The organism is Streptomyces sp. NPDC104202 (assembly GCF_055584185.1).
Genome location: NZ_JBVJMN010000010.1, coordinates 112,212 through 167,328 on the forward strand (window position 1 = coordinate 112,212; position 55,117 = coordinate 167,328).

A 55,117-nucleotide genomic window follows, 5' to 3' on the forward strand; every position below is an offset into this window, starting at 1 on the left:
ACATCGGGGACGGGTGGACCGACTCGACGGCGGGCAGGTCGCCCAGGAGCGGGCGGGCCCGGCGGGCGTCGCTGCCCCAGAGGATGGAGACGAGCGGCTTGCCGCGGGCGGCGAGGGCGCGGATGGCCTGCTCGGTGACCTCCTCCCAGCCCTTGCCGCGGTGGGCGGCGGGCTTGCGCGGAGCCGTGGTGAGCGCCCTGTTGAGGAGGAGGACGCCCTGGCGGGTCCAGGGGGTCAGGTCGCCGTTCGACGGCCGCGGCAGGTCGAGGTCGGTGTGGAGCTCCCGGAAGATGTTCTCCAGGCTGCCGGGGAGCGAACGGACCTCGGGAGCCACCGAGAAGCTCAGCCCCATCGCCATCCCCGGTGTCGGATAGGGGTCCTGACCCACGATCAGGACCCGCACCTCGTCGAAGGGCTGCTGGAAGGCCCGCAGCACGTTCTGCCCGGACGGCAGGTACGTGCGCCCCGCGGCGATCTCCTCCCTCAGGAAGTCGCCCATCTCCGCCACACGGCCCGCGACGGGGCGCAGGGCCTCCGCCCAGCCGGGCTCCACCAGTTCGTTCAAGGGTCGCGCTGTCACGGTCCGTCACTCTACCGGCCTACAGTGACAACGGGCCCGGAGCGCTGCGCGCGGGGCCCGCCCTGATCGACAGCACACCCCCTAGACTCCGTGCCCTCCCGACCCTTCGGCAGCGAGGACGGTGCACCGTGGACCCCGAGGACCCTGAGGACTCCGTGGACTCCCTTGATTCCGTGGACGGACATGCCGAGGGCCTGGTGGTCGGTGTCGACTCCGGCGGTTCGGGGCTGCGGATCGCCCTGGCCGACGCGGCGGGCGGCGCGGTGCTCGGCACCGTCGCCTCGCGCGAGCCCGTGCGCACCGAGCCCGGCGGGATCTCCGCCGCGCACTTCCTGGAGCAGGTCCTGCCGGCGGTGCGGGAGCTCGTGGCACAGCACGGGGCGGCGCGCCCGGTGCTCGCCGTCGCCGTGGGCGCCGCGGGCATGGCGACGCTGGGCGGGGAGCTGCGCGCCGAACTGCCGGCAGCCTTCGCCGGGGCGTGGGGGGCGCGGCGGGTCGCGCTGGCCGCGGACGCCGTCACCGCGTACGCCGGGGCGCTCAAGCAGCACCCCGGAGCGGTCGTCGCGGGCGGGACCGGAATGATCGCGCTCGGCACGGATCTGACGTCCTGGCGGCGGGCCGACGGCTGGGGGCATCTGCTGGGCGACTGCGGCAGCGGCGCCTGGATCGGCCGGGCCGGTCTGGAGGCGGCGATGCGGGCCCACGACGGGCGGCGGGGCGGCTCCGCGGCGCTGCTGGACCGGGCGGAGAAGCAGTTCGGCCCCGCGGCGGGGCTGCCGGGCGCGCTCTACCCGCGCACGGACCGGCCCGCGGTGCTCGCCTCGTTCGCGCCCGAGGTGGGGCGGTGCGCGGCCGGTGACCCGGTGGCCGCCGGCATCCTGGTCCGGGCCGCACGGCACGTCGCCGAGGCCGCCCAGGCCGTGTGCCCGGCCGGACCGGGGGCCCGGGTGGCGCTGACCGGCGGTCTCTTCCGGCTCGGCGACCCCCTGCTCGTCCCCCTGCGGACCGCGCTCGCGGAGCTGGTCCCGCACGCCACCGCGGTGACCGCCGCGGGGGACCCGCTCGCCGGGGCCGTCGCCCTCGCCCGGGGGCTCGCGGGCGGCACGCTGCGGCTGCCGGAGGATCCGGCGCTGCTGCGCCTCTTCGGCGGCGCTCCGGCGTAGAGAAGGTCGGCGGCACGGCGCGCCTCGCCAGGACATCCGCCCAGGTGAGGGCCGGTCTCGGGGGCCGGAGCGGCCGGGAACGGACAACGGGAACGGACATACGGGGGCAGAAGGCACGCGACGGCACCTCAGCCGACGGCGCCGTGGACGAAACCAGTAGCATGCGGCGCCATGAGCTCCCCCACTGGGCCTGCTTCCGGCCTGCCTGTACGAATGCCTCGACCCCGCCAGTCCGGGCGGCACCGTCGCCCCGAACCCGCGGCGGCGCCCGAGGGCGCTCCCGCACTGGTTCTCGCCGTTCCCGGCGTCCCGTCCGCCGCCATACGCTCGCTGGCCGAAGAGGTCGTGAGCATCGCCCGTTCCGAGCTTCCCGGCCTGGAGGCCGTGATCGGCTTCCTGGACGGCGACGACGCCGAATACCCCTCGCTGGCCTCCGTCCTGACCTCGGTCGACGCCCTGCGCGCGCAGCGGTACGAGCTGGCCGTGGCCGCCGGCCGCGAGGTCGCCGCCCCGACGGGTCCCGCCGCGGTCGTGGTCCCGCTCCTCGCGGGCCCGGACAGCGCCCACATGCGCCAGGTGCGCCAGGCCGTCATGGACGGCGGCAACACCGCCGAGCTGACCGACGTCCTCGGCCCCCACCCGCTGCTCGCCGAGGCGCTCCACGTGCGCCTCTCCGAGGCGGGTCTGGCGCGCGCCGACCGCGCCCGGCTGTTCACGGTCGCCACGGCCGCCGACGGCATCATCCTGGCCACCGTCGGTGGCGAGGAGGCCGTGCAGGCCGCCGGGATCACCGGCATGCTGCTCGCCGCGCGCCTCGCCGTGCCGGTGATGGCCGCCGCGCTCGACCAGGAGGGTTCGATCTCCTCCATCGCCGACCAGCTGCGCGCCGCCGGCGCGGAGCAGCTGGCCCTCGCGCCGTACCTGATCGGCCCGGAGCTGGCCGACGGCCTGCTCGACGTGGCGTCGAAGGAGGCCGGGTGCGCCGCCGCCGAACCGCTGGGCGCCTACCCGGCCATCGGCAAGCTGGTGCTCTCGCAGTACACGGCCGCGCTCGGCATCCCGACGCAGCAGGCGCAGGGCCCGTCGCTCTAGCAGGCCGCCGGCGCGCCCGTCGCGCCCCGCGGGAAAGGGCCCGCACCGGATGTCCGGTGCGGGCCCTTCCGCGTGCCCGGACGCCGTCGGCGGCGGAGCCGGCCGGGTCAGCCGAAGACGACGCAGGAGGCCGCGGGCGCCTCGATCGAACCCGCGCGGGCGGGGACGCCGCTCTCGGGGTCGAGGGTGAACCAGGTGACGTCGCCGGAGCGCTCGTTCGCCGCGTACAGGTGCCGCCCGGACGGGGCGAGGGCGAGGTCGCGCGGCCAGGTGCCGCCGCAGGGCACGGTGGCGGTCAGCGCGGCGGAGGCGCCGTCCGCGTCGAGGGCGAGCACGGCGAGGGTGTCGTCGCCGCGCACGGCGACCCACAGGAAGCGCCCGTCGGGGGCGACGACGACCTCGGAGGGGTAGCTCGGCCCGGTCGTCCCCTCGGGGACGACGGCCGTCTCGCCGAGGGGTGCGAGCACGCCCTCCGCGGCGTCCCAGCGGCAGACCGTGAGGGTGGGCTCCAGCTCGTTCAGCACGTACGCGTGGGTGCCCGCCGGGTGGAACGCGAGGTGGCGCGGGCCGGTGCCGGGGCGCAGCCGGGTCTCGGAGTGGAGGGTGAGCGCGCCGCTTCCGGGGTCGAGGGCGCAGATCCGGACGGAGTCGGTGCCCAGGTCGACGCTGACGACCCAGCGGCCGCTGGGGTCGGGCAGGACCTGGTGGGCGTGCGGGCCGCGCTGGCGGGCGGCGACGGGGCCGCTGCCCTCGTGCGTCAGGACCGCCGTGGCGGGGCGGGCGGTGCCGTCCTCGGCCAGCGGCAGGGCGGTGACGCTGCCGGAGGTGTAGTTGGCGGTCAGGAGGTGACCGGCGGCGAGCGCCAGGTGCGTGGGGGCCGCCCCGTCGACGGGGACGGGCGCGCCGAGCGGCACGGGCACGGGGCCGGCGACGTCGAAGGCGGCGACCGCCCCGGCCTCCGTCTCGGAGACGGCGTGCAGCACGGTCCCGGCCAGGGCGAGGAACGAGGGGTCGGGAACGGCATCGCTCCCACCGGTCACCGCCAGTGCGCCGGTCTCCTCGTCCACCCGGGCGGCGAGCACCCCGCGCCCGCCGCCGGACGTGAACGATCCGATGTACGCCCGTACCCCGCCCCGTGCCGCCTCCGTGCCGCTGCCGCCCATGGCGCCTCCCCTGCACTGGGGCCGGTCGCGGTCGACCGGCCCTCGTCGTCGTCCGTCGGGGCGACGGTAGCAGGCGGTCTAGACCAAAGCGGGCGGGGTGGGCGGGGCGCCCGGACCGCGATGGCCGGGCCGGGGCGGGGCGACGGGCCTGGGGCCGGCGGTCCGGGCGACGGGCACGGGCACGGCGTTCCGGACCGGCCGCCGGTCCCGTACCGGCGTTCCCGACCGGCCGCCGGTCCCGTACCGGCGTTCCCGACCGGCCGCCGGTCCCGTACCGGCGTTCCCGACCGGCCGCCGGTCCGGCTCCGGCGACCGGGCACCGCGGCCACGCGGGGTCGGTCCGGGCGGCCCGACGGGCACGGGCCCGGCGACGGCGGCACCGACGGCGCGGCGCCGGGGGCCCCGGCCCCGAGGGGCGCGGTGGGGGACGGCGGCACCGACGGCGCGGTACCAGGGCGCCGTCGGTCCGGCCCGTCCCGGTACCGGGAACAGGCGGCTCAGGCGGCCGGGACGAGGGGGGCGCGCGGGGAGGTGCGGAGGGGAGCCGCGAGGTCGACGAGCGCCTGTTCCAGGCCGTGCAGGTGACCGAGGGCGGTCTCGGCGCCCGGGTGGTGGTGCGGGACGCCCTCGGCGGCCGCCGCCTCGGCGGGGAGGGGCCGGTCCGGCGGGACGAGGGCGTGCACGGCGGCCTCGACGCGCCAGGCGGCGGCCGCCAGCCGGGCGTCGTGCGAGGCGTCCCGGTCGGCGGCGACCGCGGCGAGACCCCGGATCTCCCGCGCGCAGTCGTCGAGCAGCGCGAGGACCCGGCGGGCCCGGGCCTTACGGGCGCGCAGCGGGCTGAGGGGGTGCACCAGGGGGGCCAGGGAGAGCCGGACCCGGCCGAGGAGCACCTCCAGCTCGCGGGCGTGCGGTGCCGGGTCCGCGGTGGGGTCCCCGGCGAGCCGGCGGGCGGCCGCCGTGGTGCAGGTGTGCACGCAGGTAACGGCCCGCTCGATCCACGCGTTGGTGGCGGCGTGCGTGGTCACCGGCAGCAGGGCCACGCCGATCGCCGCGCCGATCGCGCCGACGGCGGTCTCCTGGAAGCGCAGCAGGAGCAGTCCGGGGTGGAGGACGCCCAGCAGGCCGTACAGCAGGCCGGCCATGACGGTGACGAACAGCATCATCCAGCTGTACGAGAGCGGGGCGGTGTAGAAGATGCCGAAGACGCAGACCGCGACGAGAAGCGCGGTCGGGGCGGGCGCGCCGCCGAGCGGGACGGCGATCAGGAATCCGGCGGCGATGCCGGTGACGGTGCCGAGGACGCGGCGGAAGCCCCGGACGAGGGTCTCCCCGCGCGAGGCGGTGTTGACGAAGATCCACCAGGCCGTGCCGACGGCCCAGTACCAGCGCTCGTGGGAGATCAGCTGGCCGGCGGCGAGCGCGATCGCGCAGGCCGCGGTGGCCTGGACGGCCTGGCGGGTGGTGGCGCGGGCCAGGCCGGAGCCCGGCAGCGGGGCGGGCGCGGCGGGCGGCGGGACGCGGCGCTCGATGCACCAGGCGCCGAAGCGGACGGCGCCGGCGGCCAGGAGCGCGAGGGCGACGGCGGCGTACAGCTCGGGGAGCTGTGCGGGGAGCGCGTGCAGGAACTGGGTCACGAAGAACTGCATGAACGCGAAGATGCCGAGGGCGTGGCCGCGGGGCCCCCAGCGGCGGGCGTACACGCCGGCGAAGACGACGAGGAGCCAGGTGAGGTCGCGGAGCGCCGGAGCGTCGTGCAGCAGGGTCGCGAGGGCGAGGACGGGGAAGCCGACGGTCGGCAGCAGCGCGGTGGTCACGGCCTGCCGGCGCACGGTGGGGTCGGCGACGGTGAAGAGGGCCAGCAGCGCGGCCAGGCCGGCGGTGATGGAGGCGACGAGGGACAGACCGCACAGTTCGGCCAGGGCCACCGCGAGCGCGATGCCGAGGACGGCGCGCAGCGAGGTCCGGAGCCGGACGAGCCCCGGGTCCGGGGCCATGAAGTACTTCCGCACGGCGGCCAATCCCGCCCCCCTTGATCTGTTCCTCGGCGCGCGAGTCTCCCCGGGGGTGGTGGGGGCTCGGACACGACGAAGGCACCGCGGGCCGGTCCGGCCTCGTCGCCGGACGGCGCTGCGCGGCGCCGAAGGTATGTGATGGCTACAAGGATAGACAGAAGGGGGCACGACGGCTCAACCGGCGGACACATCACTGGGCCAATGGCCCAGCACTGTGGGGTCGGGAGTGACCGGGCGGGGCCATTGGCCCACGCGGCCGGGCCCTCGCCTCGACGGCGTGGCGGGGGTCACGTCGCGCGCCGCCGCAGGACCCTCCTCACCTCTGTCGGCACCCCCGGAGCGGATCGTCGCGTTTCGGCCGGATCCATGGGGGCGAAGTCGGCCACGGTTGTTCACTTAACGAATGACCGCCATCGTTGCCGTCCTGTTAAGTGTTTACTTCTTGACCATCCGTAGCGGGGCCGCGTTGACTTCGGGACACCTCGGCCGCAATGTCGCGGCCTCGTCAGGGAGGCAACCCACATGAACGCAGGGACGCGTCGTGCCGTCATAGCGACGGCCGCGGTCTCGATGGCTCTCTCGCTCGCCGCCTGTGGCCAGGCCGGCGAGGAGCAGAGCCAGGACAAGGGCAGCACGACCAAGATCGGCCTGCTCCTCCCGGAGAACACCACCTCGCGCTACGAGGCGCTCGACAAGCCGCAGTTCGAGCAGGCCGTCAAGGCTGCCTGTCCCCGCTGCGAGGTCGTGTACAACAACGCGGTCGGCGACGTGGTGAAGCAGAAGCAGCAGTTCGACCAGCTGGTCGCCGCCGGCGTCCGGGTCATCGCCCTCGACCCGGTGGACGCCGGGAAGGCGGCGGGCTGGGTCGAGGAGGCCAAGGCCCACCGCGTGAAGGTCGTCGCCTACGACCGCGCGATCGCGGGCGCCGACGCCTACGTCAGCCACGACAACAGCATGGTCGGCGAGCTCCAGGGCGAGGCCCTGCTCACCGCCCTCGGCAAGAAGGCGGCCACCGCCCGCGTCGTCATGATCAACGGCGCCGAGAAGGACCCGAACGCCGGGCTCTTCAAGAAGGGCGCCCACATCTCCCTCGACGGCATGGTCGGCAAGATCGCCTACGAGGCCTCCGGCGAATGGGACCCGAAGATCGCCGGCGAGAAGATGACCGCCGCCATCTCCAAGCTCGGCAAGAAGAAGATCGACGCGGTCTACTCCGCCAACGACGGCATGGCCGGCGGCATCGTCACCGCGCTGGCGAACGCCGGCATCAAGGGCATCCCGGTGGGCGGCCAGGACGCCGAGCTCGCGGGCATCCAGCGGATCATCGCCGGGACCCAGACCTTCACGATCTACAAGTCGCCGCTCGAACTGGCGCCCAAGGCCGCCGAATTCTCCGTCGACCTGCTGAAGGACCTGCCGATCCGCCCGCAGACCCACACCGACGGCGTCCCGTCCATCCTCCTCGACCCCGTGGTCGTCGACCGGAGCAACATCCGGACCACGGTGGTCAAGGACGGCATCTACACGGCCGCCGAGCTCTGCACGAAGGACCTCGCCGACGAGTGCGAGGAACTCGGCATCGAGTAGCCCAGCCCCGCGCCCGTGCCCCGCGGACCTCCTCCCGCGCGGCAGGCGGCGCCGCCCCGACCCGGCCGGTGCCGTACGTCCCCCTGCGTACGGCGCCGGCCCGGCCACGGAAGCCGGCGGACCTCCCCGGGCCTCCGCCGCTCCTACCCCGGCCGTCCCGGCTTCCGCCGTCTCCACCGGTGGGGCAGCTCGTCCCCGACCATCCGGCCGGCCAGCGCTCCCCCGAAGACCACGACGCCGACGGCGACGAGCCAGGTCTCGATGACCAGGAAGGCGCCGAAGGGCCCGTACGTGACGGCGCTGGACGCGATCAGGGGCGAGAAGACGAGCCGGGAGAAGATCCTCAGGCCGAGCAGCCCGAGGGCGGTGCAGAACGCCCCCGGGAGCAGGGCGAGCCAGGTGACCCGGCCGCCGAGCAGCAGCCGCTGGGACCACCAGAAGAACAGCACCCCGCTCACCAGCGTGGCGGCCCCGCGGGCCGAGCTGTCCCGCCCGAACGGCGAGACCGCGAACAGGTAGAGCGTCCCGATCAGCACGGCCAGCCACAGCGCGTGCCGCCACCGGGCCCACCACCGCGAAGGCGCCAGGTCCCAGACCTTCTCGTACCCGCTCTGCACCACCGTGCCGAAGGAGAGCCCGAACACGGCGAGCAGCGCCAGGCCGAACCCCGTCGTGGTCCGCCGCACCTGCCCCGGCAGGGCGAACAGCCGCTCGATCTCCGCCCTGGCCGGGCCCGACACCCCGATCCCGTCCCCCAGCCACTGCGCGAACCCCTGGCCGCTGCCCGCACCCGCCGCCGACACGACGACCAGCAGCGGCACCAGCGTCAGGAACCCCAGTGCCGCGAACCCCAGCGCCCGCGGCCACAGCCCCAGGTCGTCCACCCTCGCCCACCGGTGGCCCGCCCTCAGCCGCCGCACCGCACTCCGCGCCCGACCGCACCACGCCCCGAGCCGCCCGGCCGTCATCGCCCCGACACGCCCGCCGCACCCGACGGCCCCGCGACGGCCGCACGCGGGACGAGCGCACTCCGGACGACGGCATTCGGCACGAGCATGACGCGCTCCAGGGGACTTCCCGTCCCTCCACGGTAGGACCGGCGCGGGACCGCGGCACCAGGAGCCCGGCCCGGCCGGCTCCGTCCGTCAGGACGTGGAGAGGCAGTGGTCGGTGCGGCTGGTCTCGGTCGGCCGGCGCGGCGGCGCCATGCGGGTCGGGGCGTGGTGCACCGAGGCGGAGGGCACGGACGCGGCGGGGGCTTCTTCCCGGGCGGGTGCGGGCGTCTCGGTCGGTTCCGGGGCCGTGACCCGCTCGGGCGTCGCGGGGCGCGCGGGGGCCGGGGCCGGGGCGCCCTGCCGGGGACGCGGCGCCTCGGGGTGGGACGGCGGCACGTACGCGTGGCGGGAGTGGATCAGGGACGTCCAGCTCGCGGGGAGGAGCTCGCCGCCGCCGACGGGTTGGCGTTCGAAGACGGAGAGGACGTCGGCCGGGGTGGGGCGGGCCGACGGGTCCAGCCGCAGGAGGGGACGGACGAGGTCGTCCAGCTCCGGGGGCAGGTCGCCGAGCGCGACCTCGGCCCGCTGCACGCGCGCGAGGAGCAGGAAGGCGTCGGCACCGGGCGGGTAGGGCGGCCGGCCGGTCGCGAGGTGGTGGAGGGTGGCGCCCAGGGCGTACACGTCGGGTCGACGTCTCCCCGCGCGCCTGCTCCGGCGAGGTGAAGGCGATCGTGCCGAGCGTGAGGGACGTACGGGCGAGGTCGACGGCGTGCGAGATGCCGAAGTCGATGAGGCGGGGCCCGGAGAGCGGCAGGAGGACGTCGGCCGGCTTCACGTCGCGGTGCACGATGTCCGCCCGGTGGAGGTCCACCAGCGCCTCTGCCGTCCCGGCGGCGATCCAGCGTACGGCCGCCGCCGGCAGGGCGCCGCCGGCGCGGACCAGGTCGGCGAGGGAGGGCGCGGGGACGTACTCGGTGGCCATCCACGGCCTGGGAGCGTCGGCGTCCGCGTCGAGGACGGGCACGGTGAACACGCCGGTCACCCGGCGGGCCAGGGCCGCCTCGCGGGCGAACCGGCGCCGGTCGGACGCGGCGACCTCGCCCTCGGCGAGCAGCGTCTTGACCGCGACGAGGCGGCCGCTGACGGTGCGGGCGAGGTAGACCCGGCCCATCCCGCCCGCGCCCACCCGCCCGATCAGCCGGTACGGGCCGAGCCGCTCCGGGTCGTCCCCCTGCAACGGCCGCAACCACGGCGCACCCGTCATGACGCTCCTGTTCCCCCTCCCCCCCGGCCCGGAGCCCCGTGATCCGGACGCACCGGCCGTACGGGATGCGGCGCGGGCGCATCGGTACAGTCGGGAATCAGATGTGTTCGCCCCCGTTCGCCGGATGTGGACGGTTCGAAGCGGTTCGGCCGGGCGAGCGGTGACCAAGGAGGCCCACGGGGCATGGCGGTGGACGAGCTCGACACCCGCATCCTGCGGCTGCTCATCGAGGAGCCGCGGACGAGCGTGCGCGAGTACGCGCGGATCCTGGGGGTGGCGCGGGGCACCGTGCAGGCCCGGATCGACCGGCTGGAACGGGACGGCGTGATCACCTCCACCGGACCGGTCCTCTCCCCCGCCGCGCTCGGACACCCCGTCCTCGCCTTCGTGCACGTCGAGGTGACGCAGGGCCGGCTCGACGAGGTCGGCGACGCGCTCGCCGGGGTCCCCGAGATCGTCGAGGCGTTCTCCATCACCGGCGGCGGCGACCTGCTGACCCGGGTGGTGGCGCGCGACGCCGGTCATCTGGAGGACGTCATCCAGCGGCTCATCCGACTCCCCGGCGTGGTCCGCACCCGGACGGAGATCGCCCTGCGCGAGCGCGTGGCGCACCGGCTGCTGCCGCTGGTGGAGTCGGTCGGCCGACGGGCCGGGACGCCTGCCCCCTGACCTCGGCGGAGGGACGGCGTGCGGCCGGGACGAGGCCGGGTTCACGCGTCCTGCGTCGTGGCGGGAGGCCGGCGCCGGTGCAGGGACCGGGCGGGCACCGACCCGCTTCCGGGCCGTGTCCCCCGCCGGGAAATCACGGGCGCCCGGACGGCGCCCTGTGCGAGGGTACGAGCGCCCTGTCCCCCGTGATCCGGAGCGTCCGATGGCCGAACCCGTGCCCGCCCGACTGGCCCCTCTGCTCGCCGAGTTCGACTTCGCCCGGCAGCGGCTCACCGACCGGATGGCCGGCCCGGTCGTGGACAGCGGGAACGGCACGGAGGTCGCGGTGGGCCCGATGACCGACGCGGAGTATTTCTGGGAGCCGGGGCCAGGCTGCTGGTCGGTGCGGCGCCGGGCCGACGGACCGGGGCCGCGGGCCACGGTCCTGGCGGGCGCGGGCGCGTTCGGCCGGGACTCGGCGGCGCCGCCGCACCCCGCTCCGCCGCCGTTCACGACGATCGCGTGGCGGCTGACGCACCTGAGCGAGCTGCTCGCGCTGCGCGCCGACCACACGCACGGCAGCCGTTCGCTGACCCGGGACGACTACGAGGTCAGCGGCGACGCGGCCACCGCCGTCGCGGCCTTCGACGCGGCGGCCGGCTCCTGGCGGGAGTCCCTGCTCGCCACCGACGACACGGTCCTGGACACCGTGGGCCACAGCACGTATCCGCACGGCGGCGACTCCGAGGAGGCGTTCGTCGACGTCGTGTGGTGGGTGAACCAGGAACTCCTGCACCACGGCGCGGAGATCGCGCTGCTCCGGGACCTGTACCGGCTCGGGCACGCGGGCGCCTGACCCGGCGCCGTACCCCGGATCAGCGGGTCGTGCGGGCGAGCAGCATCGCCACGTCGTCCTGGGCGGGCGCCGCGAGGAGCGTGCCCAGGACCTCGTCGCAGAGGCTGTCCAGCGGCCGGGTGAGCGGACGGAGCGCCCCGGCGAGCTGGCGCATGCCCTCGTCGAGGTCGCGGTCGCGGGCCTCGATGAGGCCGTCCGTGTAGAGCACGACCAGGCCGCCCTCGGGGAGGGTGACCTCCTGGGTGCCGAAGTCGTGGGCCCCGGTGCCGAGCGGGGTGCCGGGCGGTCCGTCGAGGAAGGTGATGGTGCCGTCGGGGGTGGCGACCGCGGGCGGCGGGTGTCCGGCCCGGGCGATGACCCATCCCCGGGTGGCCGGGTCGTGCACCGCGTAGACGCACGTCGCCATCTCGTCCTCGCCGAGGTCGGCCACGACCGCGTCGAGGGAGCTGAGCATCCGGGCCGGTGAGATGTCGTGGCGCGCCAGGGTCCTCACGGCGGTGCGGAGCTGGCCCATGACGGCCGCCGCGTGGATGCCGTGTCCCATGACGTCGCCGATGACGAGCCCCGTCCGGCCGCCGGGCAGGGCGATGACGTCGAACCAGTCGCCGCCGACGTCGTGGGCGCTGGCGGGCAGGTAGCGGCCGGTGAGTTCGAGGCCGGTGACGGCGGGCAGGGCGCTGTTGGTGAGGCTGCGCTGGAGGGTGATCGCCGCTTCCCGCTGGGTGGTGTAGAGACGGGCGTTGTCGATGTTGAGCGCGGCGCGGGCGACGACGTCGTCGATGAGGACGCAGTCCTGCTCGTCGAAGGGCTCGCGGGACCGCAGCCGGGTGACCGTCACCGCGCCGAGGACCTGTCCGCGGGCGACGAGCGGGACCAGCCGGGCCGAGCCGAGGCGGGTGGCGAGGTAGGTGCGGAGGGCCTCGGTGCGCGGGTCGGTGAAGAGCTCGGGGATGTCGGAGGTGTAGAGGTTGGTGGGCCGGCCGCGGAGGACGACCTGTTCGTACACCGAGTCGAGGGGGATCTGGAAGGTCTGTCCCGGGGCGAGGAGGGCCGTGGGGGCGGTCGGGTCGGGGAAGCGGGCGGCGAGCCGTCGCAGGACGCCGCGGGTGGAGGCGGCCGGGTCGTCCGGTTCGAGGACGGACTCCAGCATCTGCACGTCGGCGGAGTCGGCGAGCTGCGGGACCAGGAAGCGGACCGCTTCCTCGGCCGTGGTCTTGAGGTCGAGGGTGGTGCCGATCCGGGCGCCCGCCTCGGCCAGCAGGGCGAAGCGGTGGCGGGCCCGCTCGACCTCGGTGTGGGCCTCCTGGCTCTCGGTGATGTCGACGAGGGAGGCGATGAGCCCGAGGGACCGGCTGTCGGCGCGGTCGACGAGCGGCGCGTAGGAGCAGGACCAGATGTGGTCGCGGTCGGGGTCGGCCGGGGTGCGGCCCACCCGGCGGGCGTCGACGACGGCCGTCCCGCTGCCGAGGACCTGGCGCATCAGCGCCTCCAGGGAGGCGGCGTTGACGCCCGGCACGACCTCGGTGAGGCGGCGGCCGACGTGTCGGGCCGCGGGGACCCCGTTCATCCGGGCGAGGGCGTCGTTCACGCGCAGGAAGCGCAGGTCGGGGCCGAGGAGCGCGAGGCCGATCGGGGACTGGGTGAAGAGGCTCTCCATCGCGGCGAGGTTCTCCCGCATCCGCAGGACCTCGGAGGTCTCGACGGCGATGAGCATGGCTCCGGGCCGGCCCTCCGGGTCGGCGGCGGGCACGATCCACATCTCCATGGCGATGGTGTGGCCGTCGCGGTGCCGGACGGGCAGGGTGCCGACCATGGTCTCGCCCGCCTGGACGCGGTCGGTGAGGCGTTCGGCGAGTTCGCGGTTGGCGTCGGGGACGAGGAGCGGGGCCGCCTGGAGGCCGAGCACGTGTTCGGGGCGGTGGCCGAGGAGGTCCTGGGCGGCGAGCGACCATTCGACGATCCGGCCGTCGGCGTCCTCCCGCCAGAGGGCGATCGGCAGGAGCTCGCGGAGCACGCCGGCGTCCCCGACGGCCGCCCGGGGCGGCTGCGGAACCCTGCTCGCCGACTGATGAGTCTCCAACGCATCGACCTACGCATCGCCCGGGCCCCAGGGGGGCAATCCCTACCGAATCACCCTAGCCGAGACACCGACGGGGGGCTCTGCTCGATGCGGCCGGTCGATGGACGGGCGGTTCCGTAGTTCTACGGATGTGCGGGGCCGTTCCCGCCTGGGACAGTCGGTCCGACCTCTGCCTCCGCAGACCCGAGCGCTTCCCCGCCCCTTCCCGGCACGCCCCGTCCGTCCCCCGGTCCGTGGACCGTACGTCCCCGCACACGCCCCCGCACCGGGCTCCGTACGTCCCGGCCGCCCTTCCCCCACGTCCGTCCCGAGGCGGACCCCCTCGCCCGTCGACCCGCCGACGCGCTCACCCCGTCCCCGCCCGCACGGTCCCCCGCCCTCCGTCTCCCCTCACGCCCCGGAGCCCTCCGCATGAGCAGCCTCTGGCCCGACGCGTCACGTCCCGGCGCGCGTCCGTACGGCGGGACGGCCGCCGGCGCTGAGCCGGAGGACCCGCACGAGCTGCTGCACCGGGCCCGCCGGCTCACGGCCGCGGGGCACCCGGCGGCGGGCCGGGCGTGGGAGCGGGCGGCGGCGGCGCTGCGGCGTGCGGGCGGCACGATCACGCCGGGGGACCACGCGGACGCCCTGGACTCGACGGCCCTGGACTGCCGGGGCAGGGCCCGGCCGGCGGCGAGCCCCCTGTTCTCCCGGGCGGCCGACCTGCACGAACGGGCCGGGCAGCGCGGCAAGGCGCTGGTCTCGCGGGCGCGTGCGGTCGTGGCCGGCCCGGAGCCGGGGGCGGCGGGCTGTGCCGAGCTCGGGGAGCTGTGCGAGCGGGCGATCGCCCTGCACCGGGCGGGCCGGGCCACCGTCGCGCAGACGGCGAGGGTGCTGGTGCTGCGCGCCCGGGCGCGGGCCGACCTCCTCGACGGCCGGCCCGATCCCCGGGCCGAGGCCGCCGAGCTGCGGGGGGAGCTCGGCCGGCTGATCGCGTTCGCCGCGCCGCACCGGGCGGACCCCGCGGTGGTCGGTCCGCTCGCCGACGCCCGGGCCCTCCTGGGCCGGATCTCCGCGCCCGACGACCCGGCCGCGGCCCTCGTCCATCTGCGGGCCGCCGTGGCGGACCAGCGGGACGGGGGCCGGCCGTGGGGCGCCGCCCGGCACGAGCTGCTGCTCGCCGGGGTGCTGCGCGCCGTCGGCGCCCACCAGGAGGCGGCCGGGCTGCTCAGGTCGGCGCTGCGCGCGGACTGCCCCGCGGCCCCGCTGCGGGCCGTCGACCGGGCCCGGCTCTGTCTGGCGCTCGTACGGACGCTGGGGGAACCGGCGGCCGTGGGACCGGCGCCGGGCGGGCACGCCGCCGGGGACGAGGAGGTGGCGCTGCTGGTGGAGGCCGTCCGGCGGGCGGGCGGCGTCGCCGAGGACCCGCGTCCGGCGGCGCTGGCCCGGCTGTGGCTCGGCTCCGTGTACGCGGAGCGCGGGCGCTGCCGGGAGGCCGCCGCGCTCCTCCAGGATTCCCTGGAGGCGTTCACGGCGGCGGGCGACGACGCGGCGCTCGTACGGGCCGGGGCCTGGCTCGCGCAGTCCGCGCTGTGTCTGGGCGAACCGGGCCGGGCGGCCCGCGCGTACGCGGTCGCGGCGGGACGGTGCGAAGACTGGCGGGACCGGCGGCCCGCCGCCGCGCTCCTGCACCGCGCGGCGCACGCGTACGCCGAGGCCGGGGCGCCGGAGCGGTCGGCGCGCGCCTACCAGCGGGCGGCCGAACTCTGGCGCGCGGCGGGCGACCACGACGCCGCGGCGGGCGGGCTGCGCGGCCGGGCCCGGCAGGTGGCGGCCGTCCTGGGCGAGGCCGCCGCGGAGGTGGTCCGGGAGGAGGCCCGCCGCGAGGCCGGGCGGACGGGCCCGCGGGGGGACGGGCTCGGGGACGGGAGCCCGCTCGGGGACGGCGGGGCGCGCGGACCGGAGGCCGTTGCGGGAGGCACGGGCCCGGACGGCGCCGGTCACGCCGGTCCGTGGCCGGAGCTGTCCGGACTACCGGAGCCGTACGGGCGGCCCGGGCGCTACCAGGTGAACGTGTACGGCGATGTGGGCGGGACCGGCCGAGGGGCCGCGGCCGCCGCGAGGACCCGAGTACAGGGGTGTGTGTGAACAGAGTGATCGACGGCCGCTTCGAGCTGACGGAGCGGCTCGGCGGGGGCGGCATGGGCACGGTCTGGCGCGCCCGCGACCTGGCGCTCCACCGCGACGTGGCGCTCAAGGAGGTGATCCCGCCCGGCCGCTCCCCCGCCGGGCACGACGCCGAGGGGGCCGGGACGCTGCGCGCCCGGGTGCTGCGCGAGGCACAGGCGCTGGCGCGGATCGATCACCCGAACGTGGTCACGATCCACCACATCGTGGACGCGGGTGAGGGGACCTATCCGTGGCTCGTGATGGAGCTCGTCACCGGCGGCTCCCTCCAGGACCGGCTGGAGCGGGGCACCATGACCCCGGCGGAGGCCGCCGTCCTCGGCCGTGAGCTGCTGTCGGCGCTGCGCGCGGCACACGAGCGGGGCATCGAGCACCGCGACGTGAAGCCCGCCAACGTCCTGCTGCGGCCGGACGGCCGTCCGGTGCTCACGGACTTCGGCATCGCGGCGATCCGCGAGTCCACCGCCCTCACCGCCTCTGGCTCCGTCATCGGCTCGCCGGACTACATGGCGCCCGAGCGCATCCGCGGCGGCGGCGGTCCGGCGGCCGACCTGTGGTCGCTCGCGCTGCTCCTGTACGTGGCCGTCGAGGGGCACCACCCGCTCCGCCGGGAGAACACCCTGGCGACCCTGGCGGCGGTCATCTCCGACGACGTGCCGGCCCCGGTGCGGGCGGGTCCGCTGACCGGGGTCCTCACCCGGCTGCTGGTGCGGGACCCGGCCGCACGTCCCGGACCGGACGAGCTCGACCGCGCTCTCGCGGCCGTCGCGCAGGCCGGTCCGCCGGCACGGCCCGAGGGCGGCGGGGTACGGGACGCGACGCCGCCGCAGAAGGTGGCCGGGCCGTGGCCCGGGGCCCCGGCGGAGCCCCGGACCGCGGGCGCGAGCGCGTTCGACGCCACCTCGTTCCCCCTGGCGGCCCCCGCGGGTCCGCCGGCCGTGGCGCAGCCGGTCCCGGTCGCCGCGGCCGGGAACCCGTACGCCGGCGGTCCGTACGCCGGCGGTCCGTACGCCGCGGCCACCGCCGCCTCCCCGGCGGGCGCCGGGCGGCGGTCCGGGCGCACCGGCCGCCTCCTGGGCGCGGCGGTCGTGGTGGTCCTCGCGGTCGGGATCGCCGTCGGCGCGATGACCTGGGACGGGAAGCCGGGTGAGCCCGGCGCCCACCCGACGTCCGCGCCCCCGGCGGAGCGGGGGACGGGCGGCGGAGCGGCCACGGCGGCCGCCACGCCGTCGACGGAGCCCACGGCACCGGCGCGGCGCGACCTGCTGACCCCGGACGGGGTGCGGGCTGCCGTGGCGGCGGTGCACGCGGCGACGGGCGGCGCGAAGGTGACGGGGTTCGTGGTGTACCCGGACTACGCGGTGGCCGAGGCGCTGGTGAAGGGCAGCACGAAGCGGTACGACCGGTACGTGTACCGGGGCGAGGACGTGGCCGTGCGACAGGGTCCCGGCGGCACCGCGTTCCCCGGCTCGGTGCCGGCGGACCTGGACGCCTTCGACTGGGACGCCCTGCCGGCGCTCCTGAAGCGCGCCGGGAAGGAGCTGGGCGTCGACCGGCCGACGAGCCGCTATCTCGTCCTCACGCCGGCGTCGACCCTTCTCGGCAGCGATCCCGGGCTGAGCGTCTACCTCTCCGACGCGTACGGCTCCGGCTATCTCAAGGCCGACGCGAAGGGCCGGGTGGTCGCCACCTATCCGCGCGAGAACTGACCGCCGCCCGTCCCGGAGCGCACCACCAGCGAGGCGAGTCCGGCGCGGGTCTCCACGCCGGTCTTGCGGTAGACGCGGGCGACGTGGCTCTCGACGGTGCGGGGGCTGAGGCAGAGCCGGTCGGCCACCGCCTGGTTGGTGAGCCCCTCGGCCACCAGGACGGATATCTCGCGCTCGCGCGGGGTGAGGTCGGCGAGCCGGCCGCCGGCGCCGGGCGGGCCGGGGCGGGTGAGGTCGGCGAGGTCCACCAGCATCCGGGCGCCGCTCTGGACGGCGAGGCGGCGGCCCCGCCGCCAGGCCGCGGCGGCCCGGGGGTCGTCGCCCGCGGCCCGGAGCTGGGGGGCGGCGAGCAGCAGACTGTGCGCCTCGCGGACGACGGCTCCGGAGCGCGCCGCCTCGGACGCCGCCTCGGCGTACGCCCGGGCCGCCGCGGCGGGTTCGCCCTTCTCGGCCAGGAGCCGGCCCCGGGCGCGCGCGGCCGCGCTCCGCTGGACGGGCAGGCCGAGGGCATCCGCCTCGGAGCGGGCGCGCCGGGCGGCCCGTTCGGCCCCCGCGAGGTCGCCGGCGGCGAGCGCGGCCCCGGAGAGGAGTTCGAGGTAGCCGGGGCGCAGGGAGGTCTGGAGCCGGGACAGGTCCCGGCCGCCCCCGGCGCGCGTCAGCACGTCCCGGACCCGGTGCGGGTCCCGGCCGAGCGGGACGCTGTAGCCGAGCAGACAGCGGGCCTGGGTGGCCCACCAGCCCTCGGCGGTCCCGACGGTGGCCGCGGCCTCCTCGGCCGCGGCCAGCGGCTCGGGGTCGCCGAGGGGCCGGGCGTGCAGGAGGAGGGTGGCGCGGATCGCGCGGGTGAAGCCGAGGAGTTCGGCGCCGCCGAGGGAGCGGGCGACGGTGACCGCCTCGTCGGCGAGGTCGAGACCGGTGGCGATCCTGCCGGTCATGAAGTGGACGTACGCCGAGCAGAGCAGGAGCTGGGAGAGCGCGAAGGGCCGTCCGGTGCGGCGGGCCATCGCGACCCCGCGGGTGGCGTGGCGGTCGGCCGCCGCGTACTGCTCCAGGAAGACCTCGCACCAGCCGAGGCGCACCAGGGACTCGGCGTGGCCGGCGAGGCGGCCGTCGGTGAAGGCGTCGGTGAGGGCCGCGGCCCGGGCGGCGTGGTCCCGGGCGGCGGAGGTCCGGCCCTCGTACATCTCGCCGAGCGCGGCGAGCGTCAGAACCTCGGCGGTGCCGGGCTCGTCGCCGCGGCGGCGGGCGTCGTCGAGGGCGTCGGCGACCACGGGGCGCACCTCGGGGTAGCGGGCGGCGAAGAGGGCGCGGCAGCCCCATTCCACGACGAGCCAGGTCCGCAGGTCGGACCGGGGGCCGGGGTCCCGCTCCAGTTCGCGGCGGAGCAGCGCGTCCGCCTCGGGATAGCGGCCGAGGTGGCGCTCCATGAAGGCGCAGAGCAGCACGGCGGAGGTGCGCGCCTCGGCGGTGGCGGCGGTGGCGCCGTCGCGGCCGGCGTCGATGAGCCGGTGGAGGAGGTCGCGGCTCTCGGCGACGCGTCCGGCGCAGCCCAGGGCGCGGGCCCGCCGGAGCTGCAGGTCGGTCCGGGTGGCGTGGTGTTCGGGGGTGTCGGGGAGGAGCGCGAGGACGGCGGCGAGCCACTCGGCGGCACGGGCGGGGTCGGCCACTCCGACGGATTCGGCGGCCTCGACGAGGTCGGCGCCGGTGGCCGGGTCCCAGGCCGTCGCGGCGCGCACGAGGTGCGGGGCGCGCGCGGTGACGGGTGCCCCCGCGGCGGCGAGGGCGTCCGCGGCACGGCGGTGCAGCTCTCTGCGCCGCCAGGGATCGAGCGCGCCGCGGACGAGTTCCGGCAGGGCGGGGTGGCGCAGGCGGAGGCGGTGTCCGTCGCCGTCGTGCCGGACGAGGTCGCGCCGGGCGAGCGCGCGCAGGGCCGCGGCCGTCGTGTCCCGGCGGTCAAGGCCCTCGGCGCGGCGGTCGCCGGGGCCGGTGGACCGTCGGCCACCGGGGGCGGCCGGGTGTCGGTCGCCGGGGCCCGCGGGACCGCGGTCGTCGCGACCGGTCGCGTCCCGGTCGGCGCGAGCGGGGGCGCGCCGGTCGTCGGCGGCGGTCGGGGCGACGGCCGCGACGAGGTCGGCCGTGGCCCGCTCGCCCAGGACGGCGATCGCGTCGACGACGGCCCGTTCCGCGCCGCCGAGGGGGGTGAGTTCGTCCAGGACCAGGGCCACCGGTCCCCTGGCGGCCGGCTCGTCCCCGCGGGTCCGGGCGGCCGCGAGGGCGCGGTGGTAGAGGGGGAAGCCGAGGCTGTCGCGGTGGATCTCCCGGGCCGTCCCCGGCGGCAGGCCGGGGGCGAGTCCGGCCGCGCACGCGTCGGCGTCCAGCGGTCCGACGGCGAGCGCCGAGACGGTACCGGCGTCGGCCGCCCGGGCCAGGACCGACGCGAGGCCGGGCGGGGTCTGACGCTCGCGGCGGGCCACCACCAGCAGGACGGGGGCGCGGCGGGGATGGCGGAGGAGGTGGTCGAGGAGCTCCACGGAGGCCGGGTCGGCGTGGTGGACGTCGTCGAGGAGGAGCAGGAGCCCGGGGGCCTGGACCCGGCCCAGGGCCGCGGCGATCCGGCGTACCCGGGCGGTGCGCCGCGCACCCGGTGCGGTCTCCGGCCCGTCTGCGTCCGCCGCTCGGGCGGGCGGCGCCTCCACGAGCTCCGCGAGGGCCGCGAGGGCCGGGGCCGCGGCCCGGTCGCGGTGGTCGAGGTCGGCGAGGGCGTCGGCGAGGACGTGGAAGGGGGCGGCGGGCCGGTCGTCGGCCGCCGGTACCGGGCGGCCGTGCAGGACGGTCGCCCCGTGGCGTCGGGCGCGGTCCGCGAACGCGGTGAGCAGCCGGGTCTTGCCGATGCCCGGGTCGCCGGTCACGTCCACGGCCACCGGGCCCGTCCCCCGGAAGCGGCTCCGCAGGGCCGCGTCGAGCCGGTCGAGCTCCGCGTCCCGCCCGACGAGGGGCGCGCGGTCGGCGCACCCCCGGTCCGCGAAAGTGTCCACGTACATTCCCCCTCGTACGGTCGTGCGTCCTGCTGTGCGCCGTCTGTGTCTTCCCCGGTCCCAGTTGTACGGCACGGCACCGACAGCGGGGGCGTCATCCCGCCGTGCGGGCACCGGGCGGGGAGCGGCCGGCCGCGGGGAACGCGGCGCGGCCGGACGGCACGGGTCAGGGGTGCATGCGCGCGCCCCTGAGGACCTTGTCGACCGCGTTGCGCGGTCCGTACACGGCGAGGCCGACGAGGTCGAGGTGGTCCGTCCCCACGGCCCGGACCGCCGCCCGGTTGTCGCGGTCGTTGCCGGTGGCGAAGAGGTCGGAGGTGAACACCGCGCGGGGCAGCGCGCGGGCGAGCGCCCGGCCGTGGGCAGCGGTGAGGACCTCCTTCGTGCCCTCGAAGACGAGGACGGGCTGGCGGAACATCGGCAGGTACGGGACGTCGTCGGCGTCGGCGTACGGCGCGCCGGTCACCTCGGGCACCGTGGTGCCGAGGCCGCTGACGAGGAACGCGGTGACGTTGAGCCGCTGCCAGGTCTCCAGGTCCTCGCGGAGCAGGACGGCGATCTTGGTGTCGAAGCGGACGGGGGCGGTGTCGGTGGTGTCCATGCCCCGAGACTGCCGACCGCCCCGCCGTGCCGTCTTGTACATTCCTTGCATGCCTGTCCGGCCTGAGATCTCGGCGTGGCGGCCGCGGGTGCCGGGGGTCGTGGAGGTCTTCCACGCGCACTTCACCGAGCACGCGTACCCGATGCACGTCCACGACGTGTGGACGCTGCTGATCGTCGACGACGGCGCCGTGCGCTACGACCTGAACCGCCGCGAGCGCGGCACGCCGGACGACACCGTGTCGCTGCTGCCGCCGCAGGTCCCGCACAACGGCTCCCCCGCCACGTCGCACGGCTTCCGCAAGCGGGTCCTCTACCTGGACCTGACGCAGCTCGACGAGACCTTCATCGGCCCGGCGGTGGACGGGCCGGACCTGGTCGACCCGCTCCTGCGCCGCCGGGTCGGGCAGCTGCACACCGCGCTCGCGGACCCGGGCGGCGAGCTGGAGGCGCAGAGCCGGCTCGCGCTCGTCGGCGAACGGCTGCGCGGCCACCTGCGGCCCGGGATCGCGGCCCGGCAGCGGCCCCCGGCCGACCCGGGCGTCGCGCACGGGCTGCGGGAGCTGCTCGACGAGCGGCTGCCGCAGGGGCTGTCCCTGGACGAGGCGGCCGGGCTGCTGCACGCCCATCCCGCGCACCTGGTCCGGGCGTTCAGCCGCGCGTTCGGCATCGCGCCCCACCAGTACCTGACGGCCCGCCGGGTCGACCGGGCGCGCCGGCTGCTGCTCGACGGGCAGGCCCCGGGCGACGTCGCCGTCGCGACCGGCTTCTACGACCAGTCGCACCTCGGCCGCGCCTTCCGGAGGATCGTGGGGACCACGCCCGGACGCTTCGCGCGCCGCCGGCCCGGCTGACCGGCACCGACGCCGGCCCGGGGGCACGCGCCGGCGAGGGTGTCGTCGGAAAGGCGGGCGCGGGGCCGGAACAACCGCGTGCTCACGGAGGTTGTGCGAGTCGTCACCCTCCACCTCCTGACGGGCGCCTTCAACCTGCTCGCCGGAACCAGCCGGAACAGAAGGAAGCACCATGAAGATCGGCATCATCGGAGCCGGCAACATCGGCGGCAACCTCACCCGCCGCCTCACCGCCCTCGGCCACGACGTCTCCGTGGCCAACTCCCGCGGCCCCGAGACCCTCGGCGCGCTCGCCGAGGAGACGGGGGCCACCCCGGTCGTCGTCACCGAGGCCGCGCGCGGCGCCGAGGTCGTCGTCGTGACCGTGCCGCTGAAGAACGTCCCCGACCTGCCGTCCGGGCTGTTCGCCGGCGCCGCCGAGGGGTTCGTCGTCATCGACACCGGCAACTACTACCCGCGGGAGCGCGACGGCCGCATCGACGCCATCGAGGACGAGGGGCTCACGGAGAGCCGCTGGACCGAGCGCCAGATCGGCCACCCGGTGGTCAAGGCGTTCAACGGGACCTACGCGCAGGACATCCTGGACCGGCCGCGTCCGGCGGGCGACCCGGACCGGCTCGCGCTGCCGGTCGCCGGCGACGACGCGGCGGCGAAGGAGCGGGTGCGCAGCCTCATCGACGAGCTCGGCTTCGACACCGTGGACGCCGGCGGCATCGACGCGTCGTGGCGCCAGCAGCCGGACACCCCGGTCTACGGACTCCGCGAGGGCGTGGACGCCGTGACCAAGGCGCTCGCCGAGGCCTCGCCCGAGCGCCCGGAGGGCTTCCGGGCCTGATCGTCCGTCACCGGGCGGCCCCGCGGGTGGCGTGCGCGGGGGCCTCCCGGCAGCGGGCTGCGGCGGTCAGCGTGCCCGGGGTGCCGTGAAGGTGACGGCGGAGGCGGGGACGGTGACCTCCGCGTCGCTCCCGAGGGAGTAGGCGGCGACACGGGAGACGGTCGCGGCCGGGACCAGGTCGCTGACCCCGGGGACCGCCGGGCAGTCCTGGGTGGCGTGCGCGTCGTACGGCACGACCACGCGGTAGTCGCGCTCCAGGGCGGCGCGGGCGGTGGCCTGGACGCACATCTCCGACATGACGCCGCAGACGGCGACCGACCGTACGCCCGCGGCGGCGAGGACGCCGCCGAGCGGCGTCCCGTGGAAGCCGTCGTCGCGCGGCTTGCGGATGACCTGCTCCAACGGGCCCGTCTCGACGGGGTGGTGGAGCTCCCAGCCGGGGGTGTGGGGCTCGTCCTCGGATCCGGGCGGGCCGTCGTTCTGCAGGTGGACGACGAGCGCCCCCGCCCGGCGGGCCCGGGCGATCAGGTCCGTCGTCCGGTCGACGAGCAGGGCGGCGGCGGGCACCGCCCCCTCCCCGGTGACGAACGCCGACTGCACGTCCACGACGATCAGGGCGTCCACGGGCTGCGCGAGCTGCGTCATCCCGCCATCCTCGCCCCCGCAGCCCTCCGGCGCCACGGAGTTACCGCCGGACCGGCCGAAACGCCCGGGCGCGCGCCGGTCCCGCCGGGTTAGCCTGACGCGCCGACGAGATGCACGAGCGGGGTGGGGAATGACGGGAATGGACACGTCCGACTGGTGGGAGCTGCTGCCGGCCGGGGTCCGCGACCAGATCGACGGTTTCGTCCTCCAGGACGCCCGGATGCGGGCGGTCCGCGCCCTCCTCGACGTGGCGCGCGCCCGTGGCATCGGACTGCACGAGGCCGAGCGCGTCGTGCACGGCCGCTACCTCCACCTCGGCGACCGGGTCGCCCGCACCCCCGACAGCCCGCTCGACCAGGAGTCCCTGACGGCCCGCGCCGCGGGCTGTGCCGGCCGGGTCGTGGCGATCGAGGCGGTGTGGGACGGCGACACCGTGCACGACTGGTTCGTGAGCCTCTACGCGATCACCGACGAGCCCGCCGGCCAACGCGAACTGGCGACGATCTACCACGGCACGGCGGAGCGGTACCTCCGCTCACGTCCCGAGGCGGCCGAGGCCCGGGACGGGACCGAGGCCCGCAGGACCGGGGCCGGGGCCCCCTCCCGGGTCAGGCGCGGCGGGCGCGCCGCCGCGGCGGTCCGGATGCCCCGGCACCCGTCGGCGACCGTGGCCGCGCGGGTGGGCGGAGACCTGGCCGCCTCGCTCGCCGTGCCCTTCCACTTCGCGAGCCCGGACGACCCGGACGACACGGCGCCGCGCTGGCGGTCGTGAACGCCGGCCGGGACGGCGCCGCACCCGCCCTCCCCGGCCCGGGACGGAGCGACGCCGCCTCGGCCCGCACCGGCCGGCTCACGGCGCCGCCGTCCGCCGTCGTCACGCCCCCGCCGGGCTCCGGCGAGCGGCCCGGACCAGGAGCAGATGCCCCGAGACACCGGTCGTGAACAGGCCGGCCAGCAGGGCCACCAGGGCGATGCCGGAGCCCGAGGCCCAGTGGACGGAGCCCGCGTGCGCGGCGAGCACGACGCCGGCCGCCAGGGCGACCAGGGGAACGGCACGGAGCGCGGGACGCGTGCGGTCCAGGTCGTCCTCCGCCAGGGAGGCGAGCACCCCGACGCCCAGGGACAGCGCCCAGACGCCCAGGCCCTGGGCGTCGGCGCGGTCGACGGGCCAGGGGAGCAGCGGGCCCCAGAAACCGGGGAGGACGAGCAGTCCGGCCCCGATGCCGAGCCAGCCCGAACCGAGCACCGCGAGCGGGGGCTTGGACCAGCCGGGCAGCGGCACGACCGGATGGCGCCCCGTCTCCCGTGCCCGGTGTACGGACTCCGCTCCCCCGTCCGCCCCCTCGGCCACGTCCCGGGCCGGTCGCGCGGAACGGACCGGTCGGCGGTACTGGGCGAGAAGGCATCCCACGGCCGCCAGGGCGAGGGCGCCGAGGGCGGCGACCCAGCCGAGGCTGAACAGGGCGAGGAAGACCGGACCCCCGTGGAAGGCCTGGAGGCTGCCCGCGTTCAGCAGGCTCACGGCGAACAGTCCGACGAGGACCGTCGCGAGCGGCAGAACGAGGCTCCGGACCTCCTCCCAGCGGCGGGCCCGGCCGACCGTGAACAGAGCGGGCGCCACCCCCAGCATGGCCGCGCCGACGAGTCCCGGGCTCAGCGCCTCCGGCGACACCCAGGCACCCGCCCGGTATCCGAGGAGACTCGTGGCGGCCAGCAGCCCCCCGACGGCGAGGCTGATCCCGCCGACGGCGCCGCTCAGGAGCACGACGGCGGGCGACAGTTCGCGCCCGCCCCGCGCCCCGGCGGCCCCGGCCCGCGTCCGTGCCCCGGCCGTGTTCTCGTCCGCCTCCGGGTCTCCCCCTCCTCCGTCGGTCCCCTCCGCCCCGACGGTCCGCGCCCCGTCGCCGCTCGCCTCTCCCACGCCCGGTCCCCCGCCCGCCCGTCGCTCGTCCCCGCTCACGCCTGCCGCCCTTCGCGCGCCGTGCCGGCCGCGGCCGGAATCGCCGTCGCGTCGGACCTCCCGGCCGCCGGGACGCCGGACGGGCCCTGGCGCCTGAGGAGTTCACGGGCGTACAGGACGCGCAGGCTGACGGCGCTCACGGCGGCGTAGGCGAGCATGCCGCCGCCGATGCCGACGCCCGCGAGCAGGGCGGTGGGCTGGTCGAGGTGCATGGACCGCTCCAGGAGGGGCACCGTCACCGCCGAGAACGCGGGGGCCAGGCACAGGGCGACGAGGTGCAGCCGCCATTCCTCGGCCGCCCAGGTCGCGCCCCGCGCACCGGCCCGGAGGGCCCGCACCGCGACGACGGCGTAGATCACGGCGTACGGGACGAGGAAGGCGAGCAGGAGGCGCCGGCCCGCGGTCCCCCCGTCGAGGAAGGCGGAGGTGACCCACACCAGGCCCGCGGCGCCGGCGAGGTGGGCCGCCGCCTGGACCGGCGCGGGGCACCAGGTGCCGGTCAGGCCCGGGACGGTGTCGCGGCGGTCGAGGGCGCGGGAGGCGAGCAGGGCGCCGAAGGCCACGAGGGAGCCGAGGTGCATGAGCGCGACGCGGTTGATGTCGACCATGTCGAGCCCCGGGTAGAGCGCGGGCAGGAATCCCCATTCGAGCCGGAGCAGCGGGGCGGTCATGAGGAAGCCGTAGCAGAGCAGCATCCAGCGCTGGTGCAGGTCGGGGAAGCCGCGGACGGCGGCGAGGACGCCGAAGGTCACGCTGCCGACGGTGCCGACGAGGATCGTGGCGAGCACGATCCAGAACGCGGCCCCGCTGAACGCCTCTTCGGGCGGGGTGCGGACGAGGTAGAGCGCGGCGCCGCCCATCGACACGTACACGGTGACGGCGAAGACGGTCCCGGTGACGCGGTGCAGCCGGACCCGGCGCCGGACCGCGGAGAGCAGCTGGACCGGGCCGAGCAGCATCAGGAGGCCGCCGAGCACCGAGTGCACGATCAGCGGGACGAGGCTGCGCCCGTACGGTCCGATCCGGTCGCGCACGGCCTCGGCGACGAACTCGGGCGAGACGGAGCGGCCGAGGAGCCACTCGCCGACGGCCGGCGCTCCGGGGCTGGCGTAGGGCCAGAGTTCGGTCATGGCGATCGGCGCGTACGCCAGGCAGACCGCCGTCACCGCGACGGTGGCCACCTTCCCCCGCCTCGTGCTGGTCGGACGCCCCACGACGGTCCCCTCCTCCGAACGCGCATAGTCCTTTCTGGACTATGGAGGAAGGTAGGGCGGGGCCCCGGCGAGGTCAACCGGTCGGTAGCGAACTCAGGGTTCGCGGGTCTCGACCCACTGCCAGAAATCGACCATCATCCGCTCATACCGGATGCCGAACTCCAGCGCCTCGCGCTGACCCCGCGTCAGCAGCTCGCCGACGTCGGCGGCGAGTGCCTCGTACTCGTCGAGCGTCCGGCGGTGCTCGCCGACCTGGACGGGGGCGTGGAGGCGCGGGCTGGCGCCGAACCACAGTTTGAGGATGCCCCGTTCGCGGGCCTCGACCGGGACGAAGGCGGGGTCGGCGAGCCAGCCGCGCAGCGCCGCGGAGCCCTCCTCCGTGAGCCGCATCAGGCGCCGGTTGCGGCCACCGGCCTGCCGGACCTCGGACAGGAGCCCGGCCTCCAGGAGCCGGTCGCACTGCGCGTAGACCTGCGCGTGCGGCATCGACCAGAAGGGCGCCACGGTCCGCGCCGCCTCCACCTTCACGTCGTACGGACTGGCCTCACCCAAGGTGTCGATGATGCCGAGCACCAGGAAGGACGGCGTGGTCAAGCGGACTTCAGACATGCCGCCGACCGTATCGCGCGGGGCGGCCGAAGTCCCTGGTGAGGCGGCCATCCGCCACACCCGCCGGTCGTGGACCCGCCACGCGCACGGCCGGACGCCGGGTCCCCACGCGCCCGGCCCGCCCCCGCGGGAACCGGCGGCGGGCACCGTCTACGGGACCGGTCGCCGGCTTCCGGGTCCGACCCGCCGGGGCGGGACGGGCAGCGGGGCCGGGACGGGGAGCGGCGCGAACGACGCGTCCGGTTCGGCCGCGCGCCCGTCCGGCGGGACGCGCTCGGGGCGCAGGAGGTCGTCGAGCGCGCCGAGGCGGATGAGGCGGAGGATCCGGGGCTGGTCGCAGAGGAGCCGCCAGCGCGTCCCGTGGCGGTCGGCGGCGGCGGCGCAGTGGGCGAGGAGGCCGAGCCCGGTGGCGTCGCAGAACGTGAGGCGCCGGAGGTCGACGGTCAGCGCGTCGGACTCCCGCACGAGGGCGTCGAGCTCGGGCCGCAGGTGCCGGACCAGGACGAGGTCGAGCTCGCCGCGGAGCGCGGCGACGGTGACACCGTCGGCCGAACGGACCACGAGATACGGGTCGTGACGGGGGATCAGCTGCATCGGACGCTCCACAGGGTGGCTCCATGTGTCACGTCGAGGGTGGCTGTGTCCGGAAATGCAGGCACGTTTCGCCTCGACCGCTGTCACCTGAATCGGTGAACCGTCTTTTCCTTTTCCCCCACCCGTCCACCCGAGGGGCGAACGACCGCGCGATCGTCCGGGGCGAGCGGGGTGTCCGGACCCGGCCGGGGGGTCACCTCTCACCGGAGTCCCGGCCCGAGGCCGCTTCCAGCGGGATGCGCCGGAACTCCACGGTCTCGTACGGGCTCCGGGTCCCGGTCTCGTGAAGGAGGCCGACCGTGCCCGCGTCCAGGCGGACCAGGTCCGAGTAGGCGGCCCTGCGCCGCGAGACCGGGCGCGGCGCACCGAAGGCCAGGCCGCCGTCCGTACTGCTCCACAGGGCGAGGTCGGCCCGTTCGTCCGGGACGGAGGGCGCCGAGAGGAGCAGCGTGCGGCCGGGTCCGCCGACGTACAGCAGACTGCCCTGCACGACGGGGACGCCGTCGAGGGTGCGCTGCGGTGCGAACGGCCGCGCCAGGGTGACGCCGCCGTCGGTCGAGACGGCGTCCGCGCGGTTTCCGGGAGCGGTGCCGAGCTGGTCGCGAGTGCTGAAGTAGACGGTTCCGTCCGGCAGTTCCGCGGCGGTGGTCTCGTTGGCGTTGACGACGCCGTCGTAGGTGTCGTCGACGAAGCCGATCCGCCAGCTGCGGCCGCCGTCGTCGCTCAGGAGGGCGTGCGCTCCGTAGAGGCGGGGCTCGCGGCCGGTGTCCGGGGAACCCGGGGGCGGCGCCGCCGAGTGGTCGGCGGGGACGAGCAGGCGCCCGGCGTGCGGACCGCGGGCGAGGGCCAGGGCGTGGCCGGGCCCTGTGGCGTACCAGCGCCAGCCGGGGCGCTTGGCGGTCGCCGTGATCTCCCGGGGCTCCGAGAACGACCGGCCGTCGTCGGCGCTGCGCTGCACGAAGACGCGACGGCCGCGCGCCGCCGGGACACCGCCGCCCAGGACCAGGTCCTCCGTGGCCTCGGCGCCGCCGAAGGAGCTGACGAGGACCACGTCGCCGGAGCGGGGGTCGACGACCGGCGCGGGGTTGCCACGGGTGTCGCCGCCGCCGGCGGCGGCCACCCGCGGCGGGCCCCAGGTGCAGCCGCCGTCCTCCGACCGCCGCACCACGATGTCGACGGCGCCGCTGTCCCCGGCGCCCGCGGTCCGCCCCTCGGCGAAGGCGAGCACGGTGCCGGCCGGGGTGCGGACGGCGGCGGGGATGCGGTAGCCCGCGTACCCGCCGGTTCCGGCGGTGTACGGGACGGACGTCGTGCAGCCGGCGCCGGGCCCCGCACGGCCCGGCGCCGGTTCCCCCCGTCCTGGTGGTCCGATGGTTCCCGTGGCGCACAGTCCGGCCGCGGTGACGAGGAGGACCGCGGCCCCCAGGGCTGCACGCCTCACGGGTCCTCCCCTGCCCTTCCGCCGCCGTGCCGCGTCGCGGCCCACCGCCCGAAGATCACCGGCACGGGAGACCGCGGCCTGAACTCCGGGACAACGCCGGGCCTCGCGGAGGCGAAACCCGCGGGCGGGCGCGGCGGGAGGGGGCCTCAGCCCGCGAACCGCGCCATCCACGCCTCGACGTCGGCCGAGGAGCGGGGCAGACCGGCCGAGAGGTTCTCGTGGCCGTCCTCGGTGACGAGCAGGTCGTCCTCGATCCGGACGCCGATGCCGCGCCACTCCTCGGGCACGGTGAGGTCGTCCGGCTGGAAGTAGAGGCCCGGCTCCACGGTGAGCACCATGCCCGGTTCGAGGACGCCGTCGACGTACTCCTCGGTGCGGGCCTGGGCGCAGTCGTGGACGTCGAGGCCGAGCATGTGGCCGGTGCCCGCCATGGTGAACCGGCGCTGGAGGCCGAGCGCGTAGGCGCGGTCGACGGGGCCCTCGATGAAGCCCCACTCGACCAGGCGCGCGGCCAGGTGCCGCTGGGACGCCTCGTGGAAGGCGCGGTAGGGGACGCCGGGCTTCACGGCGGCCATGCCGGCCTCCTGCGCCTCGTACACCGCGTCGTACACCGTGCGCTGCACGTCGCTGAAGGTGCCGCTGATGGGGAGGGTGCGGGTGACGTCGGCGGTGTAGAGGGAGTGGGTCTCGACGCCGGCGTCGAGGAGGAGGAGCTCGCCGGGGCGCACGGGGCCGTCGTTGTGGGTCCAGTGCATGATCGTGGCGTGCTCTCCGGCGGCGCAGATCGAGCCGTAGCCGACGTGGTTGCCCTCCAGGCGCGCGCGGCGGAAGAAGGTGCCCTCGATCCAGCGCTCGGAGGAGGCGACCGCCCGGGAGAGCTCGCCGACGCAGTCGGTGAAGCCGCGGACGGTGGAGTCGACCGCCTTGCGCATCTCGCCGATCTCCCACGCGTCCTTGACGAGCCGGAGGTCGCTCAGCGCGCCCTCCAGTTCGGCGTCGCGCTCCTCGTCGGTGGTGACGGCGGCTTCGAGGGCCGCGTCGACGCCGCGGACGATGCGGGTGGGGACGCCGGTGCCGGCGGCCAGGTCCCCGGCGAGGGTGCGGACGTCGCGGCAGGCGAGGCCGAGGACGACCTCGGACTCCGCGAGGGTCCGGCGGCGGCCCATCCACAGCTCGGCGGTGTAGCCGATCCAGAACTCGTCGGTGTCCCGGCCGTCCCGGGGCAGCTGGTAGCAGGCGGCGTCGTGGCCGCCGTCGGCGCGGGGCTCCAGGACGAGGGCGCCGTCGCGGGCCTGGTCGCCGGTCATGTGGACGTAGCCGGAGTACGCGCGGAAGGGGTACGTGTCGTCGTTGGAGCGGGTCTTGAGGTTGCCCGAGGGGATCACCAGGCGCTCGCCGGGGAAGAGCGCGGAGAGCGCGGCGCGGCGGCGGGCCGCGTGCGGGGCCTGCTCGTCGGGCTCCAGCCCGTGCCGCTCGGTGTCCGCCCAGCCCGTCCGCATGAGGGCGGAAAGCTCCTCGGAGACGCCTTCGTAGAGGCCGTTCTTGCGACCCTTCGCCACGTCCTGCACCTTCTTCCCGGTGGGTTCCTCGGCCACCGGTGGTCGGCGGCATCCGGACGGTACTCCCGTACGGCCCCGCCGGGTGCCCAGGAGTGTCAGTGGCACGGATCAGCCACGCGCGGGCGCCGGAAGGGGTCGATAATGCGGTCCATGGCGAACGCGAAGCTCAGTGAGGCCCTGCGGCTTCTGGGGATCGGCGACGAGGCCGGCCGGGTCTACCTCAAGCTCCTGGAGCTCGGTCCCGCGCCGCTGAGCGACGTCGGGTCGGCGGCCGGCCTGTCGGGCGGCGGGCTGGCGGCGGCGTACGGGGAGCTGGTCGACGCCGGTCTCGCGAGCGCCGCCGAGGAGGGCCCGGAGGTGGTGGCCCCGGTGCCGCCCGCCGCGGGCCTGGAGATCCTCGGGCGGCACCGGGCCGCCGAGCTGGACGAGTCCCGGATCACGGTGGGCGGCGCGTTCGAGACGTTCCGCCGGCAGCGGCTCGCCACCCACGGCGACCATCTGGTGGAGGTCGTCACCGGGGACGCCGTCGGGCTGCGGATGCGGCAGGCGTGGGCGAGTGCGCGCGAGCAGATCCGCCAGCTCGACTCGCCGCCGTACTTCCCCATCCCGGGCGCGACGGACGACGCGCTGGCGACGCTGGCCCGCGGGGTGACGCAGCGGGTCGTGTACTCGCGTGCGTCGCTGGAACTGCCGGGGAACCTGGAGACGGCGATCGAGCCGTGCATCGAGGCAGGGGAGCAGGCCCGGGTGCTGCCGTCCGTGCCGGTGAAGCTGGTGATCATCGACGAGGCGTACGCGATGGTCTCCCTGTCGATCAGGGAGGCGGACGTGCACAACGCGATGATGGTGGTGCAGCCGTGCGGGCTGCTCTCCGCGCTGGTGGCGCTCTTCGAGCAGGTGTGGCAGGGCGCGCTGCCCTTCCACGGCCGCACCACGCGGCCGGCCGGTCTCCTCCCGGCCGACCGGCGGCTGCTGCGGCTGCTCGCCGGGGGGGCCGCCGACGAGGTCATCGCCCGTGAGCTCGGCGTGAGCCGCCGCACGCTGTTCCGCCGGATCCAGGTCCTGAGTGCCCGGCTCGGCGCGACGAACCGGTTCCAGCTGGCGCTCCAGGCGCAGCGCTCCGGCTGGCTGTGACCCGGGGCCGGGAGCTTCCCGGCCCCGGGGCGGACGGACCGTCAGGCCAGGTGCCGCCGCAGGAAGGTGTACATCAGGGCGCTGTTGTGGGCGGCCTGCTCGTTGTCGCCCGCGCCGGCGTGGCCGCCGCCGGTGTTCTCGTGGAACAGCACCGGCTGCCCGAGCTCCCGCAGCCGGGCCGCGGCCTTGCGGGCGTGGCCGGGGTGGACGCGGTCGTCGCGGGTCGACGTCATGAGGAGCACCGGCGGGTAGCGCCGGTCGGCCGCGAGCCGGTGGTACGGGGAGAGGTCGAGCAGGTGCGGCAGGTCGGCCTCGTCGTCCGGGTCGCCGTACTCGGCGATCCAGGACGCGCCCGCGAGGAGCCGGTGGAAGCGCGTCATGTCCAGCAGCGGCACCTGGGCGACGATCGCGCCGAACAGCTCCGGGTGGCGGGTGAGCATGGCGCCCATCAGCAGGCCGCCGTTGCTGCCGCCCGCGGCGCCGAGCGCACCGGGGGTGGTGATCCCGCGGGCGACGAGGTCCTCGGCGACGGCCGCGAAGTCCTCGAAGGCCCGCGGCCGGTCGGCGCCGAGGGCGGCCTGGTGCCAGTCGGGCCCGTACTCGCCGCCGCCCCGGATGTTCGCGATGACGTAGGTGCCGCCCTGTTCGAGCCACGCCCGGCCGGTCACCGCGCCGTAGTAGGGGGTGAGGGAGACCTCGAAGCCGCCGTAGCCGTAGAGCAGGGTGGGCCCCGGGCCCGTGACGGCGTGGTCGGGCCCGATCACGAAGTACGGGACGCGGGTGCCGTCGCGGGAGACCGCGAAGTGCTGCGCCACGGAGAGGCCGGTGGTGTCGAAGCGGGCGGGGGCCTGCTTGAGGGTCTCGCTGTCGCCGCCGATCCGGCCGCGGGACAGCGTGGAGGACTGGAGGAACCCCGAGACGTCGAGGAAGTACTCGTCGGAGACGTCCGGGTCGGTGTCCACGACGCTGACGGCGGAGAGCGCGGGGACGCCGACGAGTGGCTCGCGGGTCCATCCGCCGCCGGGCACGGGGGTGAGGACCTCGATGCGGGTGCTGACGTCCCGCAGCGTCTCCAGGACGAGGTGGCCGCGGGTCCAGGAGTGCCCGGCCAGGGCGGTGCGCTCGTCGGGGGTGAACAGCACCTCGGGGGTGCGGTCGCCGGCGAGGAACGCGTCGAAGTCGAAGGCGAGCAGCGAGCCCGTCGGCTGCCCCAGCCAGGCGGACTTGAGGGTGACGACGAGGTGGCGCCGGTGGGCGTAGACGAGGGCGTCGTCGGGGACGTCGATCCGGACGAGCGTGCCGTCCGGCCGCAGCCAGTGCGTCTCGCTGCGGAAGAAGTCCAGCGACCGGCCCACGAAGTCGCGTTCGAAGCCGGGGGTGGCGTCGTGCTGCCCCCAGGCCGACACGTCGGCCTGGCCGGCCTCGAAGACGAGCTCGGCCTCCGCCGGCTCGGTGCCGCGCCGCCACCGGCGGACCTGGCGCGGGTAGCCGGAGTCGGTGAGCGAGCCGGGGCCCGTGTCGGTGCCGAGGAAGACGGTGTCGGCGTCGATCCAGCCGATCCGCGTCTTGGCCTCCGGGAGCCGGAAGCCGTCCTCGACGAAGGCCCGCGCGGCGAGGTCGAACTCGCGGACCACGACGGCGTCCCCGCCGTCCCGGGAGAGGCGGATCAGGGCCAGGTCGTGGTCGGGGCGGCAGACCCGCGCGCCGTCCCACACCCACTTCTCCCCCTCGGCCTCGGCGAGCGCGTCGAGGTCGAGCAGGACGTCCCACTCGGGGTCGTCCTTGCGGTACTGCTCCAGGGTCGTCCGCCGCCAGAGCCCGCGGACGTGCTCGGCGTCGCGCCAGAAGTTGTAGAGGTGCGGGCCGCGCCGGGTGGTGTACGGGATGCGGTCCGAGGCGTCCAGGACCTCCCGCAGCCGCGCCTTCAGGGGGGCGAAGCCGGGGTCGCCGGCGAGGACGTCGGCGGTCTCGGCGTTCCGCTCGGCCACCCAGGCGAGCGCTTCCTCGCCGGAGACGTCCTCCAGCCAGAGGTACGGGTCGTCGTCGGTCGGTTCTCCCATGGCTACTTCCCGTCCTCGCGTCGCAGCTGTGCCGAAAGGTGGTGTCGCAGCGGCTGTCCGACCGCCGCCATGTCGTGGACGAAGCCGAGCGTTCCGTCGTCCGCGAGGGTATAGCGGCGCCGGGTGGCCTCGACGTCCTTCGCGGTGGGGGCGAGGGCGACGGTGTGGGTGGCGAGGTCGACCGTGCCGTCCTGCGCCCGGCCGACCATGATCTCGGCGATGCCGGTGGGCTGGGTGATCAGGACCTCCACGCCGCCGTCCGGCTTCAGCCGCCACCAGCCGCTCTCCCGCGCCGCGGGCCGCAGCGGGGTGCCGTCCGCGTCGATCAGCCAGGCGCGTGCCTCGTAGTGGAGGAAGGGCCGCCCGTCATGGCGGAAGGTGACCTCCTGCGCGTACGCGAACCCCTCGGCGAGGGTCGGGTACTCGCCGCGGCCCCGGCCCCTCCAGGTGCCGAGGAGGCCGGTCACCGGCGCCAGCAGCTCGTGCGGCGCGGGCGTCCCGCCCGGCCGCGGGGCGTCGGGGTAGGGGTGGTGCGGCTCGCGGTCGAACATGAGGTGCGCTCCTGGGTCGGGGCCTGTGCCGGATCGCAGCTTAGGTCGTGGGGCGCGGCCCGGGCGCGGGGGCGTACCGGCCGCCCACCTGCCGCGATCGCCCGGGGAGCCCGTGCGCGGGGGCGGTTGCCGGCGGGAGAGGCGGGTCCACGCTCCGAGACGGCCGTTGACCGGGCCGGTGACGGCCGCTACCTTCGCGCCATGTTGCGTACAGCCCTGCTCACCTCGCGCGGTCACATCGACCTGCTGCGGGTGGCCTCCGCCGCGTGTCGCCGCGGCTGCTGACGCCCTCTTTCCCGCATCGCCCCCTGACGCCCTGACCGCCGTGCGCGCGTGTGTCCGCCGCGCCCGCGGTCGCTGAGGCGTACCGCCACCCCGCTCTCTCCCAGAGACCCCGGAGCCCCGCCATGACGGTCGGCCATGCCCCACCCCCCTCTCCACCCGACATATCGCCCTTGCCGGATGTCGAATCCCTCGTCCCCTCCCGGGGGCCCGGTCGCGGCCCCGCCGTTCCCCGCTGGCTGCGCCGGGGCGCCGGGCCCGTGCTGCTGCTCGCGCTGTGGCAGGCCCTCGGCACGACGGGCGTCCTCCCCTCCGACGTGCTGGCCTCGCCGGGGACCGTCGCGCGGGCCGGCGGCGGCCTGGTCGCGGACGGAACCCTGCCGACCGCGATGGGCGTCTCGCTGGGGCGGGTCGCCGCGGGGCTGCTGATCGGCGGCGTCGTGGGCGTCTCGCTCGCCCTGGTGTCCGGGCTGTCGCGGCTCGGGGAGGACCTCGTCGACGCTCCCGTGCAGATGCTGCGGACGGTGCCCTGGGTCGGTCTCATCCCGCTGTTCATCATCTGGCTGGGGATCGGCGAGGCGCCCAAGGTGGCGCTGATCGCCCTCGGGGTGGCCTTCCACCTCTATCTGAACGTGTACGCCGGGATCCGCGGCGTGGACGCCCACCTCGTCGAGGCCGGCGAGTCGCTGGGGCTCGGCCGGTGGGGCCTGGTCCGGCACGTCGTGCTGCCCGGCGCCCTGCCGGGGGCCATGACGGGGCTGCGCTACTCGCTCGCCACCGCCTGGCTCGCGCTGGTCTTCGGGGAGTCGATCAACGCCGACGCCGGGATCGGCTTCCTGATGAACCAGGCGCGCGAGTTCTTCCGCACCGACGTGATCGTCGTCTGCCTGGTCGTCTACGCCTTCCTCGGCCTGCTCGCCGACGCCGTCGTCCGCTCTCTCGAAAGGCTGCTGCTGCAATGGCGACCGACCTTCACCGGGCAGTGACCGTCCAGGGTCTCACCCGCTCCTTCGACGGACGCCCCGTCGTCGACGGCCTCGACCTCACGCTGGAGGCAGGGCAGTTCACCGCCCTCCTCGGCCACAGCGGCTGCGGCAAGTCCACGCTGCTGCGGGTGCTCGCGGGGCTCGACCGGGAGATCTCCGGCACCGTCCTCGTGCCGCGCCGGCGTGCCGTCGCGTTCCAGGCGCCGCGCCTGATGCCGTGGAAGCGGGTCTGGCGCAACGTGCTGCTCGGGCTGCCCGGCAAGCCGGGCCGCGCGGTCGCGGAGAAGGCCCTGGAGGAGGTCGGGCTCGGCCACCGCGCCGGGGCGTGGCCCAAGACGCTCTCCGGCGGAGAGGCCCAACGCGCCTCCCTCGCGCGGGCACTGGTGCGCGATCCCGATCTGCTGCTGCTCGACGAGCCGTTCGGCGCGCTCGACGCCCTGACGCGGATCAAGGCCCAGCGGCTGGTGGCGGAGTTGTGGCGTCGGCGCGGCTGCACGGTGCTCCTCGTCACCCACGACGTGGACGAGGCCCTGCTGCTCGCGGACCGGGCCCTGGTGATGCGGGACGGCGTCATCGCGTACGACACCCCGGTCGCCCTCGCACGGCCCCGCTCGCCCGGCGATCCGGAGCTCGCGGCCCTCCGCACCAGGCTGCTCGCCGAACTCGGCGTCACCGAGGGCGAACCCGCCACGTCCACGGCGGCCTGACGGTCACCGGCAGGGCCGCCCTTCCCCACCACGCCCGCCCTCACCGGCCCCGCTCCCCGTCCCGCCGCAAGCCCGCACCCCGTCCAGACGCCGACGCCGCTCCCGACCTGATCCGGCCCGACCCGAACTGATCCGACCCGACCCGACCCCGAGGAGAAGCCGTGAAGTCCCCCCGCCTGTCCGTCGCGACCCTGCTGGTGCCCCTCGCGCTCCTCGTCTCCGCCTGCTCCGGCGCCTCCGCCGCCGGGCAGGGCTCGCACTCCGACGGCCAGGGGAGCCTCGTCCTGCGCGTCGGCGACCAGAAGGGCGGCGCCGAGGCCGTCCTGCGCGCCGCGGGCGAACTCGACGACCTGCCCTACCGCGTCACCTGGTCGACGTTCACCTCCGGCCCACCCCTGCTCGAGGCCGTGAACGCCGAGGCCGTCGACATCGGGGGCGTCGGCAACACCCCACCGGTGTTCGCGGCCGGCGCCTCCTCGAAGATCACCGTCGTCGCCGCCACCCACGGCGACCCGGCCGGCGAGGCGATCCTCGTCCCCACGGACTCCCCGCTGCGCACCGTCCGCGACCTGAAGGGGAAGAAGGTCGCCGTCGCCCAGGGCAGCGCCGCCCACTACCAGCTGATCGCCGCGCTCGCGCGGGCCGGGCTCACCCTCGCCGACATCCGCCCCACCCTGCTCCAGCCGGCCGACGCCCTCGCCGCCTTCTCCGGCGGCAAGGTGGACGCCTGGGCGGTCTGGGACCCGTACACCTCCCAGATCCTGGAGGGCGGCCGGGGCCGGGTGCTCGCCGACGGCCGGGGCATCGTCAACGGCCTCGGGTTCCAGGTCGCCGCCCCCGCCGCGCTCGCCGACGAGGAGAAGGCCGCCGCCATCGGCGACTACCTCGAACGGCTGCGGCGCGCCCAGGACTGGGTGTTCGAGCACCCCGACGCCTGGGCGAAGGTCTGGTCGAAGGAGACCGGCCTGCCCTACGAGGTGGCGCTCGCCGCCGTACGACGCAGCAACGGCACCCGGATCCCGGTCGCCCTCGACGACGCGGCCGTCGCCTCCGAGCAGCGGATCGCCGACACCTTCGCCCGCCTCGGGCTGATCCCCCGCACCTTCCGGTTCGCCGACTTCGTCGACCGCCGCTTCGACAAGGACCTGCCGCCGTCGACCACCCCGGCGCGCACGTACGGAAAGGCCTCCTGATGACCGTCCACCTGCACTGGTTCCTGCCGACCGGCGGCGACGGCCGCACCCTCGTCGACCGGCACGCCTACACCGACGGCGGGATCACGCGGAACCGGACCGTGTCCGGGGTGCGCGCGCCCGACATCGACTACCTGGTCCAGATCGCCAAGGCCGCCGAACAGCTGGGCTTCGAGGCGGTGCTGACACCGACCGGGACGTGGTGCGAGGACGCCTGGCTGACGACCGTCGCCCTCGCCCAGCACACCGAACGGCTCAAGTTCCTGGTGGCGTTCCGCCCGGGCGTGATCTCCCCGGTCCTCGCGGCCCAGATGGCGTCCACGTACCAGCGGATCACCCGGGGCCGGCTGCTCCTCAACGTGGTGACCGGCGGCGACTCCGCCGAGCAGCGGCGGTTCGGCGACCACCTCGACCACGACCGGCGGTACGCGCGGACCGCCGAGTTCCTCTCGGTCGTGCGGGGCGTCTGGGGCGGCCGGCCGTTCGACTTCGACGGGGAGCACTTCCGGATCGACGGCGGTCTCACCGCGCTGCCGCCGGACCCGCTGCCCGAGATCTTCTTCGGCGGGTCCTCCGAGGCGGCCGGCCCGGTCGCGGCGGAGCACGCCGACGTCTATCTGACCTGGGGCGAGCCGCCCTGGCAGGTGAAGGAGAAGATCGACTGGATCCGGGGGCTCGCGGAGGAGCGGGGCCGCGAGGTCCGGTTCGGGATCCGTCTGCACACCATCTCGCGGGACTCGGCGCGGGACGCCTGGGCGACGGCCGACCGGCTGCTCGCCGACCTCGACGCCGAGACCGTCGCCTCGGCGCAGGAGCTGCTCGGCCGCAGCGAGTCCGTCGGCCAGCAGCGGATGCTGGCGCTCCACCGCGGCGGTGCGCTCGATCGCGACAAGCTGGAGATCTCGCCGAACCTGTGGGCGGGGGTCGGTCTGGTGCGGGGCGGGGCGGGAACGGCGCTGGTGGGCAGCCACGCCGACGTCGCGGACCGGATCGAGGAGTACCACGACCTGGGCGTGGAGCACTTCGTGCTCTCGGGCTACCCGCATCTGGAGGAGGCGTACTGGTTCGGCGAGGGCGTGACGCCCGAGCTCGCCGCCCGCGGTCTGCTGCCGAGGGTCCCGGCCGACCCGCGGTTGGGGGTCCCCGCGGTGAACGGCCGTCCTGCCTCGGCCCCGGGCGGGGCGCCGCTGCTGGTGCCGGGCGGGCGGTAGGCGGGCGGGCGACAGGCGGGCGGGCGACAGGCGGGCGGGGGGCGGGGGAAGTTCCGCGCCCCCGGCCCGGTTGGTAGAAGCGTGAACGATTTCGAGGTCGAAGCGGGCGGAGCGGTCGGAACGGCCGGAGCGGTGCCGGGAGCCGTCGCGGCCGGCGGCGACGGGCCCCGCAGGGTGGACGTGGTCGTCATCGGCGCCGGGCAGGCCGGACTCTCGGCCGCCTTCCACCTCCGCCGCACCGGCCTGGAGCCGGACCGGGACTTCGTGGTGCTCGACCACGCCCCACACCCCGGCGGCGCCTGGCAGTTCCGCTGGCCGTCGCTGACCTACGGCAAGGTGCACGGCATGCACGCGCTGCCGGGCATGGAGCTGACCGGGGCGGACCCCGCGCGGCCCTCCTCGGAGGTGATCGGCGCGTACTTCGACGCCTACGAGCGGACCTTCGGCCTGCACGTGCACCGGCCCGTCGACGTCACCGCCGTCCGGGAGGGCGAAGGCGGGAGGCTGCGGGTGGAGACCTCGGAGGGGGTGTACGCGACCCGCGCCCTGATCAACGCCACCGGCACCTGGGACCGCCCGTTCTGGCCGCGCTACCCGGGCCAGGAGACCTTCCGCGGCCGGCAGCTGCACACGGCCGACTACCCGGGGCCGGCGGCGTTCGCCGGGCGGCGCGTGCTCGTCGTCGGGGGCGGCGCCTCCGGCACCCAGCACCTGATGGAGATCGCCGAGGTCGCCGCCGGCACGACCTGGGTCACCCGGCGCGAGCCCGTCTTCCGCGAGGGACCGTTCGGGGAGGAGGAGGGACGGGCCGCCGTCGCCCTCGTCGAGGAGCGCGTGCGGCGCGGACTCCCCCCGCAGAGCGTCGTCTCGGTCACCGGGCTGCCCCTCAACGACGCCGTCCGCGACGCGCGCGAGCGCGGCGTCCTCGACCGGCTCCCGATGTTCGACCGGATCACCCCGACCGGGGTGGCCTGGGCGGACGGCCGGACCGTCGACGTGGACGTGATCCTGTGGGCGACCGGCTTCCGGGCGGCGATCGACCACCTCACCCCGCTGCGGCTGCGCGAGCCCGGCGGCGGCATCCGGGTCGAGGGGACACGGGCGGCGCGCGACCCCCGCGTCCACCTCGTCGGCTACGGCCCGTCGGCGTCGACGATCGGTGCCAACCGGGCCGGCCGCTCGGCGGTCTCCGACATCCGCCGCCTCCTCGCCCGCGAGCCGGCCGGCGCCGTCGCCGGCTGAGCCCGCGTCACTGCTTCGCCGCGCTCCGGTTGGCGTTGAACTCGGCCACGTTCTCCCGGTGCTCCGCGTAGTCGGCGGTGAAGCGGGTGTCGCCGGGGGCGACCGTGACGAAGTAGAGCCAGTCGCCGTCCGCCGGACGGATGACGGCGTCCAGCGCCTGGTCCCCCGGATTGCCGATCGGCGTCGGCGGGAGCCCCTTGTGCGCGTAGGTGTTGTACGGGCTGCTGTTCCGGGTGTCCTCGACGGTCGTGTCCACCGTGGTCCGGCCCAGGGCGTAGTGGAGCGTCGAGTCCATCTGCAGGGCCATGCCGCGGCTGAGTCGGTTGTGGAGGACGCGGGCGACCTTGGCCATGTCCTCGGGGTTGTCGGCCTCGGCCTGGACGATGCTGGCCGCGATCACGGCCTGGTAGACGCTCAGTCCGTGGGCCCGCGCTCCCTCGGCGACCGCCGCGGTGCCGAAGCGCCGCGAGGCGGTGTCCACCATGAAGCGGAGCAGCACCTCCGGGGTGGTGGCGCCGATCACGGGATAGGTCGCGGGGAAGAGGTACCCCTCCGGATTGCCGCCGGCCTCGCCGGGCAGCGGCAGCACGGTGCCGGGGGCCGTCGCGGTCCGCCGCGCGGTGCCCGGGGCCAGCCCCAGGGAGCGGTCGACGGCCGTGTAGACCTGGCCGGCCCGCCAGCCCTCCGGGACGAGGAGCGCCCTCGGCTGTTCGGGGGCCGGTTCGTCGTGGGAGAGCAGCAGGGGCACGGCGATCGCGGCGGCCACGGCGAGGACGGCGCCGAGCAGCAGGGCGAGACGGCCGCGCCGGGTGAGCCGGGGGCGGCGGCCGCGCCGGGGCGGGCGGGGCGGCGCGGGACGGCGGGCGGCGGGGGCGGGAAGGGCGCCCAGGACGCGGCGCGGGGGTGCGTACGGGGACGGCGCCCGGTAGGTCATGGCCGCACGCTAACCCGGGCCGTCCGGGATTCCCGGGAACCCGCGCGCGGCGGCGCCGCCGGCTCCCTGGGACGGGGAGCCGGCGGCGCCGGGCACTGCGATCGTCAGACGAGCCAGCCCAGGAAGTGGAGGACGCCGGCGAGCAGGTTGGTGATGACGTTCATGGTGGTGCTTCTCCTCGTACAGGTGCATCAGCGGGACGGTGCGATCGCGTTCTGCAGCACGCCGCTCGCACTCCGTCATCATCCGGCGCGGTACGGGGAGGGTGCAACGATCCCCCGGGACGATCACACGTTCTGGGGAACAACCGCTCCCACGTTCGTCTGTTCGCCCTCAGGCCCGGCCGAGGGGGGCCCGTTCCCGGGGTCCGTCGAGGGGTCCGCGGCGGACGGGTCGGCCGCCGTGTCGGCCGACCGGGCGTCCCGCCGGACCAGGGCCGCGTACCGGCCGTCGCGCGCCAGCAGCTCGTCGTGGGTCCCGCGCTCGGCGATCCGGCCGGCCTCCAGGACGACGATCTGGTCGGCGTCGCGGACGGTGGAGAGCCGGTGGGCGATGGTGATGGTGGTGCGCCCCTCGGACAGCGTGTCCATGGCCTGCTGCACCGCGTGCTCCGTCCGGGTGTCGAGGGCGCTGGTCGCCTCGTCGAGGATGAGCACGGGCGGGTCGCGCAGGATGGTGCGCGCGATGGCCAGGCGCTGCTTCTCGCCGCCGGAGAACCGGTATCCGCGCTCGCCCACCAGGGTGTCGTAGCCGTCGGGCAGCGAGGCGATGTGGTCGTGGATCTGGGCGGCGCGCGCGGCGGCCTCGATCTCCTCGTCGGTGGCGTCCGGCTTGGCGAAGCGGAGGTTGTCCGCGACGGAGGCGTGGAAGAGGTAGGTCTCCTGGGAGACGACGCCGACGGCCCGGGCGAGGGTGTCGAAGTCCAGGTCGCGCACGTCGACGCCGTCGAGGGCGACCCGGCCGCCGGTGACGTCGTAGAGCCGGGGCACCAGGTAGCTCAGGGTGGACTTGCCGGAGCCGGTGGGGCCCACGACGGCCAGGCTGCCGCCGGCGGGGACGGTGAGGTCGATCTCCTCGAGGGTCGCCCGGCCGGTCGCCTCGGGGTCGTAGCGGAACTCGACCTTCTCGAAGGAGACCTCGCCGCGCACCAGCGGGAGCCGGACGGGCTCGGCGGGCTCGGCGATGTCGACGGGCAGGTCCAGGTACTCGAAGATGCGCTGGAAGAGTGCCAGGGAGGTCTGCATCTGCACACCGGTGGAGAGCAGGCTCACGGCGGGCCGGAAGAGGCCCTGCTGGAGCGTGACGAAGGCGACGAGCGTGCCGAGCGAGATCGTGGCGCCGCCGGGGCCGAGCGCGATGCCGGCGGCCCAGTAGATCAGGGCGGGCATGGCGGCCATGACGATGCTGATGGTGGACATGCGCCAGCGTCCGGCCATGGAGGAGCGCACTTCGAGGTCGACGAGGCGCTCGGACTCCTCGGCGAAGGACTTCGTCAGCGAGTCGGCACGGCCCATGGTGCGGCCCAGCAGGATGCCGCTCACCGAGAGGGATTCGGTGACGGTCGCGGCCATCGCGGCCATCTGCTTCTGCCGCTGGGTGGTGATCCGCTTGCGCTCACGGCCGACCCTGCGGCTGATCCAGACGAAGACGGGCAGCAGGAGCAGCGAGACGAGGGTGAGGCGCCAGTCGAGGGCGAGCATGGCGACGACGGTCGCGACGACCGCGGTGAGGTTGGAGACGAGCGAGGTGGCCGTCGAGGTGACGGTGGCCTGCATGCCGCCGATGTCGTTGGCGATGCGGGACTGGACCTCGCCCGTGCGGGTGCGCGTGAAGAAGGCCAGCGGCATCCGCTGGAGCTGCTCGTACACCGCGGTGCGCAGGTCGTGCATGACGCGCTGGCCGACGGTGGTGGAGATGAGGGTCTGGAGCACGCCGAAGACGCCGTTCAGCACGGCGGTGGCGATCATGCCGAGGGCGAGCAGGCTGAGCAGCCCGGTGCGGCCCTGCGGGATCGCGACGTCGAGGAGCTCCCTGAGCAGGAAGGGCGAGGCGACCGAGACGAGCGACGCGGCGCCGACCAGGAGGCCGACGAGTGCGAGGCGCGCACGGTAGGGACGGAAGAGCCGCAGGATGCGCCGCACCTGGGCGGGATCCTTCGGCCGGGTGGAGTCACGGGACGGTGGCGTCCAGTCGGACTGGTCGTGGGGATGCATGGGCTCCTTCGGGAAATGAGGCGATTCGAGCAGAGCATAGCTCATTGTTACCTATACTCACAATGAACCAGGTCCTGATATTGTTCCCCCATGACCACCACCGACCGCACGAGCGCGGCCGACCGCACGGGTGACGGCCCGGGCGGACCTGACGCCGACGGGCTCCTCGCCGAGCAGCTGCTGCGGCTCACCCGCCGTCTGCACCGCATCCAGAAGCACCACCTGGAGCCGGTCGGCATCACCCCCGCCCAGTCGCGGCTGCTGCGCACGGTCGCGCACTTCGGAGAGCCGCCCCGGATGGCCGACCTCGCCGCCCGTCTCGAGGTCGTCCCCAGGGCCGTGACCAGTCTCGTCGACGGCCTGGAGGCGGGCGACCGGGTGCGCCGGGTCCCCGACCCGAGCAACCGCCGGGTGATACGGATCGAGCTCACCGACGCCGGCCGCGCCACGCTGCGCGAGCTGCGCAGCGCGCGCCGGGCGGCCGCAGAGGACATCCTTGCTCCATTGACCGTCGAACAGCGCGAGGTGCTCGGAGGTCTGCTGTCCGCCCTGGTCGACCGGGTGCCGGAGAGCGGCTGCTGATCCGACCGGGCACGGGGACGCGCGGAAGGGAAGCCCCGACATGCCGCTTCTGGAGCCGAACCCGCAGTCCCTCCGCCCCGCGACGAAGCGGACCCCGGCGCCGGACCGGGTGCCCGAGCTCCAGGCACGGGGCACGCCACGGAGGCTGCGCGAGGAGCTGAACGAGCTCCTCGGCCCGGAGAAGGTGCTGTCGAAGATCTCCGACCTCGTCCGCTACGCCTCGGACGCGAGCCCCTACCGCTTCGTGCCGCAGGTCGTCGTGGTCGCCGAGGACATCGACGACGTCTCCGCGGTCCTGTCCTACGCCCACGGAAAGGGCCGCGAGGTCGTCTTCCGGGCCGCCGGGACCAGCCTCAACGGGCAGGCGCAGGGCGAGGACATCCTCGTCGACGTCCGGCGGCACTGGGTGGGCGCCGAGGTCCTCGACGACGGCGCCCGCCTGCGCGTCCGGCCCGGCACCACCGTCGTCCGGGCCAACGCCGCGCTCGCCCCGTACGGCCGGGTCCTGGGACCCGACCCGGCCAGTGCCGTCGCCTGCACGATCGGCGGGGTCGTCGCCAACAACGCCTCGGGCATGACGGCCGGGATCACCCGGAACTCGTACCGGACCGTCTCCTCCCTCACCGTCGTGCTGCCGAGCGGCACCGTCGTCGACACCGGGGACCCGGACGCCGACGCGCTGCTCGCGCGGGCCGAGCCCGGGCTGTGCGCGCGGCTGCTCGCCCTGAAGGCCGAGATCGAGGCCGACGCCGAGCTCACCGCCCGGATCCGGGCCAAGCACACCCTCAAGAACACGAACGGCTACCGCCTCGACGCGTTCCTCGACGGCACGACGCCCACGGAGATCCTCCGTGGCCTCATGGTCGGCTCCGAGGGGACCTTCGGGTTCATCTCCGAGGTCGTCTTCGACACCCTGCCGCTGGACCGCGAGGTCTCCACCGCCCTGCTCTTCTTCCCCTCGCTCCCGGCCGCCGCCGAGGCCGTGCCGCTCTTCAACGAGGCGGGGGCGCTCGCCGTCGAACTGATGGACGGCAACACCCTGCGGGCCTCGGTGAGCGTCCGGGGCGTGCCCGCCGACTGGGCGGAGCTGCCCAAGGAGACGGCGGCGCTGCTGGTCGAGTTCAGGGCGCCGGACGCGGCGGCCCGGGAGGCGTACGAGCGGGCCGCCGAGGCCGTCCTCGCCGGGCTGGACCTGGTCGCCCCGGTGCCCTCCGTGGCGAACGCCTTCACCCGGGACCCGGGGACGATCTCCGGGTACTGGAAGGCCCGCAAGGCGTTCGTGACGGCGGTCGGCGGCTCGCGTCCCTCCGGCACGACCCTGATCACCGAGGACTTCGCGGTGCCGCCGGACCGCCTCGCCGAGGCCTGCGCCGCCCTGCTCGACCTCCAGTCCCGGCACGGCTTCGACGCGGCCGTCGCCGGCCACGCGGCCCACGGCAACCTGCACTTCCTCCTCGCCTTCGACGCCGCCGACCCCTCCGACGTCGAGCGGTACGCGGCCTTCATGGACGAGTTCTGCAAGCTCACCGTCGAGCGCTTCGACGGCTCGCTGAAGGCCGAGCACGCCACCGGCCGCAACATCGCGCCCTTCCTGGAGCTGGAGTGGGGGACGCGGGCGACGGATCTGATGTGGCGGGTCAAGGAGGCCATCGATCCCGACGGGGTGCTCGCGCCGCGGATCGTGCTCGACCGCGACCCGCACGCCCATCTGCGCGGACTGAAGACGATCCCGGCCGTGGAAGGCATCGCCGACCCGTGCATCGAGTGCGGCTTCTGCGAACCGACCTGCCCCAGCCACGACCTGACGACCACTCCGCGCCAGCGCATCGTGCTGCGCCGGGAGATGATGCGCCAGGCCGCCGGCTCCCCCGTCGAGAGCCGCCTCCTCGCCTCCTACGGCTACGACGCCGTCGACACCTGCGCGGGCGACTCCACCTGCAAGCTGGCCTGCCCGGTCGGCATCGACACCGGCGCGCTGATGAAGGAGTTCCGGCACGAGCGCCACTCGCCGCAGGAGGAGCGGATCGCCGCCCTCGCCGCGCGGAACTTCCGCGCGGTGGAGGCCTCCGCGCGCCTCGCGGTCGCCGCTGCGGACCGGATCGGCGACCGGGTCCTGGAGTCGGTGACGGGCCTGGCGCGCCGGGCCGTGCGCCCGGACCTCGTACCGGAGTGGCTGCCGGAGATCCCCGGCGCCGCGGCCCGGCGGCTGCCCCGGACCCACCGCCCGGCGGCCGTCGCCGTCTACTACCCGGCCTGTGTGAACCGCATCTTCGGCGGCCCCGACGGCGGGCGCGGGCCCTCGCTCCCCGAGGCCGTCGTCGCCGTGTCGGCGCGGGCGGGGCGACCGGTGTGGATTCCGGACGACGTGGCCGGCACGTGCTGCGCCACCATCTGGCACTCGAAGGGGTACCGGCGGGGCAACGAGGTGATGGCCAACAGGATCGTCGAGGCCGCCTGGGGGTGGACGGCCGGCGGGGCGCTGCCGCTCGTCGTGGACGCCTCCTCGTGCACGCTCGGCATCGCGGACGAGGTGGTGCCGTACCTGACGGAGGACAACCGGCTGCTGCACGCCGAGCTCACCGTGGTCGACTCGCTGGTGTGGGCGGCGGACGAGCTGCTCCCCCGGCTCGACGTCCGCCGCCGGGTGGCCTCGGCCGTCGTCCATCCGACGTGCTCGATGCGGCACCTGGGCGACGAGGAGAAGCTGACGGCGCTCGCCGGGGCCTGCGCCGACGAGGTGGTGGTCCCGGCCGACGCGGGCTGCTGCGCGTTCGCCGGCGACCGGGGCATGCTGCATCCGGAACTGACCGCCTCGGCGACCGCGCGCGAGGCGGCCGAGGTGACGGCCCGCCCGTTCGACGTCCACCTCTCGGCCAACCGCATGTGCGAGATCGGGATGGACCGCGCGACGGGCCGCAGCTACCAGTCGGCGCTGCTGGCGCTGGAGCGCGCGACCCGTCCCTGACCGCCCGTCACCCGTCGCGCGCCGGCACCTCGTGGAGGCCGGCGGAAGGACCCCTCACCCCAGGTGGTGAGGGGTCCTTCGTATGTTCGGGTGATCATCGACGGCGGCTACGGCCCGGTGCGATATCCGGAACAGTACAGTCCGACCATCCGTCACATCTGTCCTGTCGGCGCCTTGCGCGCCCCCGGCCACCGGGGCCAGGGTCCTGTGCGGGATTCATGAGACAGCCGTGCCCACAGCTTCGGGAGGTTCCATGGACGAGCGGACACCGCGCACCCCGAGCCGCCGCAAGGTGCTCAGGACGACCGCTGCGGCTGCCGGGACGGGCATCGCCTTCACCGCGACGGGCACCCAGGCGGCCGCCGCGCCGGCGGCTCCCGCGGCTCCCGCCGCGCCCCGCCGCCGCGGCGCCACCATGGCGGGGGTGCCCTTCGAGGGCCGCTCCACGGTCCGCGTCGGTCTCGTCGGGCTCGGCAACCGGGGCAACGCGATGATCGGCCTCTACCTCGCCCTCCCCTGGGTGCGGGTGGTCGCCGTCTGCGACCCGGTGCGCGACAAGGCCGAGCGGGCCGCCGCGAAGGTGGTCGCCGCCGGGCAGCCCGCGCCGGCCGTCTACACCAAGGGCGAGACGGACTACGAGAACCTCTGCACCCGCACGGACGTCGACTTCGTCCACGTCGCCACCCCCTGGGACAGCCACTACGCGATCGCCCGGTCGGCGATGCTGAACGGCAAGCACGTCGGCGTGGAGTGCCCGGTGGCGATGCGGCTGGATGAACTGTGGTCCCTGGTCGACCTGTCGGAGGAGACCCGCAAGCACTGCATGCAGCTGGAGAACTGCTGCTACGGGCGGAACGAGATGCGGGTCCTGCGGATGGCGCACGCCGGCAAGTTCGGCGACCTGCTGCACGGCGCCGGCGCGTACAACCACGACCTGCGCAGCCTGATGTTCTCGCCCACGTACTACGAGGGTCCCTGGCGCCGGCTGTGGCACACCCGGCTGCGCGGCGACCTCTACCCCAACCACGGCTTCGGGCCGGTCGCCAACTACATGGACGTCAACCGCGGCGACCGGGCGGTGAGCATCAGCAGCTTCGGCACCCCGGCGCTGGGCCTCGCCGAGTACCGGGAGGCGCACATGCCGCCCGGCGACCCTAGCTGGAAGGAGACGTACGTCGAGAGCGACCGGACGATCAGCGTCGTCCAGACGGCCAGGGGCCGGGTCATCCGCCTGGAGCACGACGTCTCCACCCCGCACCCGTACAGCCGGATCAACAGCCTGGGCGGCACGCGCGGGGTGTTCGAGGACTACCCGGCGCGGATCTACCTGGAGCCGGACCACCAGGACGACCAGTGGGGCGACTTCTCGGCCTACGCCGACGCCTTCGACCACTGGCTCTGGAAGGACCACGCCAACCCGCCCGGCGGTCACGGCGGCATGGACTACATCATGGTCTACCGCCTGATGCAGTGTCTCCAGCTGGGCCTGCCGCCGGACTTCGACGTCTACGACGCGGCCACCTGGACCGCCCCGGTGCCGCTGAGCCACGAGTCGATCAAGGCCAAGGGCGCGCCGCAGGAGATCCCCGACTTCACGCGCGGCGAGTGGACCAGGTCCCGCCCGGGCGTGGACTCGGTCCGGCCGAACTGAGCCCGCGCCGCCCGGCACCGCTCCCGGAGGGGCCGGTGCCGGGCGGCGGCCGTCTCAGCAGCGCCGCACGTCGTGGGTGAGCGTGCCCTGGACGGTCGTCAGGGTCCGGTCGTGGCAGCCCGCGGAGCCGTACAGCCGGTAGCGCTCGGTCGTGGTGCCGACCGCGTGCCGCCGGTCGCGCGGGACACCGGTCGTGTAGGTGGCGTCGCCGGTGTAGCGGTCGTCCAGGTGGGACCAGGAGACGCGCCGACCGTCGTGGAGGGCCACGGTGTCGGCCAGGTCCCCGAGGGCGAGGACGGTCCGGAGCCGGTCGCCCGCGCCGGTCGTCGTCTCGCCGTCCATCGTGTGGACGCGGTGGACCCGGACGACGGAGCGGCCGGCGGTCACGGTCTCGTCGTCGGTCCAGCGCCCGGTGTAGGCGTCCGGGTTCTCCCCCTCGCCCCAGCGGTGCACGGAGGTGTGGGCGACGGCCCGCTCGACGGTGGTGGCGACCCGGCCGTGGGAGGTGTCCAGGTGGCCGGAGACGGTCAGCCGGTGTGCGGCGTCGGTGTCGAGCCGGTGCGGCGCCGGGCCCTCGGAGCCCGCGGTGTAGAGGGAGGTGGTGCGCGGGGCGGGCGTGACGTACCAGAGGAAGGGGTTGGACCAGCCGCCGGTCCAGACCGTGGGGAAGGGCGCCGCGATGCCCGCGAGCCGGCCGTCGACCGCGATGCGGACCTCCCGGTGCGGGCCCTCGCCCGCCGTGCAGGAGTACGGGGCGGCCTCGGGAGCGGAGAGGTACCAGTACTCCTCGCAGCCGCCGCCCGAGCCGGTGGCGTACACCTCGGCGAGGAGGCGTTCGGTGTTGCGGGGGACGGTGAGGACGTCGCCGGTGAGCGGGAGCACCCGGTCGGGGGTGTCGGCGGCGGGCTTCACGCGGCCCTCGGCGGTGTGGAAGGTGAGCGTGACGCGGACGTCGAGGACGCCGGTGTAGGTCTCGTTCACGACATTGCCGATGAGCATCTCGACGGGCTGCGGGCGGCTGAGGGTGTCCCGGTAGCGGGTGACGTCCTTCTCGACGGACCAGGTGATGCCGTCGGGCGAGGGCTGGGGCGTGGAGGTGCGGAAGATCTCCACGCCGCCGACGGTGAGGTGGCCGAGGCGGTCGTACTGGCGGCCCGCGACACTTCCTTCGAGGCGCAGGACGACCTTGTTCCAGCGGGTGCCGCACTCCTCCGGCGGGGTGTAACTCCCCTGGTAGGGGGTGAAGTCGCGGAACCGGGCGGCGGCGAGGACGACCTCGCAGCTGCGGGTGCCGGGGGTGGCGACGGGCGGGGCGGCGGTGACCGGGTCGTGCCAGTCGGTGGTGAACTCGGCCGGGGGCGTCGGGCCGTTCGGGCCGTCGGCGGCGGCCGGCTGGGCGGCGAGCAGGGCGCCGGCGGCCAGGATCGGACCGCTGATCATGCTCATGATCTTGAGTGATCTCATGGGCCGGAAGTGAAGCGCGGTCACCGCGGCACGGTCCAGAGGACGATGAGCGGACATGGCGCGATCTGTTCGCCGCTGTGGAAAATCGATTGCCGCCCCCCGGGCGAAAAAGCGAACCTTGCACGGTTTCCCCCGTCCGCACCGCCGTCGCACCCCCTCGGCGCGCGGTCCCCCAGACACACCCGGAGACCCTGGGACGCCATGCAGATTCGCGATCTTCCCCATGCCGACCCGGGCGTGCCCGACGTCCGCTCGGGCACCCGGTTCCTCGTCTGGCTCGGCCGCCGGCAGCTCGGCGGACAGGTGCGGTCCCTCCTGTGGGGACTCCTGCACCACCTCGGCATCGCCGGCCTCCCGCTCGGCATCGGCCTCACCGTCCAGGCGGTCGTGGACCGCGACGGCGGACGGCTCGCGCTCACCGGCGGCCTGCTCGTGGTGCTGGGCGCCGCGATCGCGGCCGGCGACGTGATGCTCCACCGGACCGCCGTCACCAACTGGATCACGGCGGCGGCCCGGGTCCAGCAGCTCCTCTCCCGCAAGACCGCCGAGCTGGGCTCGGTCCTGACCCGGCGGGTCGCGGCGGGCGAGGTCGTCGCGGTCTCCACCGGCGACGTCGAGAAGATCGGCTGGTTCGTGGAGGCGCTCTCCCGGTTCGCCGCCGGGGCCTTCGCCCTGGTCGTGGTCTGTGTGGGTCTCCTGGTCTACCAGCCCGCCCTGGGCGTCGTGGTGGCCGTCGGCGTGCCCGTCCTGGCCCTCGCGGCGCTGCCCCTCCTCCCCCGCGCGACGCGCCGGGCCGATGTGCAGCGCGAGAAGGCCGGCAAGGCCACCGAGCTGGCCTCCGACACCGTCGCCGGCCTCCGGGTCCTGCGCGGCATCGGCGGCGAGGAGCTGTTCCTCGGCCGCTACCGCGCCGCCTCCCAGGAGGTGCGCAGGGCCGCCGTGCACAGCGCCCGCATGTGGGCGCTCATCGCCGCGATCCAGGTCGTGCTCCCCGGCGTGCTGCTGATCGTCGTGGTGGCGTACGGGACGCGGCTGGCGCTCGACGGGCGGATCACGGTCGGCGAACTGGTCACGGTCTACAGCGCCGTGGCCCTCACCTACCACCCCCTGCGCAACTTCGAGGAGATCGCGATGGCGTACTCCTTCTCCCGCCCGTCCGCGCAACGAGCCGCCCGCGTCCTCGCCCTCTCCCGCACGGCGGGCCCCGTGGCCGCCGACGGCGACGACGGGCGCGCGGCGACCGGCGACCTGTACGACCCGCTGACCGGCCTGCTCGCCCCGTCCGGCCTGTTCACCGCCGTCGTCTGCGGCGATCCCGACGTCGCCGGTCGGCTGGCGGACCGGCTCGGCGGTCACCCGGCCGAACCGGACGACGGCCACACCTCGGTCCTGCTCGGCGGGACCCCGCTCGACGAACTCCCCCTCGCCGCGGCCCGTACGGCCGTCCTCGTCCAGGACAAGGACCCGGTGCTGCTCTCCGGCACCCTGCGCGAGCTGCTCGACGTGCCGGCGTCCGGGGCGGTGGCGGCCTCGGAGGCGCTGGCCGCCGCGCAGTGCGACGACGTCCTCGACGCGCTGGCGCAGGCGTCCGTGGACACCGGCGGCGATCCGATGCGCGCCCGCATCACCGAGCGGGGCCGGTCGCTCTCCGGCGGCCAGCGCCAGCGGCTCGCCCTCGCCCGGTCCCTGGTCGCGGACCCGGAGGTGCTCGTCCTGGACGAGCCGACCTCGGCGGTCGACGCGCACACCGAGTCCCGCGTCGCGGCGGGCCTCAAGGCGCTGCGCGAGGCCAGGACCACCGTCGTCCTCGCCTCCTCGCCGCTCCTGCTCGACCGCGCCGACCGGGTCGTCCTCGTCCACGAGGGCCAGGCCGTCGCCGTCGGCACCCACCGCGACCTGCTCGCCCATGAGCCCCGCTACCGGGCGGTGGTCACCCGCGAGACCGACGAGGAACTCGCCACGGCCGCCGGCCGCGTCGGCGAACTCGAAGCACTGGAAGGGGAATCGGCATGATCGGCCTGGCGCCGCCGGAGTACGACCCGGCGGCCCCGACGACGGCGACGACGCTGCCCGTGGCCGCCTCGGCGACCGTCCGCGGCTACGTCCGGTCGCTCCTGCGCCGCCACCGCCGGGCGTTCGCGCTGCTCATCGGGGTGAACACGGTCGCCGTGATCGCCTCGATGGCCGGCCCGTACCTGCTCGGCTCGGTCGTGGACGGCCTGGCCGACGGGGTCCGTGACCTCCACGTCGAGCGCACGGTCGCCCTGTTCGCGGGATCGCTGCTCCTCCAGACCCTCTTCGTGCGGCTGGTGCGGCTGCGCGGCGCGATGCTCGGCGAGGAGATGCTCGCCGACCTGCGCGAGGACTTCCTCGTCCGCGCGGTCGGGCTGCCGCCCGGCGTCCTCGAACGCGCCGGCACGGGCGACCTGCTCTCCCGGATCACCACGGACGTCGACCGGCTCTCCAACGCGATGCGGGAGGCCGTGCCCCAGCTGGCCATCGGCGTCGTGTGGGCGGGCCTGCTGCTGGGCGGCCTCGCGGTGACGGCGCCCCCGCTGGCGCTGGCCGCGCTGCTCGCGGTGCCGCTGCTCGTCGTCGGCTGCCGCTGGTACTTCAGGCGGGCGCCCGCGGCGTACCGCTCGGAGTCCGCGGGATACGCGGCGGTCGCCGCGGCCCTGGCCGAGACGGTCGACGCGGGCCGCACGGTCGAGGCGCACCGCCTGGGCGCGCGCCGGATCGCGCTGTCGGACCGGCGCATCTCGGAGTGGGTGGCGTGGGAGCGGTACACGCTCTTCCTCCGCTCGGTGCTCTTCCCCGTCGTGAACCTCACGCACACGACGGTGCTCCTCGCGGTGCTGCTGCTCGGCGGCGTCTTCGTGCTCCAGGGCTGGATCGACGTGGGCCGGCTGACGACGGGGGCCCTGCTGTCGCAGATGCTGGTCGACCCGATCGGCATCGTGCTGCGCTGGTACGACGAGCTCCAGGTCGCCCAGGTGTCCCTGGCCCGGCTGGTCGGCGTCCGGGACATCGAGCCCGCGGCGGGCGACCCCGACGTGCGGCCCGAGGGCCGGGCGGTGCGGGCCGACGACGTCCGGTTCGGCTACCGCGAGGGGGTGGACGTGCTGCACGAGGTGTCGCTGAAGGTGGCCCCGGGCACGCGGCTCGCGCTGGTCGGGCCCTCCGGGGCGGGCAAGTCCACGCTCGGCCGGCTGCTCGCCGGCATCTACGCCCCGAGGACCGGCGCCGTGACCCTGGGCGCCGCCGAACTCGCGCGGATGCCCGCCGAGCAGGTCCGCGAGCACGTGGCCCTGGTCAACCAGGAGCACCACGTCTTCGTCGGCTCCCTGCGCGACAACCTGCTGCTCGCCCGGACCGGCGCCGACGACACCGCCCTGTGGGCCGCCCTCGCGGCGGTCGACGCGGACGGCTGGGCCCGCGCGCTCGGCGAGGGCCTGGACACCGAGGTCGGCTCCGGGGGTCACGCGCTGACCCCCGCCCAGGCCCAGCAGATCGCCCTGGCACGGCTCGTCCTGGCCGACCCCCACACCCTCGTCCTCGACGAGGCCACCTCGCTCCTCGACCCCCGTGCGGCCCGGCACCTGGAGCGCTCCCTGGGGCGCGTCCTCGACGGCCGCACGGTCGTCGCCATCGCCCACCGGCTGCACACCGCCCACGACGCCGACCTCATCGCCGTCGTCGAGACCGGTCGCATCACCGAACTCGGCACCCATGACGAGCTGGTCGCCGCCGACGGGGCGTACGCGGCGCTGTGGAGGTCGTGGCACGGCTGAGCGCACCCGGCAAGGGCCCGCACCGTCTGCACGGTGCGGGCCCTTGCCGGGTCACGGGGCGGCCGGCGGCGGTTCGGGTCAGGGGCGGAGGGCGGCGAGCGGCGCGCCCCGGCGCGGCAGGTGCATCCAGCCCTCGACCGCGGCGGCGGCCCGCTCCTCCGCGGTCTCCGGAGGGTCCGTGAGGCCGAGGGCGGCGGCGCGTGCGACGACCGCGGAGACGAGGGCGTCGAGGTCGTGGTCGCTGCGGACGCAGCGTTCGCGCACCGCCGCGGGCAGGGCGAGGCCCAGTCCGGCGTCGAGCGCGTCGACGATGCCCGCCCGGGAGGGGCCCGCGTCCTTCCCCTTGTACGTCCCCGCCGGGGCGATGCCCCACTGGAGCAGCGCGTAGGCGGGATAGACCTCGAGGACCGGGCCGGAGCCGTCGCGGGGCAGGGCCGGGCCGCCGTCCGCGAGCCGTTCCATCAGCTCGGCGGCGCGCATCGCGACGACCCCCAGCCGGTCCGCCGAGACCGACAGGGGCCGCTGTCGGCCCGCCCCGGTCCGCTTCCAGGCCAGGTCGTCGGTGAGGCGGTGGGTGAACCGGTTGCCGAGGCCGGGCCCGCCGTCCTCCCGTGCCCCGTAGCCGGCCCGCGCGGGGAGCGCGGTGCCCGCGTGGTGGGCGCCGATCAGGGCGGCGAAGGCGACGGGCCAGCCCAGCGGGGAGTCGAGCCCCGTCCGGTCCGCGGACCTCACGGCGGCCAGCAGGTCCTCGTCGCTGCCGCCGGGGAGCAGCTCGACGGCGGGCTCCGCGGTCCAGGTGACCCGGCACACGCCGGTGGTGCCCGTGCGTCCGGCGAGGTCGATGCCCACGGTCACCAGGACGCCGTCGTCCCGGACCGGCGCCCGGTCGCCCGCCGTCCCCCCGCGCTTCGCCCGCTCCGCCACGGTCCCCCGCGTTCCTAGAAGAACCCGAGGGCCGAGGCGCCGCCGACGCCGCCCAGGACCATGAAGGCGGGCATGAGGACCTTCAGCTCGACCCAGCTGCCGGCACGGAAGCGCATGCCCTTCGGCGGCCCGATGGGGTACCAGCGCTTGCGGCCGACGGGGATGGGCCAGAGGATCGGGCAGCCGGAGACGGTGAGGGCGTCGCCGATGTCGTGGACCAGGGCGCCCAGGACGATCGGCAGACCGAGCCAGAGGTACTCCTGGCCGGGGCCCGTGAAGAACCAGTCCGAGCCGTTGCCGGGCTTGTCCAGGACGCCGGCGAGGATCCAGGCGCTGGTGGCGCCGAGCAGCCAGACCAGGACGTCGCTGGACATCCGGGCGGCCCGCCAGAGCAGGCCCTCCACCGCGAGGACGAGGTGGACGAAGAGGATGGCGAGGACGGCCCACCGGCCGCCGGTGACGGCGGCCGCGGGGGGGGGGGGGGGGGGGGGGGGGGGGGGAAAAAGGGAGGGGGGGGGGGGGGGGGGGGGCTCGGGCCGGATGTGGTGGGTAATGGGAGGGGAGAG

General features: G+C 75.8%; 41 protein-coding genes and 3 pseudogenes (1 of these 44 running past the window's edge). 21 read left to right on the forward strand and 23 right to left on the reverse strand.

What is annotated here, in order from left to right; genetic code table 11:
* On the reverse strand, positions 1-580 hold the 5' portion of the coding sequence (locus ACZ60W_RS09935; RefSeq protein WP_469754839.1) for a uracil-DNA glycosylase. 98 nt of this gene lie to the left of the window's left edge; 580 of the gene's 678 nt are visible here — the first part of the coding sequence; the start codon lies at positions 578-580; the stop codon falls past the left edge of the window.
* A 173-nt stretch (positions 581-753) separates the two neighbouring features.
* Between ACZ60W_RS09935 and ACZ60W_RS09940 the strand changes: the two genes are divergently transcribed.
* Positions 754-1,743 carry an N-acetylglucosamine kinase gene (locus tag ACZ60W_RS09940; RefSeq protein ID WP_469754840.1) on the forward strand — a complete coding sequence of 330 codons (990 nt, stop codon included), beginning with the start codon at positions 754-756 and terminating at the stop codon, positions 1,741-1,743.
* A 171-nt stretch (positions 1,744-1,914) separates the two neighbouring features.
* Positions 1,915-2,835 (forward strand): sirohydrochlorin chelatase, encoded by a 921-nt coding sequence (locus ACZ60W_RS09945; protein WP_469754841.1) that lies wholly within the window; start codon positions 1,915-1,917, stop codon positions 2,833-2,835.
* A 107-nt stretch (positions 2,836-2,942) separates the two neighbouring features.
* On the opposite strand, the gene ACZ60W_RS09950 is transcribed toward ACZ60W_RS09945, so the two are convergent.
* Together ACZ60W_RS09950 and ACZ60W_RS09955 are read right to left on the reverse strand one after the other, a co-directional pair.
* Complete coding sequence (locus tag ACZ60W_RS09950; protein WP_469754842.1) at positions 2,943-3,998, reverse strand: lactonase family protein; 1,056 nt, start codon at positions 3,996-3,998, stop codon at positions 2,943-2,945.
* A gap of 497 nt (positions 3,999-4,495) precedes the next feature.
* Positions 4,496-5,992, reverse strand: coding sequence for an FUSC family protein (locus tag ACZ60W_RS09955; protein WP_469754888.1), 1,497 nt, complete (start codon positions 5,990-5,992; stop codon positions 4,496-4,498).
* Positions 5,993-6,532: 540 nt separating this feature from the next.
* Here ACZ60W_RS09955 and ACZ60W_RS09960 point away from each other — a divergent pair.
* Positions 6,533-7,597 (forward strand): sugar ABC transporter substrate-binding protein, encoded by a 1,065-nt coding sequence (locus ACZ60W_RS09960; RefSeq protein WP_469754843.1) that lies wholly within the window; start codon positions 6,533-6,535, stop codon positions 7,595-7,597.
* A gap of 143 nt (positions 7,598-7,740) precedes the next feature.
* Here the strand turns inward: ACZ60W_RS09960 and ACZ60W_RS09965 are convergent, their stop codons facing one another.
* The 3 genes and pseudogenes from ACZ60W_RS09965 to ACZ60W_RS09975 all read right to left on the reverse strand — a co-directional run.
* The gene (locus tag ACZ60W_RS09965; RefSeq protein ID WP_469754844.1) at positions 7,741-8,565 is read right to left on the reverse strand and encodes a YhjD/YihY/BrkB family envelope integrity protein; all 825 of its coding nucleotides are present in this window, start codon (positions 8,563-8,565) and stop codon (positions 7,741-7,743) included.
* A 177-nt stretch (positions 8,566-8,742) separates the two neighbouring features.
* Entirely contained in the window at positions 8,743-9,273 is a 531-nt protein-coding gene (locus ACZ60W_RS09970; RefSeq protein WP_469754845.1) for a serine/threonine-protein kinase, read from the reverse strand.
* Between the two features lie 25 nt (positions 9,274-9,298).
* Positions 9,299-9,856 (reverse strand): annotated as a pseudogene (locus ACZ60W_RS09975) (serine/threonine-protein kinase); the annotation flags it as partial.
* A 183-nt stretch (positions 9,857-10,039) separates the two neighbouring features.
* Between ACZ60W_RS09975 and ACZ60W_RS09980 the strand changes: the two are divergent.
* On the forward strand, positions 10,040-10,525 hold the full coding sequence (locus ACZ60W_RS09980) for an Lrp/AsnC family transcriptional regulator (RefSeq protein ID WP_469754846.1): 486 nt from the start codon (positions 10,040-10,042) through the stop codon (positions 10,523-10,525).
* A gap of 202 nt (positions 10,526-10,727) precedes the next feature.
* On the forward strand, positions 10,728-11,360 hold the full coding sequence (locus ACZ60W_RS09985; RefSeq protein WP_469754847.1) for a DinB family protein: 633 nt from the start codon (positions 10,728-10,730) through the stop codon (positions 11,358-11,360).
* 19 nt (positions 11,361-11,379) lie between these two features.
* On the opposite strand, the gene ACZ60W_RS09990 is transcribed toward ACZ60W_RS09985, so the two are convergent.
* On the reverse strand, positions 11,380-13,440 hold the full coding sequence (locus ACZ60W_RS09990; RefSeq protein ID WP_469754848.1) for a SpoIIE family protein phosphatase: 2,061 nt from the start codon (positions 13,438-13,440) through the stop codon (positions 11,380-11,382).
* Between the two features lie 411 nt (positions 13,441-13,851).
* Here ACZ60W_RS09990 and ACZ60W_RS09995 point away from each other — a divergent pair, with 411 nt between their 5' ends.
* Positions 13,852-15,567, forward strand: a complete 1,716-nt coding sequence (locus tag ACZ60W_RS09995; protein ID WP_469754849.1) for a hypothetical protein — start codon at positions 13,852-13,854, stop codon at positions 15,565-15,567.
* Positions 15,564-17,315: a serine/threonine-protein kinase gene (locus ACZ60W_RS10000; protein ID WP_469754850.1), complete on the forward strand. Its 1,752-nt coding sequence runs from the start codon at positions 15,564-15,566 to the stop codon at positions 17,313-17,315. Before ACZ60W_RS09995 ends, ACZ60W_RS10000 begins: the two co-directional genes overlap by 4 nt.
* On the opposite strand, the gene ACZ60W_RS10005 is transcribed toward ACZ60W_RS10000, so the two are convergent.
* Entirely contained in the window at positions 17,297-20,350 is a 3,054-nt protein-coding gene (locus tag ACZ60W_RS10005; RefSeq protein ID WP_469754851.1) for a helix-turn-helix transcriptional regulator, read from the reverse strand. The two genes, ACZ60W_RS10000 and ACZ60W_RS10005, sit on opposite strands and share 19 nt — an antisense overlap.
* A 166-nt stretch (positions 20,351-20,516) precedes the next feature.
* Positions 20,517-21,002: a DUF2000 family protein gene (locus ACZ60W_RS10010; RefSeq protein WP_469754852.1), complete on the reverse strand. Its 486-nt coding sequence runs from the start codon at positions 21,000-21,002 to the stop codon at positions 20,517-20,519.
* On the opposite strand from ACZ60W_RS10010, the gene ACZ60W_RS10015 reads away from it, so the two are divergent.
* On the forward strand, positions 21,001-21,804 hold the full coding sequence (locus tag ACZ60W_RS10015) for a helix-turn-helix transcriptional regulator (protein WP_469754853.1): 804 nt from the start codon (positions 21,001-21,003) through the stop codon (positions 21,802-21,804). The genes ACZ60W_RS10010 and ACZ60W_RS10015 overlap by 2 nt on opposite strands.
* A gap of 160 nt (positions 21,805-21,964) precedes the next feature.
* A pseudogene (locus ACZ60W_RS10020) lies at positions 21,965-22,639 on the forward strand (NADPH-dependent F420 reductase); the annotation flags it as partial.
* Between the two features lie 66 nt (positions 22,640-22,705).
* On the opposite strand, the gene ACZ60W_RS10025 reads toward ACZ60W_RS10020, so the two are convergent.
* Complete coding sequence (locus tag ACZ60W_RS10025) at positions 22,706-23,284, reverse strand: isochorismatase family protein (protein ID WP_469754854.1); 579 nt, start codon at positions 23,282-23,284, stop codon at positions 22,706-22,708.
* A 139-nt stretch (positions 23,285-23,423) separates the two neighbouring features.
* Here ACZ60W_RS10025 and ACZ60W_RS10030 point away from each other — a divergent pair, with 139 nt between their 5' ends.
* Positions 23,424-24,056 (forward strand): hypothetical protein, encoded by a 633-nt coding sequence (locus tag ACZ60W_RS10030; protein ID WP_469754855.1) that lies wholly within the window; start codon positions 23,424-23,426, stop codon positions 24,054-24,056.
* A 102-nt stretch (positions 24,057-24,158) separates the two neighbouring features.
* Here the strand turns inward: ACZ60W_RS10030 and ACZ60W_RS10035 are convergent, their stop codons facing one another.
* The 6 genes from ACZ60W_RS10035 to ACZ60W_RS10060 form a co-directional block, all read right to left on the reverse strand.
* Positions 24,159-25,205 (reverse strand): hypothetical protein, encoded by a 1,047-nt coding sequence (locus tag ACZ60W_RS10035; protein ID WP_469754856.1) that lies wholly within the window; start codon positions 25,203-25,205, stop codon positions 24,159-24,161.
* A 35-nt stretch (positions 25,206-25,240) separates the two neighbouring features.
* Positions 25,241-26,425, reverse strand: coding sequence for a DUF2306 domain-containing protein (locus ACZ60W_RS10040; protein WP_469754857.1), 1,185 nt, complete (start codon positions 26,423-26,425; stop codon positions 25,241-25,243).
* 126 nt (positions 26,426-26,551) lie between these two features.
* Complete coding sequence (locus ACZ60W_RS10045) at positions 26,552-27,067, reverse strand: PadR family transcriptional regulator (protein WP_469754858.1); 516 nt, start codon at positions 27,065-27,067, stop codon at positions 26,552-26,554.
* A gap of 150 nt (positions 27,068-27,217) precedes the next feature.
* A complete protein-coding gene (locus ACZ60W_RS10050; RefSeq protein ID WP_469754859.1) occupies positions 27,218-27,661 on the reverse strand; it encodes an STAS domain-containing protein in 444 nt (147 codons plus the stop codon).
* Positions 27,662-27,854: 193 nt separating this feature from the next.
* On the reverse strand, positions 27,855-29,102 hold the full coding sequence (locus ACZ60W_RS10055) for a sialidase family protein (protein WP_469754860.1): 1,248 nt from the start codon (positions 29,100-29,102) through the stop codon (positions 27,855-27,857).
* 146 nt (positions 29,103-29,248) lie between these two features.
* Entirely contained in the window at positions 29,249-30,661 is a 1,413-nt protein-coding gene (locus ACZ60W_RS10060) for an aminopeptidase P family protein (RefSeq protein WP_469754861.1), read from the reverse strand.
* Between the two features lie 150 nt (positions 30,662-30,811).
* On the opposite strand from ACZ60W_RS10060, the gene ACZ60W_RS10065 reads away from it, so the two are divergent.
* Positions 30,812-31,795 (forward strand): LuxR family transcriptional regulator, encoded by a 984-nt coding sequence (locus tag ACZ60W_RS10065; RefSeq protein WP_469754862.1) that lies wholly within the window; start codon positions 30,812-30,814, stop codon positions 31,793-31,795.
* 41 nt (positions 31,796-31,836) lie between these two features.
* On the opposite strand, the gene ACZ60W_RS10070 is transcribed toward ACZ60W_RS10065, so the two are convergent.
* Positions 31,837-33,855: a prolyl oligopeptidase family serine peptidase gene (locus tag ACZ60W_RS10070; protein ID WP_469754863.1), complete on the reverse strand. Its 2,019-nt coding sequence runs from the start codon at positions 33,853-33,855 to the stop codon at positions 31,837-31,839.
* Between the two features lie 2 nt (positions 33,856-33,857).
* A complete protein-coding gene (locus ACZ60W_RS10075; protein ID WP_469754864.1) occupies positions 33,858-34,406 on the reverse strand; it encodes a nitrobindin family protein in 549 nt (182 codons plus the stop codon).
* 407 nt (positions 34,407-34,813) lie between these two features.
* Here ACZ60W_RS10075 and ACZ60W_RS10080 point away from each other — a divergent pair, with 407 nt between their 5' ends.
* The 5 genes from ACZ60W_RS10080 (at position 34,814) to ACZ60W_RS10100 (ending at position 40,027) form a co-directional block, all read left to right on the forward strand.
* On the forward strand, positions 34,814-35,674 hold the full coding sequence (locus tag ACZ60W_RS10080) for an ABC transporter permease (protein ID WP_469754865.1): 861 nt from the start codon (positions 34,814-34,816) through the stop codon (positions 35,672-35,674).
* Positions 35,647-36,381 (forward strand): ABC transporter ATP-binding protein, encoded by a 735-nt coding sequence (locus ACZ60W_RS10085; protein ID WP_469754866.1) that lies wholly within the window; start codon positions 35,647-35,649, stop codon positions 36,379-36,381. Before ACZ60W_RS10080 ends, ACZ60W_RS10085 begins: the two co-directional genes overlap by 28 nt.
* Positions 36,382-36,542: 161 nt before the next feature.
* On the forward strand, positions 36,543-37,574 hold the full coding sequence (locus ACZ60W_RS10090) for an ABC transporter substrate-binding protein (RefSeq protein WP_469754867.1): 1,032 nt from the start codon (positions 36,543-36,545) through the stop codon (positions 37,572-37,574).
* A complete protein-coding gene (locus tag ACZ60W_RS10095; protein WP_469754868.1) occupies positions 37,574-38,785 on the forward strand; it encodes an LLM class flavin-dependent oxidoreductase in 1,212 nt (403 codons plus the stop codon). The genes ACZ60W_RS10090 and ACZ60W_RS10095 overlap by 1 nt, the downstream gene beginning before the upstream one ends.
* 174 nt (positions 38,786-38,959) lie before the next feature.
* Positions 38,960-40,027 carry an NAD(P)-binding domain-containing protein gene (locus ACZ60W_RS10100; RefSeq protein ID WP_469754889.1) on the forward strand — a complete coding sequence of 356 codons (1,068 nt, stop codon included), beginning with the start codon at positions 38,960-38,962 and terminating at the stop codon, positions 40,025-40,027.
* 7 nt (positions 40,028-40,034) lie between these two features.
* On the opposite strand, the gene mltG is transcribed toward ACZ60W_RS10100, so the two are convergent.
* Positions 40,035-40,961 (reverse strand): endolytic transglycosylase MltG, encoded by a 927-nt coding sequence (gene mltG, locus ACZ60W_RS10105; RefSeq protein WP_469754869.1) that lies wholly within the window; start codon positions 40,959-40,961, stop codon positions 40,035-40,037.
* Positions 40,962-41,248: 287 nt separating this feature from the next.
* Positions 41,249-43,174, reverse strand: coding sequence for an ABC transporter ATP-binding protein (locus tag ACZ60W_RS10110; protein ID WP_469754870.1), 1,926 nt, complete (start codon positions 43,172-43,174; stop codon positions 41,249-41,251).
* Positions 43,175-43,264: 90 nt separating this feature from the next.
* Between ACZ60W_RS10110 and ACZ60W_RS10115 the strand changes: the two genes are divergently transcribed.
* The 3 genes from ACZ60W_RS10115 to ACZ60W_RS10125 all read left to right on the forward strand — a co-directional run bounded on the left by ACZ60W_RS10115 (position 43,265) and on the right by ACZ60W_RS10125 (position 48,372).
* Positions 43,265-43,756, forward strand: a complete 492-nt coding sequence (locus ACZ60W_RS10115) for a MarR family winged helix-turn-helix transcriptional regulator (RefSeq protein WP_469754871.1) — start codon at positions 43,265-43,267, stop codon at positions 43,754-43,756.
* 40 nt (positions 43,757-43,796) lie between these two features.
* A complete protein-coding gene (locus ACZ60W_RS10120; protein WP_469754872.1) occupies positions 43,797-46,721 on the forward strand; it encodes an FAD-binding and (Fe-S)-binding domain-containing protein in 2,925 nt (974 codons plus the stop codon).
* A gap of 253 nt (positions 46,722-46,974) precedes the next feature.
* Complete coding sequence (locus ACZ60W_RS10125) at positions 46,975-48,372, forward strand: Gfo/Idh/MocA family protein (RefSeq protein ID WP_469754873.1); 1,398 nt, start codon at positions 46,975-46,977, stop codon at positions 48,370-48,372.
* 54 nt (positions 48,373-48,426) lie between these two features.
* On the opposite strand, the gene ACZ60W_RS10130 is transcribed toward ACZ60W_RS10125, so the two are convergent.
* Entirely contained in the window at positions 48,427-49,836 is a 1,410-nt protein-coding gene (locus ACZ60W_RS10130) for a peptide-N4-asparagine amidase (RefSeq protein WP_469754874.1), read from the reverse strand.
* 201 nt (positions 49,837-50,037) lie between these two features.
* On the opposite strand from ACZ60W_RS10130, the gene ACZ60W_RS10135 reads away from it, so the two are divergent.
* Both ACZ60W_RS10135 and ACZ60W_RS10140 read left to right on the forward strand, forming a co-directional pair.
* Entirely contained in the window at positions 50,038-51,849 is a 1,812-nt protein-coding gene (locus ACZ60W_RS10135) for an ABC transporter transmembrane domain-containing protein (protein WP_469754875.1), read from the forward strand.
* Entirely contained in the window at positions 51,846-53,627 is a 1,782-nt protein-coding gene (locus tag ACZ60W_RS10140) for an ABC transporter ATP-binding protein (protein WP_469754876.1), read from the forward strand. Before ACZ60W_RS10135 ends, ACZ60W_RS10140 begins: the two co-directional genes overlap by 4 nt.
* 78 nt (positions 53,628-53,705) lie before the next feature.
* Here ACZ60W_RS10140 and ACZ60W_RS10145 read toward each other — a convergent pair whose 3' ends face one another.
* On the reverse strand, positions 53,706-54,551 hold the full coding sequence (locus tag ACZ60W_RS10145) for a DUF429 domain-containing protein (RefSeq protein ID WP_469754877.1): 846 nt from the start codon (positions 54,549-54,551) through the stop codon (positions 53,706-53,708).
* 14 nt (positions 54,552-54,565) lie between these two features.
* Positions 54,566-55,021 (reverse strand): annotated as a pseudogene (locus ACZ60W_RS10150) (metal-dependent hydrolase); the annotation flags it as partial.
* Between the last annotated feature and the right edge of the window lie 96 nt (positions 55,022-55,117).

Excerpts from the sequence above, each read along its gene's own strand:
- ACZ60W_RS09945 (WP_469754841.1), top strand. The coding sequence starts at position 1,915 with ATGAGCTCCCCCACTGGGCCTGCTTCCGGCCTGCCTGTACGAATGCCT.
- ACZ60W_RS09950 (WP_469754842.1), bottom strand. The coding sequence starts at position 3,998 with ATGGGCGGCAGCGGCACGGAGGCGGCACGGGGCGGGGTACGGGCGTAC.
- ACZ60W_RS09955 (WP_469754888.1), bottom strand. The coding sequence starts at position 5,992 with ATGGCCCCGGACCCGGGGCTCGTCCGGCTCCGGACCTCGCTGCGCGCC.
- ACZ60W_RS09960 (WP_469754843.1), top strand. The coding sequence starts at position 6,533 with ATGAACGCAGGGACGCGTCGTGCCGTCATAGCGACGGCCGCGGTCTCG.
- ACZ60W_RS09965 (WP_469754844.1), bottom strand. The coding sequence starts at position 8,565 with ATGACGGCCGGGCGGCTCGGGGCGTGGTGCGGTCGGGCGCGGAGTGCG.
- ACZ60W_RS09980 (WP_469754846.1), top strand. The coding sequence starts at position 10,040 with ATGGCGGTGGACGAGCTCGACACCCGCATCCTGCGGCTGCTCATCGAG.
- ACZ60W_RS09985 (WP_469754847.1), top strand. The coding sequence starts at position 10,728 with ATGGCCGAACCCGTGCCCGCCCGACTGGCCCCTCTGCTCGCCGAGTTC.
- ACZ60W_RS09995 (WP_469754849.1), top strand. The coding sequence starts at position 13,852 with ATGAGCAGCCTCTGGCCCGACGCGTCACGTCCCGGCGCGCGTCCGTAC.
- ACZ60W_RS10015 (WP_469754853.1), top strand. The coding sequence starts at position 21,001 with ATGCCTGTCCGGCCTGAGATCTCGGCGTGGCGGCCGCGGGTGCCGGGG.
- ACZ60W_RS10010 (WP_469754852.1), bottom strand. The coding sequence starts at position 21,002 with ATGCAAGGAATGTACAAGACGGCACGGCGGGGCGGTCGGCAGTCTCGG.
- ACZ60W_RS10025 (WP_469754854.1), bottom strand. The coding sequence starts at position 23,284 with ATGACGCAGCTCGCGCAGCCCGTGGACGCCCTGATCGTCGTGGACGTG.
- ACZ60W_RS10030 (WP_469754855.1), top strand. The coding sequence starts at position 23,424 with ATGGACACGTCCGACTGGTGGGAGCTGCTGCCGGCCGGGGTCCGCGAC.
- ACZ60W_RS10045 (WP_469754858.1), bottom strand. The coding sequence starts at position 27,067 with ATGTCTGAAGTCCGCTTGACCACGCCGTCCTTCCTGGTGCTCGGCATC.
- ACZ60W_RS10050 (WP_469754859.1), bottom strand. The coding sequence starts at position 27,661 with ATGCAGCTGATCCCCCGTCACGACCCGTATCTCGTGGTCCGTTCGGCC.
- ACZ60W_RS10065 (WP_469754862.1), top strand. The coding sequence starts at position 30,812 with ATGGCGAACGCGAAGCTCAGTGAGGCCCTGCGGCTTCTGGGGATCGGC.
- ACZ60W_RS10070 (WP_469754863.1), bottom strand. The coding sequence starts at position 33,855 with ATGGGAGAACCGACCGACGACGACCCGTACCTCTGGCTGGAGGACGTC.
- ACZ60W_RS10075 (WP_469754864.1), bottom strand. The coding sequence starts at position 34,406 with ATGTTCGACCGCGAGCCGCACCACCCCTACCCCGACGCCCCGCGGCCG.
- ACZ60W_RS10080 (WP_469754865.1), top strand. The coding sequence starts at position 34,814 with ATGACGGTCGGCCATGCCCCACCCCCCTCTCCACCCGACATATCGCCC.
- ACZ60W_RS10085 (WP_469754866.1), top strand. The coding sequence starts at position 35,647 with ATGGCGACCGACCTTCACCGGGCAGTGACCGTCCAGGGTCTCACCCGC.
- ACZ60W_RS10095 (WP_469754868.1), top strand. The coding sequence starts at position 37,574 with ATGACCGTCCACCTGCACTGGTTCCTGCCGACCGGCGGCGACGGCCGC.
- mltG (WP_469754869.1), bottom strand. The coding sequence starts at position 40,961 with ATGACCTACCGGGCGCCGTCCCCGTACGCACCCCCGCGCCGCGTCCTG.
- ACZ60W_RS10110 (WP_469754870.1), bottom strand. The coding sequence starts at position 43,174 with ATGCATCCCCACGACCAGTCCGACTGGACGCCACCGTCCCGTGACTCC.
- ACZ60W_RS10115 (WP_469754871.1), top strand. The coding sequence starts at position 43,265 with ATGACCACCACCGACCGCACGAGCGCGGCCGACCGCACGGGTGACGGC.
- ACZ60W_RS10120 (WP_469754872.1), top strand. The coding sequence starts at position 43,797 with ATGCCGCTTCTGGAGCCGAACCCGCAGTCCCTCCGCCCCGCGACGAAG.
- ACZ60W_RS10125 (WP_469754873.1), top strand. The coding sequence starts at position 46,975 with ATGGACGAGCGGACACCGCGCACCCCGAGCCGCCGCAAGGTGCTCAGG.
- ACZ60W_RS10130 (WP_469754874.1), bottom strand. The coding sequence starts at position 49,836 with ATGAGATCACTCAAGATCATGAGCATGATCAGCGGTCCGATCCTGGCC.
- ACZ60W_RS10135 (WP_469754875.1), top strand. The coding sequence starts at position 50,038 with ATGCAGATTCGCGATCTTCCCCATGCCGACCCGGGCGTGCCCGACGTC.
- ACZ60W_RS10140 (WP_469754876.1), top strand. The coding sequence starts at position 51,846 with ATGATCGGCCTGGCGCCGCCGGAGTACGACCCGGCGGCCCCGACGACG.